This is a genomic window from Arthrobacter sp. SE2 (assembly GCF_058244265.1).
This window is the reverse complement of record NZ_JBZAYA010000003.1, coordinates 286469-344139: the sequence shown is the minus strand read 5'-3', so window position 1 is coordinate 344139 and position 57671 is coordinate 286469. Positions and strand designations below refer to the sequence as shown.

50 protein-coding genes and 3 tRNA genes (2 of these 53 running past the window's edge) are annotated in these 57671 nt (G+C 62.3%); 29 read left to right on the top strand and 24 right to left on the bottom strand.

What is annotated here, in order from left to right; translation table 11 throughout:
• The 4 genes from AC4CS3_RS06480 to AC4CS3_RS06465 form a co-directional block, all read right to left on the bottom strand.
• Positions 1–1353, bottom strand: the 5' portion of a protein-coding gene (locus AC4CS3_RS06480) for an acetyl/propionyl/methylcrotonyl-CoA carboxylase subunit alpha (protein WP_490782706.1). The gene continues 381 nt to the left of window position 1, outside the view; only the first 1353 of its 1734 coding nucleotides appear in the window; it begins with the start codon at positions 1351–1353; its stop codon lies off the left edge, out of view.
• Positions 1350–2975 (bottom strand): 5-oxoprolinase subunit B/C family protein, encoded by a 1626-nt coding sequence (locus AC4CS3_RS06475; protein WP_490782705.1) that lies wholly within the window; start codon positions 2973–2975, stop codon positions 1350–1352. Before AC4CS3_RS06475 ends, AC4CS3_RS06480 begins: the two co-directional genes overlap by 4 nt.
• On the bottom strand, positions 2972–3730 hold the full coding sequence (locus tag AC4CS3_RS06470) for a LamB/YcsF family protein (protein WP_490782704.1): 759 nt from the start codon (positions 3728–3730) through the stop codon (positions 2972–2974). The genes AC4CS3_RS06475 and AC4CS3_RS06470 overlap by 4 nt, the downstream gene beginning before the upstream one ends.
• A 164-nt stretch (positions 3731–3894) precedes the next feature.
• Complete coding sequence (locus AC4CS3_RS06465) at positions 3895–5286, bottom strand: flavin monoamine oxidase family protein (protein WP_490782703.1); 1392 nt, start codon at positions 5284–5286, stop codon at positions 3895–3897.
• Between the two features lie 139 nt (positions 5287–5425).
• On the opposite strand from AC4CS3_RS06465, the gene AC4CS3_RS06460 reads away from it, so the two are divergent.
• Positions 5426–6109, top strand: coding sequence for a TetR/AcrR family transcriptional regulator (locus AC4CS3_RS06460; protein WP_490782702.1), 684 nt, complete (start codon positions 5426–5428; stop codon positions 6107–6109).
• 42 nt (positions 6110–6151) lie between these two features.
• Here AC4CS3_RS06460 and AC4CS3_RS06455 read toward each other — a convergent pair.
• Positions 6152–6234 (bottom strand) — tRNA-Leu (locus AC4CS3_RS06455).
• A 362-nt stretch (positions 6235–6596) separates the two neighbouring features.
• Between AC4CS3_RS06455 and AC4CS3_RS06450 the strand changes: the two genes are divergently transcribed.
• The 7 genes from AC4CS3_RS06450 to pknB are packed head-to-tail and all read left to right on the top strand — an operon-like array spanning position 6597 to position 16126.
• Entirely contained in the window at positions 6597–7340 is a 744-nt protein-coding gene (locus AC4CS3_RS06450; protein WP_345448288.1) for an FHA domain-containing protein, read from the top strand.
• Between the two features lie 5 nt (positions 7341–7345).
• The gene (locus tag AC4CS3_RS06445; protein ID WP_059390255.1) at positions 7346–7828 is read left to right on the top strand and encodes an FHA domain-containing protein FhaB/FipA; all 483 of its coding nucleotides are present in this window, start codon (positions 7346–7348) and stop codon (positions 7826–7828) included.
• A 3-nt stretch (positions 7829–7831) separates the two neighbouring features.
• A complete protein-coding gene (locus AC4CS3_RS06440; protein ID WP_490782701.1) occupies positions 7832–9526 on the top strand; it encodes a PP2C family protein-serine/threonine phosphatase in 1695 nt (564 codons plus the stop codon).
• A complete protein-coding gene (locus AC4CS3_RS06435) occupies positions 9523–10890 on the top strand; it encodes an FtsW/RodA/SpoVE family cell cycle protein (RefSeq protein ID WP_441412413.1) in 1368 nt (455 codons plus the stop codon). The genes AC4CS3_RS06440 and AC4CS3_RS06435 overlap by 4 nt, the downstream gene beginning before the upstream one ends.
• Entirely contained in the window at positions 10887–12344 is a 1458-nt protein-coding gene (locus AC4CS3_RS06430) for a penicillin-binding transpeptidase domain-containing protein (protein ID WP_441412412.1), read from the top strand. The genes AC4CS3_RS06435 and AC4CS3_RS06430 overlap by 4 nt, the downstream gene beginning before the upstream one ends.
• Complete coding sequence (locus AC4CS3_RS06425; RefSeq protein ID WP_490782700.1) at positions 12341–14149, top strand: protein kinase domain-containing protein; 1809 nt, start codon at positions 12341–12343, stop codon at positions 14147–14149. Before AC4CS3_RS06430 ends, AC4CS3_RS06425 begins: the two co-directional genes overlap by 4 nt.
• Before the next feature lie 6 nt (positions 14150–14155).
• Entirely contained in the window at positions 14156–16126 is a 1971-nt protein-coding gene (pknB, locus tag AC4CS3_RS06420; protein WP_490782699.1) for a Stk1 family PASTA domain-containing Ser/Thr kinase, read from the top strand.
• Here pknB and AC4CS3_RS06415 read toward each other — a convergent pair.
• Positions 16123–16764 carry an aminodeoxychorismate/anthranilate synthase component II gene (locus tag AC4CS3_RS06415; RefSeq protein ID WP_345448282.1) on the bottom strand — a complete coding sequence of 214 codons (642 nt, stop codon included), beginning with the start codon at positions 16762–16764 and terminating at the stop codon, positions 16123–16125. The genes pknB and AC4CS3_RS06415 overlap by 4 nt on opposite strands.
• A gap of 170 nt (positions 16765–16934) precedes the next feature.
• Positions 16935–17663: a class E sortase gene (locus tag AC4CS3_RS06410; protein ID WP_490782762.1), complete on the bottom strand. Its 729-nt coding sequence runs from the start codon at positions 17661–17663 to the stop codon at positions 16935–16937.
• A 310-nt stretch (positions 17664–17973) separates the two neighbouring features.
• On the opposite strand from AC4CS3_RS06410, the gene AC4CS3_RS06405 reads away from it, so the two are divergent.
• From AC4CS3_RS06405 to AC4CS3_RS06355, 11 genes are all read left to right on the top strand, one after another.
• On the top strand, positions 17974–18225 hold the full coding sequence (locus AC4CS3_RS06405; protein ID WP_437771982.1) for a cell division protein CrgA: 252 nt from the start codon (positions 17974–17976) through the stop codon (positions 18223–18225).
• Positions 18226–18267: 42 nt separating this feature from the next.
• The gene (locus AC4CS3_RS06400; protein WP_490782698.1) at positions 18268–18777 is read left to right on the top strand and encodes a methylated-DNA--[protein]-cysteine S-methyltransferase; all 510 of its coding nucleotides are present in this window, start codon (positions 18268–18270) and stop codon (positions 18775–18777) included.
• Positions 18777–19292: an RNA polymerase sigma factor gene (locus tag AC4CS3_RS06395; RefSeq protein ID WP_490782697.1), complete on the top strand. Its 516-nt coding sequence runs from the start codon at positions 18777–18779 to the stop codon at positions 19290–19292. Before AC4CS3_RS06400 ends, AC4CS3_RS06395 begins: the two co-directional genes overlap by 1 nt.
• Positions 19289–19909 (top strand): methylated-DNA--[protein]-cysteine S-methyltransferase, encoded by a 621-nt coding sequence (locus tag AC4CS3_RS06390; RefSeq protein ID WP_490782696.1) that lies wholly within the window; start codon positions 19289–19291, stop codon positions 19907–19909. Before AC4CS3_RS06395 ends, AC4CS3_RS06390 begins: the two co-directional genes overlap by 4 nt.
• Positions 19906–20601: an alpha-ketoglutarate-dependent dioxygenase AlkB family protein gene (locus AC4CS3_RS06385; protein WP_490782695.1), complete on the top strand. Its 696-nt coding sequence runs from the start codon at positions 19906–19908 to the stop codon at positions 20599–20601. The genes AC4CS3_RS06390 and AC4CS3_RS06385 overlap by 4 nt, the downstream gene beginning before the upstream one ends.
• A 56-nt stretch (positions 20602–20657) precedes the next feature.
• Positions 20658–21260, top strand: coding sequence for a DNA-3-methyladenine glycosylase I (locus AC4CS3_RS06380; protein WP_490782694.1), 603 nt, complete (start codon positions 20658–20660; stop codon positions 21258–21260).
• A gap of 308 nt (positions 21261–21568) precedes the next feature.
• A complete protein-coding gene (locus AC4CS3_RS06375; RefSeq protein ID WP_490782693.1) occupies positions 21569–21931 on the top strand; it encodes an ArsR/SmtB family transcription factor in 363 nt (120 codons plus the stop codon).
• Positions 21928–22977: a cation diffusion facilitator family transporter gene (locus AC4CS3_RS06370; protein WP_490782692.1), complete on the top strand. Its 1050-nt coding sequence runs from the start codon at positions 21928–21930 to the stop codon at positions 22975–22977. The genes AC4CS3_RS06375 and AC4CS3_RS06370 overlap by 4 nt, the downstream gene beginning before the upstream one ends.
• Before the next feature lie 141 nt (positions 22978–23118).
• Complete coding sequence (locus tag AC4CS3_RS06365; protein ID WP_490782691.1) at positions 23119–24474, top strand: FtsW/RodA/SpoVE family cell cycle protein; 1356 nt, start codon at positions 23119–23121, stop codon at positions 24472–24474.
• An 826-nt stretch (positions 24475–25300) separates the two neighbouring features.
• Complete coding sequence (locus AC4CS3_RS06360) at positions 25301–25693, top strand: ArsR/SmtB family transcription factor (RefSeq protein ID WP_490782761.1); 393 nt, start codon at positions 25301–25303, stop codon at positions 25691–25693.
• On the top strand, positions 25668–26138 hold the full coding sequence (locus AC4CS3_RS06355) for an SRPBCC family protein (protein WP_490782690.1): 471 nt from the start codon (positions 25668–25670) through the stop codon (positions 26136–26138). The genes AC4CS3_RS06360 and AC4CS3_RS06355 overlap by 26 nt, the downstream gene beginning before the upstream one ends.
• 15 nt (positions 26139–26153) lie before the next feature.
• Here the strand turns inward: AC4CS3_RS06355 and AC4CS3_RS06350 are convergent, their stop codons facing one another.
• Both AC4CS3_RS06350 and AC4CS3_RS06345 read right to left on the bottom strand, forming a co-directional pair.
• Complete coding sequence (locus AC4CS3_RS06350) at positions 26154–27023, bottom strand: rhomboid family intramembrane serine protease (RefSeq protein WP_490782689.1); 870 nt, start codon at positions 27021–27023, stop codon at positions 26154–26156.
• 21 nt (positions 27024–27044) lie between these two features.
• A complete protein-coding gene (locus AC4CS3_RS06345) occupies positions 27045–27587 on the bottom strand; it encodes a peptidylprolyl isomerase (protein ID WP_234752982.1) in 543 nt (180 codons plus the stop codon).
• Between the two features lie 153 nt (positions 27588–27740).
• On the opposite strand from AC4CS3_RS06345, the gene AC4CS3_RS06340 reads away from it, so the two are divergent.
• The gene (locus AC4CS3_RS06340) at positions 27741–28721 is read left to right on the top strand and encodes a hypothetical protein (protein WP_490782688.1); all 981 of its coding nucleotides are present in this window, start codon (positions 27741–27743) and stop codon (positions 28719–28721) included.
• A 122-nt stretch (positions 28722–28843) separates the two neighbouring features.
• Positions 28844–29728 carry a glycosyltransferase family 2 protein gene (locus AC4CS3_RS06335; RefSeq protein WP_490782687.1) on the top strand — a complete coding sequence of 295 codons (885 nt, stop codon included), beginning with the start codon at positions 28844–28846 and terminating at the stop codon, positions 29726–29728.
• A gap of 13 nt (positions 29729–29741) precedes the next feature.
• On the opposite strand, the gene AC4CS3_RS06330 is transcribed toward AC4CS3_RS06335, so the two are convergent.
• The 12 genes from AC4CS3_RS06330 to dnaA all read right to left on the bottom strand — a co-directional run bounded on the left by AC4CS3_RS06330 (position 29742) and on the right by dnaA (position 42993).
• Complete coding sequence (locus AC4CS3_RS06330; RefSeq protein ID WP_490782686.1) at positions 29742–30650, bottom strand: DMT family transporter; 909 nt, start codon at positions 30648–30650, stop codon at positions 29742–29744.
• A gap of 67 nt (positions 30651–30717) precedes the next feature.
• Positions 30718–30793 (bottom strand) — tRNA-Ala (locus tag AC4CS3_RS06325).
• A 72-nt stretch (positions 30794–30865) separates the two neighbouring features.
• Positions 30866–30982 (bottom strand): DLW-39 family protein, encoded by a 117-nt coding sequence (locus tag AC4CS3_RS06320; RefSeq protein WP_437771966.1) that lies wholly within the window; start codon positions 30980–30982, stop codon positions 30866–30868.
• A gap of 57 nt (positions 30983–31039) precedes the next feature.
• Positions 31040–31113: transfer RNA gene (locus AC4CS3_RS06315), tRNA-Ile, on the bottom strand.
• A 113-nt stretch (positions 31114–31226) separates the two neighbouring features.
• Positions 31227–31922, bottom strand: a complete 696-nt coding sequence (locus AC4CS3_RS06310) for a DUF3566 domain-containing protein (protein ID WP_236813939.1) — start codon at positions 31920–31922, stop codon at positions 31227–31229.
• The gene (gene gyrA / locus AC4CS3_RS06305) at positions 31919–34651 is read right to left on the bottom strand and encodes a DNA gyrase subunit A (protein WP_490782685.1); all 2733 of its coding nucleotides are present in this window, start codon (positions 34649–34651) and stop codon (positions 31919–31921) included. The genes AC4CS3_RS06310 and gyrA overlap by 4 nt, the downstream gene beginning before the upstream one ends.
• Before the next feature lie 63 nt (positions 34652–34714).
• Positions 34715–36790 carry a DNA topoisomerase (ATP-hydrolyzing) subunit B gene (gyrB, locus tag AC4CS3_RS06300; protein ID WP_272909602.1) on the bottom strand — a complete coding sequence of 692 codons (2076 nt, stop codon included), beginning with the start codon at positions 36788–36790 and terminating at the stop codon, positions 34715–34717.
• 396 nt (positions 36791–37186) lie between these two features.
• Positions 37187–37741: a DciA family protein gene (locus tag AC4CS3_RS06295; protein ID WP_234752970.1), complete on the bottom strand. Its 555-nt coding sequence runs from the start codon at positions 37739–37741 to the stop codon at positions 37187–37189.
• A complete protein-coding gene (gene recF, locus AC4CS3_RS06290; protein WP_490782684.1) occupies positions 37728–38921 on the bottom strand; it encodes a DNA replication/repair protein RecF in 1194 nt (397 codons plus the stop codon). Before recF ends, AC4CS3_RS06295 begins: the two co-directional genes overlap by 14 nt.
• Positions 38922–38944: 23 nt before the next feature.
• Complete coding sequence (gene gnd / locus AC4CS3_RS06285) at positions 38945–39904, bottom strand: phosphogluconate dehydrogenase (NAD(+)-dependent, decarboxylating) (protein WP_490782683.1); 960 nt, start codon at positions 39902–39904, stop codon at positions 38945–38947.
• Positions 39905–39922: 18 nt separating this feature from the next.
• Positions 39923–41047: a DNA polymerase III subunit beta gene (gene dnaN, locus AC4CS3_RS06280; RefSeq protein WP_490782682.1), complete on the bottom strand. Its 1125-nt coding sequence runs from the start codon at positions 41045–41047 to the stop codon at positions 39923–39925.
• A 524-nt stretch (positions 41048–41571) separates the two neighbouring features.
• Positions 41572–42993: a chromosomal replication initiator protein DnaA gene (gene dnaA, locus AC4CS3_RS06275; protein WP_345448260.1), complete on the bottom strand. Its 1422-nt coding sequence runs from the start codon at positions 42991–42993 to the stop codon at positions 41572–41574.
• Positions 42994–43450: 457 nt separating this feature from the next.
• Here dnaA and rpmH point away from each other — a divergent pair, with 457 nt between their 5' ends.
• From rpmH to AC4CS3_RS06235, 8 genes are all read left to right on the top strand, one after another.
• Entirely contained in the window at positions 43451–43588 is a 138-nt protein-coding gene (rpmH, locus tag AC4CS3_RS06270) for a 50S ribosomal protein L34 (RefSeq protein WP_011776797.1), read from the top strand.
• Positions 43589–43628: 40 nt separating this feature from the next.
• Positions 43629–44036, top strand: a complete 408-nt coding sequence (rnpA, locus tag AC4CS3_RS06265) for a ribonuclease P protein component (RefSeq protein ID WP_236813924.1) — start codon at positions 43629–43631, stop codon at positions 44034–44036.
• Positions 44029–44427, top strand: a complete 399-nt coding sequence (gene yidD, locus AC4CS3_RS06260; RefSeq protein ID WP_425550475.1) for a membrane protein insertion efficiency factor YidD — start codon at positions 44029–44031, stop codon at positions 44425–44427. Before rnpA ends, yidD begins: the two co-directional genes overlap by 8 nt.
• A gap of 17 nt (positions 44428–44444) precedes the next feature.
• The gene (gene yidC / locus AC4CS3_RS06255; protein ID WP_345448258.1) at positions 44445–45422 is read left to right on the top strand and encodes a membrane protein insertase YidC; all 978 of its coding nucleotides are present in this window, start codon (positions 44445–44447) and stop codon (positions 45420–45422) included.
• Positions 45422–45997 (top strand): Jag family protein, encoded by a 576-nt coding sequence (locus AC4CS3_RS06250; RefSeq protein ID WP_490782681.1) that lies wholly within the window; start codon positions 45422–45424, stop codon positions 45995–45997. The genes yidC and AC4CS3_RS06250 overlap by 1 nt, the downstream gene beginning before the upstream one ends.
• A 6-nt stretch (positions 45998–46003) precedes the next feature.
• A complete protein-coding gene (gene rsmG / locus AC4CS3_RS06245; protein ID WP_490782680.1) occupies positions 46004–46654 on the top strand; it encodes a 16S rRNA (guanine(527)-N(7))-methyltransferase RsmG in 651 nt (216 codons plus the stop codon).
• An 86-nt stretch (positions 46655–46740) separates the two neighbouring features.
• Positions 46741–47796 carry a ParA family protein gene (locus tag AC4CS3_RS06240; protein WP_490782679.1) on the top strand — a complete coding sequence of 352 codons (1056 nt, stop codon included), beginning with the start codon at positions 46741–46743 and terminating at the stop codon, positions 47794–47796.
• A gap of 67 nt (positions 47797–47863) precedes the next feature.
• On the top strand, positions 47864–49036 hold the full coding sequence (locus tag AC4CS3_RS06235) for a ParB/RepB/Spo0J family partition protein (protein WP_490782678.1): 1173 nt from the start codon (positions 47864–47866) through the stop codon (positions 49034–49036).
• Positions 49037–54489: 5453 nt separating this feature from the next.
• On the opposite strand, the gene trxA is transcribed toward AC4CS3_RS06235, so the two are convergent.
• The 3 genes from trxA to AC4CS3_RS06220 form a co-directional block, all read right to left on the bottom strand.
• Complete coding sequence (gene trxA / locus AC4CS3_RS06230; RefSeq protein WP_078107075.1) at positions 54490–54816, bottom strand: thioredoxin; 327 nt, start codon at positions 54814–54816, stop codon at positions 54490–54492.
• Between the two features lie 36 nt (positions 54817–54852).
• Positions 54853–55809 carry a thioredoxin-disulfide reductase gene (gene trxB, locus AC4CS3_RS06225; RefSeq protein WP_490782677.1) on the bottom strand — a complete coding sequence of 319 codons (957 nt, stop codon included), beginning with the start codon at positions 55807–55809 and terminating at the stop codon, positions 54853–54855.
• Positions 55810–56014: 205 nt separating this feature from the next.
• Positions 56015–57671, bottom strand: the 3' portion of a protein-coding gene (locus tag AC4CS3_RS06220) for an ABC transporter substrate-binding protein (protein WP_490782676.1). It continues 8 nt past the right edge of the window; the window shows 1657 of its 1665 coding nt (coding positions 9–1665); its start codon lies beyond the right edge, outside the window; the stop codon is at positions 56015–56017.

Genomic DNA, 57671 nt, shown 5'->3' with positions numbered 1-57671 from the left:
GGCCAGCTCCTCGGCGAACTCGGTCTCGATCCACGTGGTGTACACGCCGAGCTTGTCCTCCGAGGTGAAGGCCTCGTGGCGGACCACCGCCCGGTGGAAGGGAAGCACGGTGGGCAAACCCTTGATCTGCATCTCGTCCAGGGCGGCCCGGGCGCGGCGCAGGGCCTGCTGCCGGTCCTCGCCCCGGACGATCAGCTTGGCCAGGAGGGAATCATATTCTCCGGGAACCACCGAGCCGGAGCGAACCCCGGAGTCCACGCGGATACCAGGACCGGTGGGTGCTTCGAAGACCTCCACCGTGCCGGGCCCCGGCAGGAAGCCGCGCGCGGGATCCTCGGCGTTGAGACGGAACTCGAAGGCGTGTCCTTTGGGCTTAGGGTCTTCCGTCAGGGAAAGCCTGCCGCCTGCGGCAATCCGGAATTGTTCGCGGACCAGGTCCACCCCGGACGTTTCTTCGGTGACGGGATGCTCTACCTGCAGGCGTGTGTTGACCTCCAGGAAGGAGATGGTGCCATCCACGGCCACGAGGTATTCCACGGTTCCGGCACCGTAGTATCCGGCCTCGCGGCAAATTGCCTTGGCCGATTCGTGGATGAGCATGCGCTGTTCAGGGGTCAGGAAGGGTGCGGGGGCCTCCTCCACAAGCTTCTGGTTGCGACGCTGCAGCGAGCAATCGCGGGTTCCCAGGACCACCACGTTGCCGTGCATATCCGCCAGGATCTGAGCCTCGACGTGCCGTGGCTGGTCCAGGAAGCGTTCCACGAAGCATTCGTCGCGTCCGAAGGCCGCTTTGGATTCACGAACGGCCGATTCGAACGCGTCCTCGATGTCCTCCAGGCGCCGCGCAATCTTGAGCCCGCGGCCTCCCCCGCCGAAAGCAGCCTTAATCGCCACCGGCATGCCGTATTCCAAGGCGAACGCAAGTACTTCAGCGGCGTTGGCCACCGGACCGTCGCTGCCGGGAACGAGCGGAGCCCCGGCGCGGACGGCAATCTCGCGGGCGACCACCTTGTTTCCCAGCTCCCGGATGGACTGCGGTGCCGGGCCGATCCAGGTGAGGCCGGCGTCGATCACGGCTTGCGCGAAATCCGCGTTCTCCGACAGGAAGCCGTATCCGGGGTGCACGGCGTCGGCACCGGAGCGGCGCGCGACGTCGATCAGCTTGGCGATCTCCAGGTATGTCTCCGCGCCGGTGGAACCGCCCAGTGCGTAGGCCTCGTCGGCAAACCGCACGTGGAGGGAATCGGCGTCGGGATCCGAATACACGGCGACAGACTTCAAGCCCTCGTCCGAGCAGGCACGGGCAATCCGCACGGCGATCTCGCCGCGGTTGACGATCAGGACCTTCTTCATGGCTGGTTTCCTTCGGTGACAGCGCCGGTAGCGGCAGATTCAAGTGGTTCAAGGGTTGCGCGGTCCACGATCGTGAACCGCACGCTGTGGCCGGGCGACAATTGCGCCGCCGTCGGCAGGTCTTCGGGTACGACGACGGCAATCACCGGATACCCGCCGGTCACCGGGTGGTCGGCCAGGAACAGGACCGGGTGTCCGCTGGGTGGCACTTGGAGTGCGCCGGCAACGGCCCCTTCGCTGGGGAGCTCGCCGGCGCCGCGGTCCGGGTTTCGTTCGAGCGCACGGTTGCTTCCCGGCCTGAGCCGGACACCGATCCTGTTCGACTGCTCGGTGGTGACCCAATCCTCCTGCGTGAGCGCCTCCAGCGCACGGGAACCAAACCAGTCGTCCCGAGGGCCTAAGGTGATGCGCAGTTCCGCGGACGACACTCCTAGCCGCAGTGTGGATTCCTCGGCAGCGCCGACCATCTGGTACAGCGGCGCCCTTCCCACGGGGAGGCGAGTCCCGTCGGACAGCGGTGCGGGACCGATTCCGGACATCGAGTCGCTCGAGCGGCTTCCGAGCACCGGATGCACATCAATCCCGCCGCGGACAGCAAGATAACTGCGGGCCCCGAGCGTCGGCTCTCCCAGGCTGAGGGTTTCGCCGTCGAGGAGAGCGAAAGGCGCGCACATCGCGGCGCGGCGGGCCGGAGTCCCCGACGCATCGCGGGTTTCCAAGGGCACCACCGCTCCGGTAACCGCGACTACCTGGTCACCGACGGCCCGGACCGAGAGTCCGCCCAGCACCGTTTCCACAACCGCCGCACCGGGTTCGTTGCCCACCAAGCGGTTGGCTTGGCGCGTCGATTGTTGATCCACGGCGCCCGCGGCTGAAACTCCCAGATCTCCCAGTCCGGGGCGGCCGAGGTCCTGGACCAGCGATTGCAGTCCGGGTGAGTCCACCACCAGCGCCGGTCCGGTCACTTCGCGGACCGCGTGCCCAGTGGGAGTCAGCGCAACGGCCTCGCGGACGGCAACATACCGGACTGTGTCTCCGGGTCGAACAAGCGCCGGTGACTCCCGTTCGAGGTCCCAGAGGACCGCCGTCGTGCGCCCAATCAGCTGCCAGCCGCCCGGGGACTGCCGGGGGTAGACGGCGGAGAACGTCCCGCCGAGCGCCACGGAACCGGCCGGGACGGCGGTGCGTGGCGAGCTGCGGCGCGGAACGTCGAGGCTGTGGTTCTCGCCGAGCAAATACGTGAAGCCCGGTGCGAAACCGCCGAAAGCCGCGGTCCAAAGCTGTCCAGTGTGCGCGGCCACGACGCCGTCCCGGCCCAGACCAGTGAGGATGCCCACCTCGGCGAGGTCCTCGCCGTCGTACACCACTTCGATGGTGACGTCGCGGGAACTGTCGCGTGGCACAGTTCCCAGGTCAACATGCCCGACGGCGGTGCGTGCCGCGAGTGCCTCGGCATGCGTGCCGAACTTGAGAAGTACGGTGGCTGCCGCGGCCACCGCATCGAGCTGGCCGGGCAGGGGCTCGGCAAACAAGCTGGAATGAAACGCCAGCACGGAAGGGAGGTCGGAAAGTTCCACCAGCAGGGCGCGCGGGCCAGCCCATCGTATTCCCGTGAGGCTCACGCGAAGCTCCGTACGGTGACGCCCGCTGCTTCGAGTCCTTCGCGGACGGCGGCTGCCATGGCCACGGCGCCGGGAGTGTCTCCGTGTACGCAGATGCTTTCGGCGTGGACGTTAAGCACAGAACCGTCGCGGGCCACGATTTTGCCCTGAGTTGCCAGGCGGACCATGTTCTCGGTGATGGCAGCTTGATCGTGGAGCACCGCGCCTTCTTCGCGGCGCGATACGAGGGTGCCGTCCGCGTTGTAGGCGCGGTCGGCGAATGCCTCGGCTACTCCGCGGAGCCCCTTCGCTTCGGCTTTGGCGAGTGCGACGGAGCCCGGCAGGAGAAGCAGCGGGAGTCCTGGACTGAAGGCATGGACGGCGTCGGCCACTGCTTGGGCATGGACTTCGTGGTGGACGATCGCGTTGTAGAGGGCGCCGTGTGGTTTGACGTACTTGATCTCGGAACCGGCCGCGTGGGCCAAAGCTTGGAGCGCGCCGAGTTGGTACAGAACGTCGTCGGCCAGTTCCGTGGCGGAGCAGTCCAGGAATCGGCGGCCGAAACCCGCGAGGTCCCGATAACCCACGTGGGCACCGATGGTCACCCCGGCAGCGACGGCCTCGCGGCAGGTGCTGGCGATGGTGCTGGGATCTCCGGCATGGAATCCGCAGGCCACATTGGCACTCGACACGTAACGGAAGACGGCAGCGTCATCGCCCATAGTCCAGTTGCCGAACGATTCTCCGACGTCGCTGTTGAGGTCAATAAAAGGCATTGTGATCCCCGTCTCAGGTTGAATACCTCACCATCATGCCTGAAACATCAAGATTGTTCAACAATCCTGCCTCGTGGAGCAGCTGCCCGGATTCCAAAAGTGAGGTCTCGTCCCTTTCGCCGAGCGAAAGAGCCGAGACCTCACGTGTGGATTGGCACTTGTTCCTAGGCCACCGGTACCGCAGCGGCGCGGTTGTTCGCGGTGACGATCCTGGCGGCAGTTGCCTGGCCCATCCGGACCGCTCCGTCCACGTGCTGATAGCCTTCCGCAGCCAGATCCGAGGAGGACCAGTAGATGGGTCCTACGTTGGCGTGCTGGTCCTTGCCGTAGCGGTGCAGACCACCCAGGTCGTAGCTGGACGCGTAGGCTCCGCGGGTCCATTCCTCGGAACCCCAGTCGGATTCGTAGTAGACCTCGGCATCCAGGGCCTTCTCGCCCAGGAAGCTCGCGATGGACTCGAGGACCTTCTTCTTGCGGTCCTCGGCGCTGAGCTCGAAGACGGCGTCGGCCTTTTCGTCCGAAATGAAGCCCACCAAGGTGCCGCGCGTGTCCCCGTGGTTGGTGTTGTCGTAGACCTCCTGGACCAGGGCGTCGGCGCCGAAGCCCGTGCCGGACAGTCCGTCTTCGCGCCAGAACGGCGTGCTATAGACAGCGTGGACCTTGATGACGAGGCCCAGGGACTGGTGCTGGTGCATCTGGTGCTGGCGGCGCGGCAGCGGCGGGTTGTAGGACACGCGGGAGTACAGGTTCGGCGGGACAGCCATGATGACGAATCGCGCGTTGACGGTTGCACGCTCGGATTCGACGGTGACGCGATGGCCTTCATCGGCCGGCTCCCAATTGATGGTGCGGACCGGGCTGTTAAGTACGACGTCGTCACCCAATTCCGCGGCGATCAACAGGGAGACCTGCTGCATGCCGCCGATAACCCTCTTGTCCAGGATGAAGTCTTCGTCCGTCAGGTTGGAGAAGGAACCTGCCGAAGCTGCCATCAGCACTGCTTGCAGCGCAGAGAAGGCATGGGCCGGCTTGGTCAGCATTCCACCGGCGATGAAGAGGCCGATGTTGTTGCAGGCTTCCTCGTCCGTGGAGTTCTGGCGCAGCCAGTGGTGGAAGGAGATGGTGTCCAGTTCGCGGGCCTTGGGGTGGGCCCAAGGCTCCTCCGGGCCGATCTCGGCAGCGAGGCCGTCCAGGATGGCAATGAGCTTGTCCATCTCGGTTGCAGTGGTTTCGCTGACCGGGAAGGAAGCCCCGGTGTAGCGGGTGCGGCTGCCGTCCGGCGCGAGGTAGACAGATTCGCCGTTGCGGTAGCGGGAGTACATCTTGAGGCCCAGTTCGTCCAGGAGCCCCATGAGGGCGGTCTGGTCCGGGGACACCCATTGTCCGCCGATTTCCAGCATGGCCCCGTCAACGGTGTCGGTCCATGTGCGCCCACCGACGCGGTCGCGTGCTTCGAGCACGGCAACGCTGAGTCCGGCCTTCTTCAATTCGCGGGCGGCCGTCAACCCCGACGGACCGGCACCGACGATTACGACGTCGCGATCAAGATTCAACATGATGTCCTTTCTGTGGCCGTCCCCGTTGGCTGACCAATAAATGAATGACGTTCATTTATCTCAACTGTAGCTGGCTTGTCCGCGGCTGTGAAGACCCAAATGGAATAATGCTTTGACACAGCCTCCAGAAAGGTCAGCGATGCCTGAACCCACCCACGCTCCCGGCGAGACCAAAGCGCGTCGCAGGGCAGGCCGGCCGATGGCGGCGGTCCTGGACCAGGACGGCATCACGGCAGCGGCGCTGGAACTGATCAGCAAGAAGGGCTACGACGGGCTCACCATGGCCGCACTCGCGCGCTCCCTGGGAGTGGCGCCGTCGGCCCTTTACAACCACGTGTCCTCCAAAGATGAAGTCCTCAAGCTCGTGGAAGAAGACCTGATGTCCAAGGTCGACTTCGGCGGTTTCAGCACGCTTCCCTGGGAGGAGGCCGTCCGGCAATGGGCATATTCCTACCGCGGCATCTTCGCAAGGCACACCCCGCTGATCTCGGTGATCGCGGTCCTTCCCGTGACGGACGCCCCGCAGACGCTCGCCATGTACGAAGCCGTCACGGAGGGATTTCTCCGTGCGGGTTTCCCGGAGAAGCAGATCATCCCGAGCATCGTGGCCCTCGAGGCTTATATTTTCGGTGCCGCTTTCGACGCGAACGCGCCGGCGGACATTTTCGATTCCGGCCGCCTGGCCGACTCCACGCCGCACTTCACTTCGGCCGTCCGCAGCCTTGGACCCGAACGGAACAACTACCCGTCCGACCTCGCGTTCAGCATGGGCTTGGATGCGCTGATCACCGGGCTCGGCGCGCTCCGGGCATTGGGGAGTTAAACAAAGGAACCCCGATCAGAGACCGGGGTTCCTTGAATTGCGTGCGCGAGGGGGGATTTGAACCCCCACACCCTTTCGGATACTGGCACCTGAAGCCAGCGCGTCTGCCGTTCCGCCACTCGCGCGCAACTTCCTTCGCCCGGGCCGTACCAGGTTTCCCCGGCCTTACCCCTGCGAAAGCAGCGAGATCAAGCATAACGGACAACCCGTTGAAAACACCAATCGACCACGGACGAGGCCGTAAAACCCCGGGACGCCACGGATTGCCGGTTGCCCACAGGATGCGGAAATCCGGCGAGGAGCGTCCCGAAATGATGCAGGCCGGCGAACTTTTCCGGCGTTCCAGCCGTTGTGGAATAAGGCCATTCACAGTCTTGCCCAGTAGTATCGGGGTTTAAGACAGGCTTCTCGCGTGCGCTCCGGCCACTGCGGGGATTCGTCTTGGCTACTGATACTGCAGCGTCAACGAAGCGGAAGGAGAAAGACCATGGGCTTGCTTGACAGGGTTGAGCGTGGCATCGAAAAGGCCGTCCGCGGCGTCTTCTCCACCGGTTCGCGGGCTCGGGTGGAGCCGGTGGAGATAGCGAGCAAACTTCGGCGCGAACTGGACAACCAGTCCATCACTATTTCGGCCGGCCGTACCTTGGCTCCCAACGTCTTCGATGTCCTCTTGAGCGATCAAGACTTCGCGCGCGCCCAGGACTGGGGAACTCCTCTGGCCGAAGAATTGTGCGACGTCGTCATCCAGCACGTGCGCAGCCAGGGTTACATCCTGCAGGGTCCGGTACGGATCTCCTTCCGTCACGACGAAGCCCAGCGCGAAGGCCATTTCGAAATCACGTCCCGCACGGAGAAATCCGACGGGGCTGCCGCACCCGCTGCTCCTCGGCCCGTTGTCCCCGCGGCGCCGAGCCGCGAGCCCACCCGGCTCCAGCCTGTCCTGGACATCGGCGGACAACGCTATTCCCTCAACGCGCCTTCCATCGTGCTGGGCAGGTCATCCGAGGCCGACATCCTGGTGGACGATACCGGCGTCTCGCGCAAGCACTTGGAAATCCAGACGGCCGACGGAGTCATCCGCGCCGTCGACCTCGGTTCCACCAACGGAAGCTACGTCAACGGCCATAAAGTGGACGGCAGTGTGGAACTTACTGACGGATCCACCATCACCATGGGACGGACCAAGATCATCTTCAGACTTCTCCCCCAGCCCTCTGGTGGGCGCCCGTGAGCGACATCAGTGAACTGACCATCACCGCCCTCCGCTTCGGCTTCCTGCTGTTGCTGTGGATTTTGATCTTCAGCATCGTCTCGACCATGCGTCGTGATCTCGTGATCGGCCGCAAAGCAGCCATGGGAACTCCGACGGCGCGCGAAGTACGCAAGCACCCGGAACTCGCCCCTGCGCCACCCCAGCCCGTGAAGCAACAGGCGCACCAGCTCGTCGTCGTCGAAGGCCCGCTCAAAGGGACCACGCTTCCTTTGGCCGCGAGTCCGATTCTGCTGGGCCGCGCACAAGAGGCCACGTTGGTCCTCGAGGATGATTATGCTTCGGGCAGGCACGCGCGCTTGTTCCCCCAGGGCAGCCGATGGTTCATCGAAGATCTTGGCTCCACCAACGGCACCTACCTCGCCGATCAGCAACTGACCCGCGCCCTGCCGGTGGAGCTTGGTGTCCCCGTGAGGATCGGCAAGACGGTCATCGAATTGAGGGCGTAGCCCATGGCTTCCCCCCAAGCTTCCGAGGGCAAGGCTCTGCCCCCGGAACTCCCCCTGATCATGCGTTACGCGGCGCGGTCCGACGTCGGGCGTGTCCGCTCTAAGAACGACGACTCTGCGTATGCCGGCCGGCATCTTGCCGTCGTCGCGGACGGAATGGGCGGGCACGCGGGCGGGGACGTCGCCTCGGCATCCACCGTGCTGGACATGATCCACCTCGATCACGATTCCTACCCGGACGGCGCGGAAACAGTCTTGGCAGACGAAATCCAGACCGCCAATTCCCTCCTCTCCGAGCTCGTCCACGTAGACCCGAAGCTCGCAGGCATGGGCACCACGGTCACCGCCCTGCTCCTCGAAGGCAGGCGGCTGCACTTCGCGCACATCGGCGATTCCCGCGCCTACCGCCTGCGCAATGGCAAATTCGAGCAAATCAGCGTGGACCACACGTTCGTCCAGAGGCTGATCGACGAAGGCCGCCTGCGCCCGGAGGAAGCCGAGACCCACCCGCACAAAAACGTCCTCATGCGCGTTCTGGGCGACGTGGACGCGAGCCCCGAGCTGGACCTGGACGAGCTCGACGTCGTACCGGGCGAACGCTGGCTCCTCTGCTCCGATGGCCTGAACTACGTCCAAGGCGCGGTCGTGGAGCAAGTCGTCCGCGAGACCAAGGACCTCGCCGAGTGCGCCGAACTCCTCGTTGAGCTCACGCTCGCCAACGGCGCTCCCGATAACGTCACCGTGGTGCTGTTGGAAATCGTGGAAGAGACCAGCGACAACCTCAGCACGGCCGCCGTCGACGTCGTCCGGGAAGCGCCAGTGCAGCCGAAAGCGGCCGATCCCGGAAAGTCCGCGCCGAGAAAGGACAGCGCGCACGGCAACGATGCGGCAGCCCAGGTCAAAGAGTCCGGAGCCAACATCCCCGCAGCCGCGGCAAATCCCACCGCAGCGGCGGCTCCCGTAGCGGGTTCGGCAAACCCCGCCGGGACCCCTGAGCCTCCGACGGCGACAGACCCGCACCTTGGCGAGCACCTGTCGGCGGAGATCCTCCGCGAAGAGCTCGCAAGCCGTCCCCACGAACTGGTCGGTGCTGCCGCGACCGCGGCCGATACGGGTTCGATCCCGACCATAGCCGGGCGCAGCGTTGCACGCCGGGCTGCCACGGTGCTGACCCACAAGGCAGAACAGGACCGCCAGGATCAGCAACCGCTTGTCGCCCGGAAACGGCGCTGGCTGACGCCGGCAATTGCCGCGGTCTTGGCCATTTTCGTGGTCGCCGGGCTGTGGCTCGGCTATGCGTGGACCCAAACACGCTACTACGTCGGTGAATTCAACCAGCACGTCGCGATTTTCAACGGCATTTCACAGAGCCTTGGCCCGTTCCAGCTCTCGAAAGTAGAGGCCACGACGAGCATCCGCATGGATTCTTTGCCTGAATTCACGCAACAAGTCGTTCGCCAGACCGTTCCGGCGCGGGATCTCGCCGATGCCCAGCAGATTGTGAAAAACCTGCAGGAAAAGGGCACCACGGGGCTGCCCGTCAATTGCCCCACGGGCACAGCCAAGCCGACGGCGAGTCCCACCCCCACGGCAAGCCCGACCACGGCAAGCCCGACGCCGGCGAGCCCGAGTCCCTCGAACCCGCCAACATCGTCACCCACGTCCACGGCTGCCCCTGCGTGCGCGGTGTCGCGATGATTCTGGCCATCACCACACCCAAGCCGCGCCGCAACGTCGAGCTCGTCCTGCTGGTCCTTGCCCTGGCTGTGGGAATCGGCGCCAGCGCCATGGTCGGGCTCAACAGTCCGGCCGCTTTCGACGGCGATTTCTGGTTCCAGTCGAGTCTCTTGATCGTGGCGGCATTCGCTTTTCACATGATCCTCAGGTTCCGCGCAAAATATGCCGATCCGATCATCCTTCCGATCGTCGTTGCCCTCAACGGCTTGGGACTGGCCCTCATTCATCGCATGGACCAGCCAGGCGAGGACACGGGTAACAACCAGTTGCGCTGGACCCTCCTGGCCATGGCAGTGTCAATCGTCGTGATTTGGTTCCTCAAGGACCACCGCCTCCTTCGCCGTTTCACATTTATTTCGCTGGCGGCCAGCGCAGTTCTCCTTGTACTGCCGCTCGTTCCCGGTATCTCCGCTGGCGAGGTGCTCGGCGCCAGCGTCTGGATCCGGATCGGTCCCATGACTTTCCAACCAGGCGAAATCGCCAAGATCACCTTGGCTATATTCTTCGCAGGTTATCTTTCCTCCAACCGGGACCTCATCCTGCTTGCCGGCCGAAAAATCGGCCCCATGCAATTGCCGCGCTTCAAGGATCTTGGACCGATGATCACGGCTTGGCTCGTGAGCATCGGCATCCTCGTGTTCCAGCGGGACCTCGGCACGTCAATCCTTTTCTTCGGCTTGTTCATCGTCATCATTTACGTGGCAACGAGCCGAATCAGCTGGGTGGTCATCGGAGTCGCCCTGATCCTTGGCGGTGGATTCCTGGCGTCCAGGTTCTTCTCGCACGTCGCGTTCCGCCTGGACAGCTGGTGGAACGCCTTCACCCCGGAAGTCTTCGACCGCTCCCCGGGCGGCAGCGGACAGATCGTCCAAGGCCTCTTCGGCATGGCCGATGGCGGCCTCGGAGGCACAGGGCTCGGACAAGGCAGGCCGGATCTGGTGCCGTTTGCCAACAGCGACATGATCGTGGCCCTCATCGGTGAGGAACTCGGACTGATCGGCCTCTTTGCCGTCGTGATGCTTTACATGCTTCTTTTCACCCGCGGGTTCCGCGCGGCTCTTGGCGCGCGGGACGCGTTCGGCAAGCTCTTGGCTTGTGGCCTGTCCTTTGCCATAGCGCTGCAGTGCTTCGTAGTGATCGGCGGCGTCACGCGGCTGATCCCCCTGACGGGGCTGACCACTCCATTCCTTGCGGCGGGCGGTTCCTCCTTGCTTGCCAACTGGATCATCGTGGGCTTGCTGCTCATGATTTCGAACACCGCGCGCGGCCCGGTGGACACTACGCCCATTACCCATGCCCCCACAGAGGCGGTGCAGACCTCATGAACCATTCCATACGCAATTCGTGGATGGCAGCAGTTGCCATGTTCGCCCTGCTCTTTGGCGCGATCAGCTATGTCCAGGTCATCGGCGCCGGCGACCTCAATGACAATCCGTGGAACCAGCGCGCCGTCCTGGCGAACTACTGCAACGACCGCGGTGCCATCATCGTGGGCGGCAAGCCGATCGCCGAATCCGTCGCCGGAGACGAAACCTGCAAGTACCAGCGCAGTTACGCCCAACCGGAGCTCTACGCCGGGATCACAGGCTACTTCTCCAGGACCTACGGGTCCACCGGGCTCGAGCAGCAGCTCCGGGATGAGTTGGCAGGCAGCTCCGACCAGCTCTTCCTTGACCGTGTGAGCCAGATTTTCCTCGGGAGCCAGCCGAAGGGCGCCTCGGTGGAACTGACCCTCGATCCCGTGATCCAGAAGCTGGCTTACGACCTCATTCCTGACGGTCAGCGCGGCTCAATTGTCGTCACCAACCCGAAGACGGGTGCCATCATCGCGATGGTTTCCAAGCCGTCCTATAACCCCAACCTGATCGCCACGCACGATCCCGCCAAGGAAAAGGCCGGTTACGATCAAATCAACCAGGTCCCCGGCATCAACCTCAACCAGTCCGTGAGCGGGCCCACCGGCGAGCTGTTGGCGCCCGGTTCCGTGTTCAAGCTCGTCGATACCGCGGCTGCATTGAGCTCCGGGAAGTACAACAAAGACAGTGTCTTGCCGAACCCGGACAGCCTGCCCTTGCCCGGTTCGAACGCCTCCCTGCCGAACTATGCCGGCGGCAACTGCTCAACCCGCAACACAGCCGATTTCCCTTTCGCCTTGGAACAGTCGTGCAACACGCCCTTCGCGAGTATCGCCCTGGACCTGGGTCAGAACGCCATCGCGGACCAGGCCAGCAAGTTCGGCTTCGGACAGGATTTCGGGGACCAGCTCAAGCTGCAGTCCGCGGTCAGTGTCTTCCCCAAGAATCTGGACCAGGCGGCGCTGGCCCAGTCCGCCGTCGGGCAGCGTGACGTCAGGGCCACTCCGCTGCAAATCGCCATGATGACCGCCGCTATTGCCAATAAGGGCGTCCAGATGAAGCCGAACCTCATCAAGACTGTGCGGGCACCTGACCTGCGTGTCATCAGCGAGCCCAAGGCCGAAGCGCTGCGTACTTCCACCACGCCCGATATCGCCAGCCAGATCACACAGTGGATGACCGACGTCGTATCCAAGGGCATTGCGAGCGGTGCCGCGGTGCCGGGAGTCCAGGTGGCCGGCAAGACCGGTACGGCGCAACTCGGCGATTCAGGCTTGAACAACTCATGGTTTACCGGGTTCGCCCCGGCCAACGACCCGCAGGTAGCCGTCACCATTGTCATGGAAGGCGTTGATGTGTCTACAGGCGCAAAGCTAACCAGTCCGAACGCGAAGAAGATTTTTGAGGCGGTGTTGAACAAGTGAGGCCTACGTCAGGAATCACCCTCGGCGGCAGGTTCCAGCTGACCAGTCGCATTGCGATTGGCGGCATGGGAGAGGTCTGGAGGGCAAAGGACCAGATCCTCGGCCGGATCGTCGCCATCAAGGTACTCAAGGAGGAATACACCGGTGACCCCGGGTTCCTCCAGCGGTTCCGCGCCGAGGCCCGCCACACTGCGTTGCTTAATCACGTGGGAATCGCCAACGTCTTCGACTACGGAGAGGAAGACGGCTCCGCGTACCTGGTCATGGAATTGGTACCAGGTCAGCCGCTGAGCAGCATGCTGGAACACGAGCAGGTCCTTTCCCCGGACCGCACCCTGTCCATCATTTCCCAGACAGCCCGGGCTCTGGCCCCCGCGCATGCCCAGGGCCTGGTGCACCGGGACATCAAGCCGGGCAACCTGCTGATCACGCCGGACTTCCGTGTCAAGATCACCGACTTCGGTATCGCCCGCCTGGCAGACCAGGTTCCGCTCACGCAGACCGGCCAAGTCATGGGTACGGCGCAGTACCTGGCTCCGGAGCAGGCCACCGGACAAACGGCCACAGGCGCCTCGGACATATATTCCCTCGGGATTATCGGCTACGAGTGCCTCACGGGGCATCGTCCGTTCTCCGGCGAATCCCAGATCGCCATTGCGCTGGCCCAGGTCAACGACGCCCCGCCGCCGCTGCCCGAAAGCCTGCCTACCCCGATACGCGCCCTGCTGATGTCCATGCTCGCCAAGGATCCGAAGAACCGTCCTGCGGATGCCATCAAGCTGGCTGAAGCCGCAGAAGCGATCCGCGCCGGCGATATTGCCAAGGCACACGCCGCCGTGCCTGGGATGTTGCTGTTCGAATCCGCTACGGGCCCCATCACCGCACCCACGGACATCGCCACCGCGCCCACCGGCATTGTCACCTCGCCGTACGGGAGGGAAGCACGGTCGACGTCGACATCGGCGCTCCCGGTGGTCGGCGCCGCCGCCGCGGGAGCCGCAGCGGTAGGGACCGCAGCCGAAGGTGGAAATCCGCTGGCCCGTGCCCACGCCTTGGCCGCCGAACGCAGTTTGGATCAGGCCGGCGAGCACAACCAGTACATCCATGAAGAAGAGGAGTACCAGGAGGAGCCGCAGCGGAAGAAACGCAGCCCGTGGACGTGGCCGCTCATTGCACTGATCGTGCTCGTGCTGCTCGCCGTGGTGGGGGCGATCCTGACCCAGTCCGGGCTGTTCCCGCCCAGCAGGCCGGCACCGGCGGGCAGCACCCCTCCGGCCCAGGTCTCCAGCGCACCGCCAACCTCGGCAACTCCGAGCCCAACGGAGACCTCGGCCAGCCCCACGCCCACCACGTCCACCCCCGATACGATCAACCTGATCCCTGAGCAGTACAAGGGACAGCCGTACGACAAGGTGCGCTCGGACCTCAATGCACTCGGCCTCGCGGTCAACGGCGTACAGGTCTTCGATCCATCCACGCCCGGCACTGTCATCGACATCAATCCTTCCGGTCCCGTGGCCAAGGGATCGACCATCACCGTCAACTACTCCAAGGGACCGCAGATGGTCACGGTGCCGACCATCGGCAAGGGAGCCACCGAATCGCAAGTACAGGCCACCATCGAAGGTGCGGGCCTGCGCTGGGTCACCGGAGCCCCCGTTGACGGAGCAACCGGCCAGGCGCCGGGAACATTCGTCAGTTCCGAGCCTGCAGCCGGGCAGAAAGTACCGGCCGGGTCCGTCGTGACCTATCACCTGTCCAAGCCGACCACGAACCCGTCTGCTTCCCCTAAGACCACCCCGTAGGACACCATGCCAACCGGACGCTCCACCCCTGCCCACAGAGAGGACAGCACTCCAATGACATCCCAGCGCGTCCTCAACGGGCGGTACGAACTCGGTGAATTGCTCGGCCGTGGTGGCATGGCCGATGTCTACAAGGGCGTCGACACGGTGCTCGGACGAACTGTCGCGGTGAAACTGCTCCGTGCCGATCTTGCCCGCGATCCGCAGTTCCATGCCCGCTTCAAGCGCGAGGCGCAGGCGGTGGCGGCCCTGAACCACTCCTCGATCGTCGCCATCTACGACACCGGCGAGTACACCGTTCCCGGTGGCCCGGGCGAGGACGTCCGGGTCCCTTACATCGTCATGGAATACGTCTCCGGCCGGACTGTCCGCGACCTGATCCGGGCCAAGGAACTGGACATCGATCAAGCCATCGAATTCATCCTTGGCGTCCTCGCCGCTCTGGAATACAGCCATAAGGCCGGAATCGTCCATCGCGATATCAAGCCGGCCAACGTCATGGTGACCGGGGAGTCAAACGATGTGAAGGTCATGGACTTCGGAATCGCCCGGGCGATGGCCGATTCCGCGGCAACCATGACCCAGACGCAGGCCGTGGTTGGTACTGCCCAATACCTGTCGCCCGAGCAGGCCCTCGGCGAGACCGTGGATGCCCGCAGCGATCTGTACTCTGCGGCGTGCCTCCTGTTTGAAATGCTGACGTCGCGTCCTCCGTTCACGGGTGACAGCCCTGTCTCGGTGGCCTACCAGCACGTCCGCGAGATCCCGGAACCCGCCAGCACCTTCAATCCGGCCGTTTCGGAGGCACTGGACAGTGTCCTGGCCAAGGGCCTGCAGAAGAATCGCGCGGATCGTTTCCAGGATGCTGCTGCCTTCCGGCGCGCCCTGCGTGCGGCCAAGAACGGCGTTTCTGTTCCGGCAGTTGCCGCCGGAACACCCACCGACGTCCAGGAGGCGGTGCCGTCGACACAGCAGATTCCGGAAGGTGGCCTGGCTCGCGGCCTGATGGGCGCAGAATTCCTGGACAGCACCCTGAGCGGAGAGCCAGGCAACGGCCAGGCCGCCGGCGACCAGGACATGCTGGCCCGGGAGGCAGCCGAATCGGAGTCTGACGCAGAGCACGACGGCGCCATGCCGCTTGGTTTCGCCCCTGAACGCGAGCGGAGCGCCAGGCAGAAGTCCCGCCGTCGTGCGTGGACCGCAGTGGTGGTTATTTTGGTGCTGCTGGTCTTGGCCGGCGGCGGATTCTGGGTGTACAGCACGGTGAACCAGAAGCCGGCCCCGCCCCCGTTGATCGCGGTACCGGCGGTCACCAATATGAGCGAGGCCACGGCATTGCAGATGCTTTACGGCGCCAATCTCAGCCCGGAGTCTCATCATGTCCCGGATGACAAGATACCCAAGGGGACAGTGATCAGCACCGACCCCGGCGCGGGGTCCCAAGTGGCGCCGAAATCACAAGTCACGCTGAACGTTTCAGACGGGCCGGTCTCGGCGACCGTCCCGGCAGGCCTGAGCGGCCTCACCGAAGCCGCTGCCCGCGACCTCCTGCGCCAGGCTGGACTCGTAGGCGGGTCAAGTACCTTGGCCAATAGTGCCACGGTCCCCGCGGGCTCCGTCATCAGCACCAAGCCGGCTTCCGGAGCCGTGGTGGGCGTGGGCAGCACCGTTGACTTGGTGGTGTCCACGGGCAAAGTAGCCGTGCCTCAACTCGTTGGATTGAGCAAGGCCGATGCCGAGGCACTGCTCAAGCAGAACGGCCTGGCCATCGCGGTCACCGAACAGGAGAATTCGCAAGTAGCCCCTGGAAAGGTGACGGGCCAGGGAGATGCCTTCAATTCCCTCGTGGAGCAGGGCAAGACCATCAGCGTGATTGTCGCGAAGGCTCCCGCCCCGCCCCCGAGTCCCACCCCGACACCCACGCCTTCTCCGAGCGACACGAAGGGCGGCGGAGGCCTGGGCGGACTAGGCGGCTAGCGCTGGATCAGGGGGCTCAGGGTGGCTGCACGGGCGGCCGCCCCGGACATCCCGAGTGATTCAAGCCAGTTGCCGAGCATGAGGTAGCCACCTTCGGTGAGCACCGATTCCGGGTGGAACTGCACACCGCACAGCGGCGCCGAACGGTGCTGCAGGCCCATGACCACCCCGCTGGCGGTTTCGGCGGTGATTTCCAGGACGTCGGGAATGCTTTCCCGGACTGCCGCCAGGGAGTGGTAGCGGGTGGCCGTTACCGGCGAAGGCAGACCGGCGAAAACGCTTTTGCCGTCATGCTGCACAGGTGATGTCTTGCCGTGCATCAGCTCTGGCGCGTGCGTGACGGTCCCGCCGTAGGCCTCGGCCAGTGCCTGGTGCCCGAGGCAGACCCCGAACATCGGTTTGTTGTTGTCTCCGCACCACCTGATCAACTCAATGCAGACTCCGGCGTCCGCCGGGGTTCCGGGGCCGGGGGAGATCAACACGCCGTCGCGCGCGTCCGCCAGCTCGATTGCTTCGGCGAGGGTGACGTCGTCGTTCCGGACCACTGTGGTTTCCGCACCGAGTTCCTGCAAGTAGCCGACCAGGGTGTAGACGAAGCTGTCGTAGTTGTCCACGACGAGGATTTTTGTTGTGCTCATGGCTGCTGTGCTGAACCAATCGTTGAGTCGGTGAAAGTAGTGAACTGTGACATCCAGGGGAACAGGAACTGAACCATCAAGACAAGCGCGCATGCCACGAGGGCCGCTGATGTCAGGATACGCACCCAGAGGGGTCCCGGAAGGTGGCGGAAGATCCATCCGTACATGGCTTAACCCTTTCCGGCCGTCTGGGCGACTTGCTTGGCGATGTCCTGTGGTGGCCCGGCGGATGCCGGCTGCCAGCTCTCCAGAACGGAGTAAGCGATGATGCGTTCTTGCGCACCGAAGCGCGGATTGCAGCTGGTCATGGTCAGGTAGCTTTCGGTGGGCGTCGCACCGGGCTGTGTGGGAACCGGAAGAAGGACGTCCGTCCGGGAAGGCAGCACGATCTGGTTGTTGCGGAAAACGTATGTGTAGTAACCGTCTTTGGTCTGCACATATATCTTGTCGCCCGGTACCAGGAGATGGATGTTGTCCAGCACTGCGCCATGGGTCTGGCGGTGCCCCGCGACGGCGAAGTTGCCCGGGGCTCCCGGCATGCTTGTGGTCCCGTAATGGCCAAGGCCCAGCGTGTCCAGAATGTCGGAACCGGTTCCCTCGATGATGGGCCGCGAATAATCCGGGCCGAATCGAGGAATGTACATGATGCCGATCATGCCGCCGTGCTCAGGAGCCTCGGCAACCACGGGCTTCCCGTAGTCCAGCGGTGCAGCAGGGTTGGCAGGGGCAACGGGCGCCACCGGTCCCGCAAAACTCTTCGCAAAACCCTGGACGGCCTGGCTTTGCTTGGCGTCGGCTTCGACGTTGGTCCACCACAGTTCCCAAGCCACAAAGAGCAGCAGGATGAGTCCCGCGGTGACGAGCAACTCGCCCACGATCTGGACGATTTTGCGCACAATGTCCCCCGTGCTTGACCGTCCCTTGCGCCTCGCCGACCGCGGCTTGTGTCCCCTGGTGCGGGGATCCTCCGCGCCGGTTCCTGTACCGTCGTCCGGCACGGCAGCGGCTTGCTGCGTCTGCTGCTGCGCCACTGGATCTCCTCTTTGCAGGCGCGGATGCCCGACGACGAGGAGCCTCCGAAATCCGGCTAGACTTGACTGCTAGAACGAACCCCGGAATTGCCGCGTGCGCGTTGACCGCTGGAATTTTCCTTCCTGCAGGATATCAAGCTGGCGCGCGGCCTTTCATTCAGCCGGCCAAGGAGGAACCGTGCCCGAGTCCAAGCCCCGCAAGAGGGCCGCCCGCCCCACCGAAGCGGCCACCGCACAGCAGTACAAGCCGAACCCCGTCTGGTACAAGCCCGTCATGTTCGGTCTCATGATCATCGGCCTGCTGTGGATCATCACCTTCTACATCACCAGCGGCCAGCTTCCCGTGGCCGCATGGGCGTCCTGGAACATCGTGGCAGGTTTCGGCATCGCAATTGTTGGCTTCCTCATGACCACGCGCTGGCGTTCCTGAGCGGCGACCTCACATTTCCGCCGCCTGCAGCGTCTACTAGACATGACCACCAGGCACACAACGATTGATTCCCCGCTGGGCCGGCTCACACTGACTGCCCGGGACGATCAGCTGACCGGCATTTTCTTCGAGGGTCATTGGCATATGCCGCCTTCGGAATTCTTCGGTGAAGCCGTCCCGGCCGAGGATCCCCTGTTCCACCAAACTGCCGTTGAACTCGGCGAATACCTGGCTGGCGAGCGGACCGTGTTCGACGTGCCGTTCAAGGCTTCAGGGAATCCGTTCCAGCAGCGGGTCTGGGCAAGGCTCGAAGAAATTCCGTACGGGGAAACCGTCAGCTACGGAGAACTGGCCACTGAACTGGGCGATCTCAACCTTTCCCAGGCCGTCGGCTCGGCAGTTGGCCGCAATCCATTGAGCATCATCGTCCCGTGCCATCGGGTGGTGGGGCGCGACGGGAAGCTCACGGGATACGCCGGCGGCCTCGACAACAAACGGTTCCTCCTGGAACTCGAAGAACCAGCTGCGGCGAAGGAAAGCAAGCTCTTCTAATGGAGCCCAAGAAGCCGTTCGAGCTGGTCGTCCGGGAGCACGGACCCACGGTCCTGCGCGTGTGCCGCGCGGTTCTCGGCGTCCACGACGCGGAAGACGGCTGGTCCGAGACTTTCCTCTCCGCGTTGAAGGCCTACCCGGAACTTCCGGCCGGTGCCAACGTCCAGGCCTGGCTCGTGACGATCGCCCACCGCAAATCCATCGACATCGTCCGATCAAGGAACCGCCAGCCGGTTCCGGTGGACGAACTGCCCGTGCGACCGTCGGGTCTCGGAATCCCCGGCGACGGCCACCGGGAGGTGCTCGACGCCGTCGGGCAGCTTCCGCCGAAGCAGCGCCGGGCGGTGGCGTACCACTACCTTGCCGGGCTCCCCTACAAGGATGTCGCCGGGCTCCTCGGCGGAACCCCCGATGCCGCGCGTCGAGCGGGAGCCGACGGCGTCAAGGCGTTGCGCGCCATTCTCTCAAACAGCTCCGACAGCTCCTTGAGCTACGTGAAAGAAGAAACGCCATGACCATCCACCACGACGAACAGGACGTCTCCGAACTCCTCGCACCCCTCGATTCCGTGGAGCCGGCTGTCATGCGGCGGCTCCACGACCGCCTCACAGCGGCTGCAGCGGAGCAGCACGCCCTCGACATTGCCTACCGCACGGTGGATTCCCCGATCGGCAAACTGCTCCTTGCGGCCACCGAGCGCGGCATGGTACGCGTGGCATTCGAAGTGGAAGACCACGACGCCGTACTGCAGCTGCTCGCGGAAAAGCTCAGTCCGCGGATCCTTTTCTCACCGAGCCGCCTGGATCCGGCTGCCCGCGAACTGGACGAATACTTCGCCGGGACCCGGCACCAGTTCGACCTCCCCCTGGATTTCAGCCTTTCGCGCGGGTTCCGGCTCAGCGTCCTGGAACATTTGCCGCAAATCGCTTACGGCCACACGGAAAGCTACGCGCAAGTGGCCTTGGCGGCCGGAAGTCCGCGAGCCGTGCGCGCCGTCGGCACTGCTTGCGCCACCAACCCGCTGCCGGTGATTGTTCCTTGCCACCGGGTGGTGAAATCCGATGGATCGTTTGGCAACTACCTCGGCGGCACGGAAGCCAAACGAGCCCTGTTGGCGCTCGAGGCAGCATGAGTTCAGGGTGGACAGAGCCGCTGTTTCCGCTTGAGTTGCCGGACCCGCCCGACGCCGGTCCCCGGGAGATCGCGCCCGGCGCGGTTCACGTTCCGGGCTGGTTGAGCCTTGAGCAGCAACAGTGGATCGCAGCCCGTTTCGAAGAGTGGACGCGGGGTCCCGTCCCCTTGCGCGCCGCCGTCCTTCCAGGCGGGCACCCGATGTCCGTCCGGACGGTCTGCCTCGGCTGGCACTGGCAGCCCTATCGGTACACACGCGAGGCCTTTGACGTCAACGGGCGGCGGGTCCTCGACTTTCCTGACTGGATGGTGCGTCTGGGCCGCAAAGCGCTCTTCGAGGCCCACGGCGACGCCGCCGAAGCCGCCGGCTACACGCCGGACACTGCGCTGGTGAATTTCTACGACGGGGCCGCCAAGATGGGGATGCACCAGGACAAGGACGAAAGGTCCCGGGCCCCTGTGGTGTCGCTCAGCATCGGAGACAGTTGCGTCTTCCGCTTCGGAAACACGGAGACGCGCACCAAGCCGTATACCGACGTCGAACTCTCCTCAGGAGACCTCTTCGTGTTCGGTGGCGAATCCCGTTTTGCGTACCACGGAGTCACCAAAGTGCTCCCCGGAACCGCTCCCGAAGGCTGCGGGCTGCCGCGGGGGCGGATCAACATCACCATGCGTGTCACGGGAATGTCGTAGGACGGAGGCACAATGTCAACAACAGCTTTTGCCCGGCTCCCTGTGGAGGAACACCTATGAACCCGCCTGAGAACGGCACCATCATTGGCGACGACGGCCTTGCGCGTCCGCCGTGGGCATCCGTTGACCCGCTCATGCGCGAGTACTACGACCACGAGTGGGGCATGCCCGTCCGGGACGAACGGGGCTTGTATGAGCGCATCAGCCTCGAGGGATTCCAAGCGGGCCTGTCCTGGGCCACCATCTTGCGCAAGCGGGAGGCATTCCGGTCCGCTTTCCTGGACTTCCACCCTGAAAGCGTCGCGGCTTTCACGGAGGCCGACGTCGAACGGCTGATGCAGGATTCGGGAATCGTGCGCAACCGCCTTAAGATCCGTGCGGCCATCGCCAACGCCAACGCCACCATCGCCTTGCGGAGCGAGGGCGGGTTGGTGGACTTCGTGTGGTCGTTCCAACCGGAGTCGACCCCGGAACCGCGTACGTTTGCCGACGTCGCCACCCAATCGCCGGAGTCAATTGCTCTGTCCAAGGCCCTGCGTAAGAAGGGCTTCGCTTTCGTTGGCCCCACCACCATGTATGCGCTGATGGAGGCGATCGGGATGATCGATACCCATCTTCTTGACAGCCACCGTCGGGGCAGCTCCGGAGTTTGGCTCTGATACCCACCCGCTTTCCACAGAAGTGCGTAACTTTATCCACAGCTGTGGACAATTCATGTGGACATCCATGTACATGAAGTCAGGATCCCCGACATTCAGGTGAAAACCGGACCCTCACGCCTTGGACCTGTCGTTTTACCCAGTGTGCACAAGGCTGTGGATAGTGTCCGCGGGTTCACTGAGAGTTCACTCCCGAGGTATTGAGAACTTCATTCTGGCCTGGCTGATCGCTGCGCCTCATCGGCCTCTGGTTCGCCATCCCGGGCCCTCGATGTGGGTTTCGTCGGGATGTGTGAAAGAATCTGCGTATGAATGCAGATAATAGTTCTTGCTCGCTGGGCGTCGACAGCCAATACGTGGAATTGGCTGTGGAAGTGTTCGCGATGCTGGCTGACGCCACGAGGGTCCGGATCGTCCTCGCGCTCCGGAACGGCGAGATGGCCGTCGGAGCGCTGGCGGACCTCGTAGGCAAGTCCCCGGCCGCAGTGTCGCAGCACCTTGCCAAAATGCGCTTGGCGAGAATGGTTTCCACGCGACAGGACGGAACCAGGGTCATGTACCGCCTCGAGAACGAGCACGCCCGCCAGTTGGTCGCGGATGCAATATTCCAAGCAGAACACGCCTTGGGCGGTACTCCTGCCCACCACCGCGCAGAACAGGAATCGGCATGAGCGGTCACCAGCAAGTTGGTCATCACGAGGACCACGTGCACGTGCACGACCACGACCACGACCACGACCATGACCATGACCATGACGGACACTCGCACGAGCACCACAAGGGGCTCAAGGGGTGGCTGTATGAGCTTTTCGTCCCGCACACCCACGATGCCGCCGATTCAATCGACGACGCGCTTGAGTCCAGTACACAGGGCGTCCGGGCACTGAAGATCAGTCTTTTCATACTCCTTGGAACCACCGTCCTGCAGTTCCTGGTGGTCCTGATCAGCGGCTCCGTCGCATTGCTGGCCGACACCATCCACAACTTCTCGGACGCACTCACCGCAGTGCCACTGTGGATTGCATTCATTCTGGGACGTCGTGCGGCAACTCGACGCTACAACTATGGATACGGGCGGGCGGAGGACCTTGCCGGACTGTTCATTGTCGGCGTGGTCGCGCTTTCGGCGGTGGTCGCCGCGTGGCAATCCATCGATCGCCTGTTCCATCCGCAATCCCTGCACAATCTGTGGTGGGTACTTGCGGCCGGACTCATTGGCTTTGCGGGCAATGAAATTGTGGCCGTTTATCGGATCAGGGTCGGCCGGCAGATCGGCTCCGCTGCATTGGTCGCCGACGGCGTGCATGCACGCATTGACGGATTCACCTCCCTCGCTGTGGTGCTTGGCGCCGGCGGCGTGATGCTCGGCTTCCCTTTGGCGGACCCGATTGTCGGCCTGATGATTTCGGCGGCCATCATCGTCCTGCTCTGGGGCACGGTACGCAGTATCGGACGACGCCTGATGGACGGTATAGAACCGGATCTGCTCGACGGCGCCCAGGCGGTGTTGGAAACGACACCGGGCGTTCTCTCCGTGCCGAAGCTGCAACTGCGTTGGGTCGGCCATCGCCTGCAGGGCGCAGCAACGATCGTCGTCGCCGACGCCGCCCTGTCAGCGGTGGAAGCAACTGTCGGCGAGACCAGGCATCGGCTTGGGCGCGCGCTGCCTAAGCTCGACGACATGGTGATACAGACCGTTACGGAAGCTGGCCGTTGATTGACCGGATCCTGTTCCCAACCGCCGCCCAGTCGCTGCGGCTATGATGGCCCACTGAACCTTATGTTGAGCCACTGACCTGACCTTGAGCCACCGAACCGGACCCGCCAGGCCGTCCGGAATCCACGAAAGAAGATGCCCATGAGCCAGCAAGCGATTCTGGCGAAGCCGCGCCGAAACGTGGAGATGGTGCTGTTGGTGCTGGCACTAGGCGTCGGCATTGGTGCCCTTGCAATGACCAGCGTGGACAAGAAAGAAGCCCTTGACGTGGGATTCTGGCTTCAGGCGGGTACCTTGACTGCGCTGGCCGGGATCTTCCACTTTGTCCTGCGGTTCAAGGCAAGGTATGCGGATCCGGTGATCCTTCCGATTGTGGTGGCTTTGAACGGCCTCGGTATCGCCATGATCAAACGCTTGGATGCCTCAAACGGTACGACTGCCGGGGCCAATCAGCTCACATGGACGATCGTCTCGGTCCTGGTCGCGGCCGCCGTTTTGTGGCTTTTGAAGGACCACCGGCTTTTGCGCCGGTACACCTTCATTGCACTTGCGGTCAGCGCCGCCCTCCTTATCCTTCCCCTCGTGCCAGGCATTTCGGCTGGCGATATCAACGGCGCGAATGTCTGGATACGCCTCGGTTCCCTGCAGTTCCAGCCCGGCGAGATCGTGAAGATTACACTCGCCGTCTTCTTCGCGGGCTACTTGTCCTCCAACCGGGACTTGATCCTGCTGGCCGGCAGGAAATTCGGACGCCTGCAGTTCCCCAGAATCAAGGACACCGGGCCGATGATCACTGCCTGGGCCGCGAGCGTTGGCGTACTGGTCTTCCAGCACGATCTCGGCATGTCCATACTGCTGTTCGGCCTTTTCATCGTGATGATCTACGTTGCCACGAGCCGGGCCAGCTGGCTCGTCCTCGGCGTCGTACTCATGCTCGTGGGCGGATATGCGGCAGCGAAGATCTTTTCCCATGTCGGCTTGCGCATTGACGCCTGGATCAATGCCTTCGACCCCCAGGTCTTCACGCGCTTCCCCGGAGGTAGCGCCCAGATTGTCCAGGGGCTCTTCGGAATGGCCGACGGCGGCCTGATCGGCAAGGGCCTCGGGCTCGGAAGCCCGGACCTGGTGCCTTTCGCGAACAGCGACATGATCATCGCTTCCCTCGGTGAAGAACTCGGCCTGATCGGGCTGTTCGCGATCGTTCTCCTTTACTTGCTGCTTTTCACGAGGGGATTCCGGGCCGCACTGGGCATTCGGGATGCCTTTGGGAAGCTCCTTGCCTGCGGGCTGGCATTCTCCATGGCCCTCCAGTGCTTCATCATTATCGGAGGCGTCACCCGCCTTATTCCCCTCACGGGGCTGACGACGCCGTTCCTCTCAGCGGGCGGGTCCTCCCTCCTGGCCAACTGGATCATCGTCGCCCTGCTGTTGCGGATCAGTGACGCAGCCCGCAGGCCCCAAACAGTTGCTTCCCAGACCGAACACGTTCCGGTCTGACGCCGGTCCGCGATTCGGGCTGCCAGGCGTGCGTGTCTCGGCGAGCGTTTCGGGATCGGCTTGAAAGCGGTGGCATGATCTGGGAATGGCATTTATAGTCGACGAGGCGCTCGGCGTCCTCGACCGTGCACACGTCGATCTCGGCCCCGGCCTCTCAGGGACCCAGCTGGCCGAAGTCGTGGGGTGAGCGACCGCCGTCGCGGACCACCGCAGTGGCGGTTGCAAAGCAGAAATTTGCAGCGATCAAAATCCGCTTCCCACAACCGCTGCCGCACGAGGCCCCGGAGTTACGCACTTAACAACAGGCAGCTACCCACAAGTTATCCACAGTTGGGGAAAAGCTGTGCCCACAGAGTGGAAAACTCCCAGAACGGCGGGCCTCAAGGTGCAGGCAAAACACAGAACTACAGTGTTGTGAGTTATTAACAATGTTGATAACTCTGTTGATACTGCGCTGTTGCAGCTCCTAATGCGGAGGTTGTCCACACGCGCCCGGAAAACGCACTCCTTATCCACATACCCACAGGCGCGTGGGCAAAAGTTATCCACAGGTGTGGATGTTAGTCCCCAGAGGAAAGTGCAGCCCCTGCCATCTCGCTCCAAAGAGTCCATTCAGCATCGAACTACACACTTGTAAGTTACGCACATTGTGGATAACCCCTGTGGAAAACCTATCCAAGGGGTCTTGACGTACTCAGTGCACAGTTTTAAGCTGGCATTATTCAATGATCTAGTTGATAAACCACTTGCTTGAGTACTGCGGAAGACTCGGATGTCCGCAATGCTTGAGCCTGGAGCCGGGCAGGGGACACGCATGCCGGACACGATGGGTACAGCGGTGCTGGATCCGGAAGACCAGCTCAACAGGGCGTTCATGGCCCTCGCCGATCCTGTCCGGCGCAAGATCCTGGCACGGTTGGCCCTGGGCGATGCCACTGTCAATGAGATCGCCCAGCCCTTCACAGTCACCCTCCAAGCCATCTCCAAGCATCTACAAGTGCTCGAGGGCGCGGGGCTCATCACGAGGAGCAGGGAAGCGCAGCGCCGTCCCTGCCACTTGAACACCGCGGCGCTGGGTCCCTTGGCCGAGTGGATCGAGAACTACCGTCTTCAGGCCGAGGAACGTTTCGCCCGACTGGACGAACTATTGGCCAGCACAACCCAAAAGGACAATCCGGAAGAGGAGAAGGACAATGAGCACCAACACAACAACCATTGATGTCGCGGCGGGCACGCCGTTCATCGACACGAGCCGCGACTTCGACGCCGCACCGGAGCGCGTGTTCCAGGCATTCACGGACCCCGAACTCGTCGTCAAATGGTTGGGTCCGCGTCGCCTGGAAATGCGCCTGGAATCCTACGACGCGCGGACGGGCGGCAGCTACCGCTATACGCATGCGGACGGCCAGGGCAACGAGTTCGGTTTCCGCGGGGTCTTCCACGAGGTCCAGGAGCCACTGCGGATCATCCAGACCTTCGAATTCGATGGCGCCCCTGGGCAAGTCACGTTGGACACCACCAGGTTTGAAGACCTCGGAGGCCGCACACGTGTGGTGCAGCGTTCCGTGTTTCCCTCCGTAGAGGCCCGGGACATGGCAGTAGCCAGCGGCATGGATGCGGGCATCAAAGAGTCGATGGACCGCTTGGAGGAGCTCCTGGGGTAAAGAGCTAAGGAGCTGTTAGCCCGCCGTGGCCCGAAGGACGGTGGCCAGGACCAGGACTCCGGCCACCAGGGCCATCCCGGCGGTCTGCAACAGCGCCTGGCGCGGTCCACGCGGAGCAAAGGCAATCACGGCGGCACACAAGCCGCCCGTAACAAGGCCGCCCAAGTGAGCCTGCCAGGCGATGCCGGGGACAACGAAGCCAATCACGCCGTTGATGGCAATAAGGATCCACAGCTGCCGGGTGTCTCCGCCGCGCCGGCTTTGAACTACCAACAGTGCGCCAAAGAGGCCGAAGATCGCGCCGGACGCACCTTCCACTCCAGTGGGAGGCAAAACAGGCGTCAGAAGCAGGAAACCGACAGAGCCGCCAATAGCGGACAACAGGTAAACGGCCAAAAAGCGGATGCGCCCCAAGACGGGCTCCAGCACCTGGCCGAAAATCCAGAGCATGTACATGTTGAGCACGATGTGCAGCACAAAGCCCTGTGAGTGGACAAAAGCGCTGGTCAGCATCCGCCAGGGTTCGAAGGCCCCGTATTGCGGAGCGGCGTAGACGGACGCGAAAGCGAGTTGATTCTCCACGACATCGCCGGGAATCAGCCATTGCAGCACGTACACCAGGGCACACAGCCCGATGAGTATGTACGTCGCCAGAGGACGTCCGGCCGCGACGGCGCCGCCATAGGCGGAACGCACCGCCGGCGTCGAACGCTTCATTTCATTAACGCAGTCAATGCATTGGAACCCGACGGCGGCCGCCCGCTGGCACTCGGGGCATGCAGGACGCCCGCAACGCTGGCACCGCACATAGGAGGGCCTGTCCGGGTGCCTGGGGCACACCGGAATGTCTGCTGACGGCTCTGCCGCCGGGATTCCGTAACTCATATGCTGTTCAGGCTCCGCGGATCAGAGCTGGACGATGTCAATGCTGTTGATGACGACGTCTTCAACAGGACGGTCGCCCATGCCGGTGCGGACAGCCTCGATGGCGTCTACAACCTTCTTGGACTCTTCGTCAGCAACCTCACCGAAGATGGAGTGCTTGCCGAAAAGCCAGTCGGTGTTGACGGTGGTGATGAAGAACTGGGAACCGTTGGTGCCCTTGCCCATCTGGACGCCGGCGTTGGCCATGGCCAGCTTGTAAGGGGCGTTGAAGTTGAGTTCCGGGTGGATCTCGTCGTCGAACTTGTAGCCCGGTCCGCCGATGCCGCGACCGAGGGGATCGCCGCCCTGGATCATGAAGTCTTTGATGATGCGGTGGAAAATGGTGCCGTCGTATAGCGGGGTACCGGTCTTGTCTTCACCGGTCTCCGGGTGCGTCCAGGACTTTTCGCCTGTGGCCAGGCCAACGAAGTTGGCGACCGTCTTGGGCGCGTGGTTGCCGAAGAGGTCAACCACGATGTCACCGAGGCTCGTGTGGAAAGTTGCTTTTGCGGTTGCGATGGTCATGTCGCCATTGTTTCACGCAGGGTCAACGCCGAGGCGGCCAGGAAGGCGGTTCCGCGCTAGGTGAAATCTTCCATGAATCCGCTGGATGAATAGCCGGTGCCGACCAAGCGACGTAGGCTAACAACAAACGAGCATGTTGATCGGGAGGTAGTTGTGAAGAAATCGGACCGGATTGCCCGCGAACTTGAACACACCGTTGCGAATGGTGTCGAAAATGCCAAGGACTGGGCGACACCGCGCGTCGAAGCAGCTGTGAACTGGGCGGTTCCCCGCATCCAGCACGGAATCGACACCGCTTCGCCGAAGCTTCAGGAAGGCCTGAAGTCAGCTGCGTACAACCTCGCCGACGGCGTTGCAACCGTCACGCCGAAGCTCCAGGAAGGCTTGGCGAACCTCGCACCGAAGATCCACGACGTCGTCGAGGACGCCTCGCCCAAGATCCAGGAAGCCCTTAACAAAGCCACCCCGGCGCTCAGCCACGCCCGGGACAAAGTTGTTGAGGAGTACCTGCCCAAGCTCTCAGAGCAGCTCGGGCAAGCCTCCGTGGTGGTCCACCAAGCCCTTGAGAATGCGCCCGCGCAGGTGGACGCCGTCGCCCAGAAGCTGGTGGACTCGGGAGTGGTTCACAATCTGCAGGAACAAGCACAAGCCACAGGGGCCCAGCTGAAAGCCGCTGCCGGGGAAGCATCAAAAACAGTCTCGAAAGAACTCGCCAGGACCCGCAAGCCCAAAAAGCGGGGTTTTCTGATCTTCACGATTGTGGCAGCAGCTGCCGCGGCCGGCGTCGCCGCGTGGAAGGCCAGCCGCCCGGTGGAGGACCCGTGGAAGACTCCGGTTCCGGTTGCGCCATCACCTGTCCCGGCCGCAGCGGCAGCCGAGAAAGTTGCCGACAAGGCCAACGAGGCCGCCACTAAGGTAGCTGACACGGTTGACGACGTGAAACTCAACGTAGCTGACAAAGCCGAAATCGTAGCCGAGAAGGCAAAGCACGTTGTCGAGGATGCTACGGACACCGCAGCCAAGGTGGCAACCGACGCCAAGACCGCGGTTAAGAACATCGCCGCCAGCCTCCACAAGGACGAAGCGGCCAAGGACCAGGCAGCAACGGACGAAGCCGGCAAGCACGAGGCCTAGGCGAAGGCCATATTCGCTCCACGTTGGAGGGATTCCGGTTCGCCGGGGTCCCTCCAATTGTTTGGCCACTTGTCACCGGAGGCTTCCTCTAGGAACACCGCCCTGATGTTAGATTTATGGAGATGCCAACCGATAGATCTTTCGTAGATGCAGCCACCAGCGCAGCCGTCGCACCCGTGAAGCCGAGCGTTTCAATCATCATCCCGGCGTACAACGAGGAAAGCGTCATACGGCAATGCCTGATCGCGGCCATTTACCAGTCGGTACCTGCGGACGAGATCATCGTGGTGGACAACAGGTCCACGGATCGCACTGCACAGATCGTCCAGCAGATGCAGCAGGAATACCCGGAGAGCCCCATCATCCTGCTGAGCCAGGACGAGGCGCAGGGACTCATCCCCACACGCAACTTTGGCCTCAATAGCGCCACCTCGGATATCCTCGGCCGGATCGATGCCGACTCCGTTGTGGAACCCGATTGGGTTGAGCAGGTGCAAAAGGCTTTCGCCGATCCCTCCGTGCAGGCGGCAACGGGTCCGGTGGTCTACTACGACATGCCCATGCGTCGATTCGGACTCAAGGCCGACGACAAAATGCGCCAGCTCATGCTTCGGCTTGCGAAGCACCAGTACCACTTCCTTTTTGGATCAAACATGGCCCTTCGCCGTTCCGCCTGGGAAACCATCCGCGGGGAAACCTGCCTGGATGAGAGGGACGAGATGCATGAGGACATCGATCTTTCCCTGCATCTTGCCGACCACGACCTGAGGGTGCAGTACTGGCCGCAGATGGTGTCGGGCATGTCTGCGCGCAGGCTCGAGGATTCACCGCGCGACTACCGCTATTACGTGACCCGCTTCGACCGCACCTACAAGGCCCACAACGTCAAGAAGATGGCCCTGAAGGCCCCCATGGTGGTGTTCTTCTCCGTCTACTTCCCGGCCAAGCTTCTCCGGGCCATCCACACGGCCAATGCGGGCCAAGGCGTCCGCCGCGGCGGCCTGTAGCCGCGAATACAGCTCAGTCAGCACCGAGCTCGGCGATCTTGCCCTCGGCGTCGCCCTTGCCCCGCCGCTGACCGGCGACGACGACGGCGAGTCCAACCAGGATTAAGGCGAGTCCCGCGTAGGTACCGGCCGGCAGGGTCTCGTGCAGGAAGACCGCAGCGAGCAGGGCTGCGCCCGGAATCTCCAGCAGGATGATCATGGACACCAGCAGCGGGCTCATGGTCGCCAGGAGATGGTTGAACGCGGTGTGGCCCACTAGTTGCGCGCACACGGTGATGGCCACGATCCCCAGCCAGCCGCCGGCGTCGAACCCTACAAGAGGCTGGCCGCCCGTGAGGGCCAGCACAGCGACGATGGCCGCGCAGAGCCCATAGCAAAGCGTCGTGTACGTTCCAATGCCCATGCTCTGGCGGGCTTTGCCTCCGGCCAAGGTATACAGGCCGGCCAGCGCGCCTCCGGCGAGGGCCAGGATGTCACCAAGGAGGGCTTTCGGGGAGGATCCCATATCGAAGCCCGTGATGGCCGCGACGCCGCCCAGCGCGATACCCAGGCCCACGAGGACCGGCCAGCGGTGCTTGGTGCCGCGGAGGAGCTGGAAAACGGCGATCCATGCTGATTGCAGGCAGACCAAGGCGGTGGCGGCAGCGACTGACGTGAGCTGGAGCGCGGTGATGAAGCAGGCGAAGTGGAAAGCCAGTGCCACTGCTGCGACAGCAGACCAGGTGAACTCCTTGCGGGTGATCTTGCGGAACTGGCGCGGTTCACGGATCAGGACCGGCGAGGCCATCACGACGGCGGCGATTGCGTTGCGCCAGAAGGCGATGGCCAGTGCGGTGACGGAAGTAGCTCCAAGCGTTCCGGCGATGAGGGGTCCGGAAGATGCGACGCCGAGCACACCCAAAGCAGCAACAATAAAGTTCACATTTCAACCTTAGTGGGGCGGCTTAAAGCAAAGAGTCCCGGTCATTTCTGACCGGGACTCTTTCTTATGGTGGAGGCACGGGGACTCGAACCCCGAACCCCCTGCTTGCAAAGCAGGTGCGCTACCAATTGCGCCATGCCCCCATAAGAAGCAACCCATCCATACTACCCTAGTTCCCTCGATGGTTTTCACCATTTCCAGACTGGGCGCCTTCGCTAGTCAACCGTGTCGGTTGCCTTGCTCCAGACCGTTTTCCGGGCTTCGGTTTCCTGCACTTTCTTGTAGAGCAGGACGCCTGCGATTGCAGCTGCGACTACGAGCAACTTCTTCACACGCACCCCGTTCCGGTTCAGTTTCCCGAACCTTTAGCAAAACCTGTGCAGGTTCCGTGGGCGTACCAGGACTTGAACCTGGGACCTCTTCGTTATCAGCGAAGCGCTCTAACCGCCTGAGCTATACGCCCCGATACCTCTTCGGGCCGAGACATGACTTTACAGCACATCCCGGCCCGATCTCAAATCGAGGTATTTTCACCACTGTTTTCCAGCAGTTTCCTTCAATTTCCGACCGTTTGGGTTAGTCGTCGGTGAGGGTCACGCCAATGCCGCCCACGAGTGTTGCGGCAATGTTATAAAGCACGGCGCTCAACATGGACAGGGCAGTCAGCAGAACAACATTCACCACGGCAATGATGGTGGCGAAGGAGGCAACCTGTCCGAGCGAGGCGACCTTCTTGAGTTCGAAGCCACCGCTTTCCGAGCCGGCCAGAGTGCCCAGAAGGCTGTCCACCTGGTTGAAAATGCCGGTGAGGTCAAGGACGGTCCAAAGCACGATTGCGGCGATCACAGTCACGATGCCCAAGGCAACGGACAACAGGAACGCCATCTTCAGGACGGACCACGGATCAACCTTGCTGACGAGCAGCCGGGCGCGGCGGACTTTCGCCTTGGGTGCCGGCTTCACAAGCCCCGGAGCCCCGGGGGCTGGCCGCTGCTGGCCCTGCACGGGCCTCTGGCCGGGCGCTGCGGGACGCTGGCCCGCCGGGCGCTGCGTCCCTGCGGGACGTTGGCCTGGGACGGCGGGGCGCTGACCGGGGACGGCCGGGCGCTGACCCGGGACCCTCTCCGCGCCAGTTCCTGCCGCACCCGAAGCGGATGCCGCAGGGCGCTGCTGGGGACGGGCCGGTGCGTCTACCCGCGGAGTAGCCGACGGTTGCCGCAATCCTCCAGGGACACCCGTACTCGGCTTGGGATATGAGTCCGAATTGCTCACTCGTTACCTCCGGTGTTGTCTTCGTTCAGCTCGACGCCGGACCCATTGCCGGATCCTGCGGCCGATCCCGATTCGGCCGTCGCGGTCGCCTGATCGGCGCCGCCGTTTGCAGCCAACGTTACGTCATCGACCGCCTCGGACGTTCCTCCGGCGGGATTTTCGACCCTATTGACGCTTGAGGCGTCGTCTGAGCCCTCGCCCTGCTCGTCGGACTCCTCGAGGCCGCGTTCGCTGTTGCGGGCCACCTCGATGATGCGGTCGTTCTTGTCAGGCTTCGCGAAAATGACGCCCATGGTGTCACGGCCCTTGGCGGGAACACCTGCCACGGCGGAGCGGACAATCTTGCCACCCTCCATGACCACGAGAACTTCGTCCTCTTCGTTGACGATCAACGCACCGACAAGGTCGCCTCGCTCTTCCTGCAGCTTGGCCACCTTGATGCCCAGGCCGCCACGGCCCTGAAGCCGGTACTCCTCGACGGCGGTGCGCTTGGCGTATCCGCCTTCGGTCACCACGAACACGAACGAGCCGTCCTGGACGACGTCGGCCGCGAGGAGTTCGTCGTCTTCGCGGAACTTCATGCCGGTCACACCCGAGGTGGCGCGCCCCATGGGACGCAGTGCCTCGTCGGTGGCCGTGAAGCGGATCGACTGGCCCTTGCGGGAAACCAGGAGGAGATCGTCCGTCTCGGACACAAGCTGCGCCGAGACAAGCTCGTCCTCATCGCGAAGGTTGATGGCGATGACGCCGGCTGTGCGGTTGGTGTCGTAGTCTTCCAGGCGCGTCTTCTTCACAAGGCCGTTCTTGGTGGCGAGCACCAAATACGGGGCCTGCTCATAGTCGCGCAAGTCCAGGACCTGCGCGATGTGCTCGTCCGGCTGGAAGGCCAACAGGTTTGCCACGTGTTGTCCCTTGGCGTCGCGGCCGGCCTCGGCAAGTTCGTACGCCTTGGCCCGGTACACGCGGCCCAAATTGGTGAAGAACAGCAACCAGTGGTGCGTTGTTGTGACGAAGAAGTGCTCCACGACGTCGTCGCCGCGAAGCTGGGCACCCTTGACACCCTTGCCGCCTCGCTGCTGCGAACGATAGTTGTCGCTGCGGGTGCGCTTGACGTATCCGCCGCGGGTGATGGTGACCACCACTTCTTCCTCGGGGATGAGGTCTTCCATGGACATGTCACCGTCGAAGCCCATAAGGATATGGGTCCGGCGGTCATCACCATGCTTGGCCACGATCTCAGCCAGTTCCTGGCTGATGATGTCGCGCTGGCGCTGCTCGGAGGCCAGGATCGAGTTGAACTCGGTGATCATGGCTTCCAGCTCGGAGTGCCTGTCCTGGATCTTCTGCCGTTCCAACGCGGCAAGGCGGCGGAGCTGCATGTCGAGGATGGCTCGGGCCTGGAGCTCGTCGATGTCCAGGAGCCCCATGAGGCCGTCGCGGGCAGCCTCGGTGGTGTTGGAGGCCCGAATGAGCGCAATAACCTCGTCCAGCATGTCCAGGGCCTTGAGAAGTGCGCGCAGGATGTGCGCCTCTTCCTCGGCCTTGCGCAGGCGGTAGCGGGTCCGCCGGACGATGACGCTCATCTGGTGGGCGACCCAGTGCCGGATGAAGGCGTCCAGGCTCAGGGTGCGGGGCACGCCGTCGACGATCGCCAGCATGTTGGCACCGAAATTGTCCTGCAGCTGGGTGTGCTTGTAGAGGTTGTTGAGCACCACCTTGGCCACAGCGTCTCGCTTGAGCACGATCACGAGGCGCTGTCCGGTACGGCCGGACGTCTCATCGCGGAGGTCAGCGATGCCCTGGATCTTGCCGTCCTTGACCAGTTCGGCGATCTTGATGGCAAGGTTGTCCGGGTTTGCCTGGTACGGAAGCTCAGTGACCACCAGGCACGTGCGGCCCTGGAGTTCCTCGACGTTCACTACGGCACGCATGGTGATGGAGCCGCGGCCCGTCCGGTACGCGTCCTCGATGCCCTTGTGGCCGAGGATGGTGGCACCGGTCGGGAAGTCCGGACCCTTGATGCGCACGAGCAACGCCTCAAGCAGCTCTTCACGGCTCGCCGTCGGGTTGGCCAGATACCACTGCACGCCATCGGCGACTTCGCGAAGGTTGTGCGGCGGGATGTTGGTGGCCATGCCGACGGCAATGCCGGAGGAACCGTTGACCAGCAGGTTGGGGAAACGCGCCGGCAGGATGGTGGGTTCCTGGTTCTTGCCGTCGTAGTTGTCCTGGAAGTCGACAGTTTCCTCGTCGATGTCGCGGACCATTTCCATGGCCAGCTGGGCCATCTTGGTTTCGGTATATCGCGGAGCCGCAGCGCCGTCGTTGCCCGGGGAACCGAAGTTACCCTGGCCCAGCGCAAGCGGATAGCGCATCGTCCAGTCCTGGATGAGGCGGACCAGGGCATCGTAGATCGCGGTGTCACCGTGCGGGTGGTACTGGCCCATGACCTCGCCCACCACGCGGGCACATTTGTTGAAGGAGCGGTCCGGTCGGTAGCCGCCGTCGAACATCGCGTAGAGCACTCGGCGGTGGACGGGCTTCAGGCCGTCACGGACGTCCGGAAGCGCACGGCCGACGATAACGGCCATGGCATAGTCCAGGTAGGAACGCTGCATTTCCGTCTGCAGGTCCACCTGGTCTACGCGGTCTGTCAGCACATCGCCCTCAAGCACGGGTTCCGGAATGCCGGCCGACTCGGCGGGAACCTCGGGTGTTTCTTCACTCATAGTTTATGATTTCCGTTTCAGGTATATGTCAGTACTGGAATATTCCTAGGGGCTTTGAAGTCTCTAGATATCCAGGAACCTGACGTCCTTGGCGTTCTGCTGAATGAAGTTCCGGCGCGATTCCACGTCCTCACCCATCAGTACGGAGAAGGTCTGGTCCGCCGCCAGGGCATCATCCATGGTGACTTGCAGCAGCGTGCGGTGGTCCGGGTCCATGGTGGTGTCCCAGAGCTCGGTGTAGTCCATTTCGCCGAGGCCCTTGTAGCGCTGGATGCCGTTGTCCTTCGGGATGCGACGGCCGGCGGCTTGGCCGGAGACCAGCTTGGCGTCACGTTCACGGTCGCTGTACACGTAGTCGTGAGGGGCGTTCGACCACTTGATGCGGTACAGCGGCGGCTGGGCCAGGTAGACAAAGCCGTTCTCGATCAGCGGACGCATGTAGCGGAACAGCAGTGTCATCAGCAGCGTGGTGATGTGCTGGCCGTCCACGTCGGCATCGGCCATGAGGACGATCTTGTGGTACCGCAGCTTGGAGATGTCGAAGTCCTCGCCGATGCCCGTGCCGAAGGCCGTGATCATGGACTGGACTTCATTGTTGCCGAGGGCCTTGTCCAGCCGTGCGCGCTCCACGTTCAGGATCTTGCCGCGCAATGGCAGGATGGCCTGGGTCTCGGGGTTACGGCCACGCTTGGCCGAACCACCGGCGGAGTCACCCTCCACGAGGTACACCTCGCAGCGCGCGGGATCCTTCGAGGAGCAGTCGGACAGCTTGCCCGGCATGCCGAAGGATTCCAGGGGGCTCTTGCGACGTGCGTTGTCACGTGCCTTTCGGGCGGCCATACGGGCTTGGGCCGCTTGGACAGCCTTGCGGATGACGTCGCGGGCCGGGCCCGGGTTTCGTTCCAACCAGTCGCCAAGCTGGTCGGTAACGACCCGTTGGACGAAGCCCTTGACCTCGGAGTTGCCCAGTTTGGTCTTGGTCTGGCCCTCGAACTGGGGTTCGGACAACTTCACGGAGATGACGGCCGTGAGGCCCTCACGGATGTCGTCACCAGTGAGATTGTCTTCCTTTTCCTTGATGATCGTCTTCTCGCGCGCGTAGCGGTTGATGAGCGACGTCATCGCGGCACGGAAACCTTCTTCGTGCGTGCCGCCCTCGTGCGTGTTGATGGTGTTGGCGTAAGTGTGCACGCTCTCGGAATAGGCCGTGGTCCACTGCATCGCGACCTCGACGGCGATGTGCCGCTCGGTGTCTTCGGTTTCGAAGGCGATGACGTCCTCGTGGACGACGTCCACCTTCTTGTTCGAGTTCAGGTGCTTCACGTAGTCGAGCAGACCGTCGTCGTACTGGTAAACCACCGTGCGGTGTTCTGCCGCCACTTCGCCGTCGGTGGCAACCGCGTCAAGATCCAAGTCATCGTCGGCTGCTCCCGCGACGGGACGCTCGTCCGTGAGGGTGATGCGCAGGCCCTTGTTGAGGAAGGCCATCTGCTGGAATCGCGCGCGGAGGGTTTCGAAATCGAAATCGGTGCTTTCGAAGATGGTGCCGTCCGGGTAGAACGTCTGGGACGTTCCGGTCTGGTCCGTTTCTTCGCCCTGGACGAGTCCGCCCTGTGGCTTGCCGCCGTCGGCGAAGGTCATCCGCCAAACGTGGCCCTGGCGACGCACCTCGGTGTCGACCCTGCGCGAAAGCGCGTTGACAACGGAAATACCCACTCCGTGAAGTCCACCGGAGACCGCATAGCCGCTGCCGCCGAACTTGCCGCCGGCGTGCAGGATGGTCATGACAACTTCGACTGTCGGCTTCTTCTCGGTGGGGTGCATGTCCACCGGGATGCCACGGCCATCGTCCACGACCTTGACGCCGCCGTCGGCCTGGAGAGTCACTTCAATGTGGCTGCAGTACCCGGCAAGGGCCTCGTCCACCGAGTTGTCCACCACTTCGTACACCAAGTGGTGGAGGCCGCGCGGCCCTGTGGATCCGATGTACATACCCGGGCGCTTGCGCACCGCTTCGAGACCTTCAAGAACGGTAATGTCACTCGCACCGTACTCCTTCGACCCCGAGGGGGTGTCAGGCTTATGGGCGTTCTCCTTCGCGGGATCTACTGCCAAGGTCTCTGCATTGTCGTTAGCCACAGGCGCTTTCGACTCCTCCGTGTTCGATGGTCGCCGGCCGTCACCGCACCAAGGAAGCACGTCCGTCAGGACACACCACAGGGATACGGCAGCCGCCAACAGGGACGTCACTGCTAACGCCGGCTACTTCGTGATTAGCGGATCCGCTTTTACATTGCTGTTCAGCGGAGCCAATCAACGTTCACCGGCGCCCAGTTGTCTATGCCGATTCTATCGTGACTGGGCGCAGTTCCTTGCAAAACCCGGCCCTTATGATCAGGAAAGTAGCTCTGGGAGGCCGCTGGCCCCATCTGCAAGCTGCCAAAACGGCACCCTCTAGGGAGCTGTACGGTCCGGGGAGGTTTCTCGCCCCTGTGCGCCGTTCAAGCAAATGCGCAGACACGGGCGCCCGGGAAGTTACCCGTAGGTATCCCGGGGGCCCCGCCCGTTGACGCTTCGGCCGCCCTTGCGCCAGCTCGGTGCGGTGGGCGCGAGCACTTGAATCGACGTCACTACGCCGTCTCCGAGTTCCCTTCGGAACATGTCCAGGAGGCTGGTGCTCAGGAGCCTGAGCTGTGTTGCCCAGGCGGTGGAATCGCAACGGACATGAAGCGTGGTGTCGGTAAAGCTCTCCGGGGTGCAGTGCGCGGAAATCTCCGGTCCTACCAGGGCATCCCACTCGGCCATCACGGAGCCGACGGCCACTGGTGACGTCCAGCCGCGTTCGGCCACGAGCCTCCCGACGACCTTCCCCAGGCCGAGCGGATCCCGGCCCGTGCCGTGGAATTGGCTGAATCCTCGGGTGTCGCGGACGCCCTTGCGTTTAGGCGCGGCTCCTGTCCGCGGGGCAGCGCGGCGGATTTCGCCGCGCGCGGCGGCGGCTTCGCGCATCCGGTTCAAAGCTGATTGGGCAGCGTCAATCTCGTCAGGGTCCCTGCCCGGCTGGCGTCCGCCGGGGCTATCCTTCTCCATCAATGCCTCCGGGCACAACCTTCACGCGTCGTCCCGCCAGTTCTTCGGGAATGTCGGCGTCGACGGCGGCCGTCACCAAAACCTGCTCGGCGCCGGCCACTATTGCAGCCAGTTTACGCCTGCGCTGCACGTCCAGTTCGGCGAACACATCGTCGAGGATGAGGATGGGGGCGGAACCGCCGGTACGGGTGTCATCGAGCATGACATAGTACGAGGCCAGTCGCAGGGAGAGGCACATGGACCATGTTTCGCCATGGGAGGCATAGCCTTTGGCCGGAGCCTGGCCGAGAACCAGTTCGAGTTCGTCGCGGTGGGGTCCGACCAAGGAAATCCCGCGTTCCAACTCCTTGCGGCGCGAGGCTGCGAATGCCTGGACGTAGCGCTCGGTGAGTTGCTCCACGGACAGCAAGCGGAGGTCCTCAACCCCCTCTGAACCTTCAGTCAGACCCTCGGCGGGCCCGCCGTCGTCATCCAACACGCCCTGGATGGTGGAGCGGTAGACCGCTCCCGCTTCCTTGGATCCATCCGTTAGTTGCGCGTAGGCGCTCTTGAGGTGGGGACGGAGCCGTTCCACGAGTTCCAGCCGTGCATGCAGGAGTTCCGCGCCGGCCCGAGCCATATGCTGGTCCCAGACATCGAGCGTTGCCTCATGGCCCGAGGTGAATTTCCCGGTGCGGGCCGATTTCAACAAGGCGTTGCGCTGTTTGAGCACGCGGTCGTAGTCGCTGCGCGTGGCCGCGTGCACCGGCATGAGGCTGACCAGCAGTTCGTCGAGGAACCGCCGGCGGTTGGACGGATCACCTTTGACCAAGGCAAGGTCCTCAGGGGCGAAAAGCACCGTCTGGCAAATGCCCAGGATGTCGCGGGCGCGCACAGGATTTCCGCGGTTGATCCGGCCACGGTTGGCACGGCCGGCATTGATTTCGAGCTCGACCACCGTCGATTGTTCCCCGCGGAGAAGCTTGGCCCGGATCAAAGCGCGGTCCGTACCGAAGCGCAGGAGGGGCGCATCCGTACTGACGCGGTGCGAACTCAAGGTAGCCAGGTATCCGATGGCTTCCATGAGGTTCGTCTTGCCGATGCCGTTGGATCCCACCAAGACCGTGACACCGGGGCCGAGCTTGAGGTCAACCTGCGCGTAGCTGCGGAAATCGGTCAGCGAAAGATGTTCGAGGTACACGCGTACTGCTGGTCGGCCGGGGCCTAGTTGGCCGGACGGGTGGCGTGTCCGCCGAACTGGTTGCGCAGCGCTGACACCATCTTCATGGCTGGCGAGTTGTCCTCGCGGGAGGAGAAACGGGCGAAGAGCGCAGCGGTGATTGCCGGCGCCGGGATCGCATTGGCAATGGCTTCTTCAACGGTCCAGCGGCCTTCGCCGGAGTCCTCGACGTAGTCCCCGATGGAGGCCAGGCCCGGGTCCTCGTCCAAGGCTTTGACCATGAGGTCCAACAGCCAGGAGCGAACAACCGTGCCCTTTTGCCAAGCACGGAAGGTGCCGGGAAGGTCCTTGATGATGTCCTTTGCCGCGAGCAGTTCGTAGCCTTCGGCGTAGGCCTGCATGAGACCGTATTCGATGCCGTTGTGGACCATCTTCGCGTAGTGGCCCGCTCCGACGCCGCCCACGTGGACGAAGCTGTCGGCACGATCGCCTTCAGGGCGGAGGGCGTCGAATACCGGCATGGCGAGTTCGATGTCCTCGTCCGCGCCGCCTGCCATGAGCCCGTAGCCGTTCTGCAGGCCCCAGACACCTCCCGAAACACCGCAATCAGCGAAGCGGATGTCCTTGGAGTCCAGGAAAGCAGCGTGCTTCTGGTCCTCGGTGAAGCGTGAGTTGCCGCCGTCGATCACCATGTCACCCGCAGAAAGCTTCTCGCCGAGTTCACTGATCACCGCATTGGTGATGTCGCCGGAGGGAACCATGACCCAGACAAGGCGTGGCGTCGGAAGGGCAGCAATCAGTTCATCAACGGACGCGACGTCGGCGATGTCCTGATTGCGGTCGAAGCCAGTGACCTCGATTCCGCCGTTGCGCATGCGTTCGCGCATGTTGAAACCCATTTTTCCAAGGCCGATCAGTCCGATGTGCACGGTGTGAACTCTTTTCTGCGTTGGTTGTTGTGTTGTCCCAACTGACTCGCACTTGTTGTCGTTCTGGGCCCCCAAAACGACATCAACTGCTAGCTAGTTGGGGAGGCGGACAGGCATCACGAGGTAGCGGTAGTCGCCCTTGTCATCGCCGTCGGCGTCGACCTGCGCGGTGATCATGGCCGGCTTCGGTGCCGTGGTGAACGAGAAACGCACGAACTTGGTCTCGATCACGCTCAGGCCTTCCACCAGGTAGTGAGGGTTGAACGCTACCGTGATGTCTTCGCCGCTGAGCTGGGCTTCCAGTTCCTCGGATGCTTGCGCGTCTTCGCCGGTACCGGCGTCGAGACTCAGTTGGCCCTGCGTGAACGCCAGGCGAACCGGGGTGTTTCGTTCGGCGACCAGGGACACACGGCGAACGGCCTCAACAAGTTCCTGGGTTTGGACCGTTGCGTGGATCGGGGTGGAGTCCGGGAACAACGACCGGATCTTGGGGTAGTCGCCGTCGACGAGCAAGGAAGTGGTGGTGCGTCCGCCGCTTTCGAAGCCAATCAGGCGGCTGTCGTCGTCGGCCAGGGCGAGATGGATGTCGCCGCTGCCACCGAGGGTCTTTGCCACCTCGTTGAGGGTCTTGGATTTCACCAAAGCACTTGTGGAAATTCCCGGAGTGACGGGCTTCCAGGGCACTTCGCGCATGGCGAGGCGGTACCGGTCCGTGGCGAGGAGGGTGATCAGGTCATCCTCGATCTCCATCCGGACACCTGTGAGGATCGGCAGGGTGTCATCCCTGCTTGCGGCGATGATGACCTGGGAAACAGCCTGGGCGAAGGCGTCGCCGGGCAAGGTTCCGCTGATGGCGGGAAGGGCCGGCAGCGGCGGGTATTCGGATTCCGGCATCGTGGCGAGATGGAAGCTGCTTCGACGGCACGTGAGAGTGACCTTGCTGCCATCGGTTTCGATGTCGACCGGAGCCGAGGGCAGGCTGCGGCAGATATCTGCCAAAAGGCGCCCGGAAACCAGGATGGTTCCCTCGGTGGTGATGTCCGCTGGAATTTCAAGACGGGCGGAGGTCTCGTAGTCGAAGCTCGAGAGACTCACTGTTCCGGCTTCTGCCTTGAGCAGGAGCCCTGAGAGTACCGGGACGGGCGGCCGCGGAGACAAGGACCGGGCTGTCCATGTGACGGCTTCTGCCAGGACATCCCGCTCGACTCTGAACTTCACGGAAGGGTGCCGCCTTTCATTGCTGCTGCCAGTGTTCCACCGGAAACTCCCCCAGGAGTCCCGAAAACCAGCGCCCGGAACCCAAAGCTGCATGGTCCGCAGCGAGCGAACTACAAAGCAGCGCCGAGGATGGACGCGATGCAGACAGCTTAGCCGGAACTTCGGGCATTAACCCATCCCCGGCTTGCTGGCTTGTGGTTCGAAGCAGCCACGGGCTGCGTCGTTGGGTGGGCGGAAGGAGATTGTTATTTGAGGGAATTCATTTTTTTGGGATTAGTAGTGTTAATAACCCCTGTGGAAACTGTGGATAACCGCCTCTGGACCCGCAGTTCCGCGGTTAAGCCCTGTTCACCATATGTGGGTGACAGGGGTTTTAAACAGGGTGTGGACGTGGATAACCCCCAGGTCCGTTTTTAACGATCCACAGACGGCTTAAGGGTTTTAAGCCCATTAACCGTGTTTGTCCCCTTAAGTATCCACAGGCTTATCCACATGTGCCTGTTAATAAGGTATGTAGTGGCCGCTTAGGAATCGCGTTGCTGCTGCTTGATGCGGTTGGTCAGCTCAGTCACCTGGTTGTAGATCACACGGCGCTCGGCCATCAGTTCGCGAATCTTGCGGTCCGCGTGGATCACTGTGGTGTGGTCGCGGCCGCCAAGCTCCTGGCCGATCTTCGGCAGGGACATGTCCGTGAGCTCGCGGCACAAGTACATAGCGATCTGCCGCGCGGTCACCAAAGTGCGCGTACGGGACTTGCTGCAAAGCTCTTCCATGCTGAGCTTGAAGTACTCGGCCGTCTGCTTCAGGATCTGGTCGGCCGTGATCTCCTGGGCACCGTCGTCGGTGATCAGATCCTTCAGCACCATCTCGGCGAGGGCCACATCCACGGGCTGGCGGTTGAGGCTGGCGAACGCAGTGACGCGGATCAGCGCGCCTTCGAGTTCCCGGATGTTGCTGGAGATCTTGGAAGCGATGTATTCCAAGGCGTCGTCGGGGGCGGACAATCCTTCGCTCTGGGCCTTCTTGCGGAGGATCGCAATACGGGTTTCGAGTTCGGGCGGCTGGATATCGGTCAGTAGGCCCCATTCGAAGCGGGACTTCATGCGGTCCTCGAAGCCGGCGAGCTGCTTGGGCGGGAGGTCCGAGGTGATGACCACCTGCTTGTTGTTGTTGTGCAGGGCGTTGAATGTGTGGAAGAACTCCTCGAGCGTGCGGTCCTTGCCTGCCAGGAACTGAATGTCGTCGATCAGGAGCACGTCGACGTTGCGGTACGTGGTCTTGAAGCTGGCGCCCTCGTCGTCGCGGATGGAGTTGATGAAGTCGTTGGTGAACTCTTCGGAATTCACGTAGCGCACCCGGATGCCGCTGTAGAGCCGGCGGGCGTAGTGGCCGATCGCGTGCAGCAAGTGCGTCTTGCCGAGCCCGGAGTCTCCGTAGATGAACAGAGGGTTGTAGGCCTTGGCCGGTGCTTCCGCGACCGCGACGGCGGCAGCATGGGCGAACCGGTTGGAAGAACCGATCACGAAGGTGTCAAAGACGTATTTCGGGTTGAGCCGGCCGAATTCGTGCGAAGTACTCGGCGGGGTGGGCTGTGGCTTAGATTCCACGGCAAGGTCGTTCGCGGAAGAGAGTTCGACGGCGGGGGCCGGTTCTTCGTGGATGGGCACCAGATCCGTGTCGACGTCGATCGCGCACCGGATGTCGTCGGAAAAGACGCTGCGGAGGGCATCATCGAGGGCGTCCTTGACTTGCGTCTGGAGGACCTCGCGGGTGAGTTCGTTGGGTACGGCCACCAGGAGGGTGGAGCCGATCAGGCCCTGCGCCTGCGCAAGGATGACGAAACCACGCTGCCGGGGTGTGACGCGATCGTCTTGTTCCAGCAGGCTCAGCACCCGCCGCCAGGAACTTCCGACCGTGTTGGCGTGGTTGGCTTCGTCTACCGTCATCAATTGGTTCCCTCGAGTGCTTGCTTGCCTGGATTGCGGCAGCCGAAGGTCCAAACCATGAGTGGATTCCGAACCGAATCCACAGGGTTATGCACAGTCCGTGGATAATCGGCTACTGAGACACTCTAGGGGATGAAAACTCCAGAAGATAGCTGGGAAGAAGCTTGTGGATAATTACACCGTTGTGGTTCTAAAACAGGGCCTGTGAGCCACTTCATCCACAGGCTGGTGGGTGTACTTAGCCACAGCTGGGGATAACGGGCGCGGCGGCTCCCGGTTTGACCTCGGGGGTCTTTCTGCCCTAACGTTGTGAAGTCCTATGTGTACGCTTTTTGACCACCCGCACCTCCGGTAAATCCGGCGTTGGGCGGCGGCGGATACACAATAAACTTAGCGTCGGCCAGTTCTTCCCCTTTTGATCGGGTGGGCGCACCTTTGATCCACTGGAGTAACTAACGTGAGCAAGCGGACTTTTCAGCCGAATAACCGCCGTCGGGCCAAGAAGCATGGCTTCCGCCTTCGTATGCGCACCCGTGCCGGCCGTGCCATCCTGGCCGCCCGTCGTGGCAAGGGCCGCGTCGAACTGTCGGCCTAAATAACTGACTCGTCGGTCAGCCTTCCAAGCGAGTCAATAGGTGCTAGCCACCCGTAATCGTCTGCGGACTTCTACCGACTTTTCAACAACTGTACGTTCCGGCGTCCGCAATGGACGCCGGAACTTAGTGTTATATACGGCACCTATCGGTGCCGGAGAACCGAGCCGCATCGGCTTCATCGTTTCCAAAGCTGTCGGGAACGCTGTGACCAGGAACCTCGTTAAGAGGAGACTGAGAGAAGCAGGTGCTTTGTCTTTGAAAGGACATGGCACGGGTCTTGCTGTTGTGGTCCGGGCGCTGCCCGCGGCCGCAACAGCGAGCTGGGACCAGCTGCTGACGGATTACAACGCCGCCTTGGCGGCAACCACGAAACGGCTCGGCGGATCCTCTCCGCGAGTTGTTTCGCCCACCCAGGGCACCACAACGGAAGGGACACCGCGTGCATGAGCTGAGCTCCGCCGTCGTCCGCTTCTTTAGAGTCGCTCCGAGGATCCTCGGAACATTTCTGTGGGAGCTGCCGCGCAACGTCCTCATTATCTTGCTGAAGACGTATCGTAGGATCATCTCTCCCTTGTACGGCCAGGTGTGCCGGTTCTTCCCATCCTGCTCGGCGTATGCCCTCGAAGCGGTGACGGTGCATGGTGCCGTCAAGGGAAGTTGGCTCGCAGTGCGGCGCCTTGCGCGTTGCCACCCCTGGAACGCCGGCGGCGTGGACCACGTCCCCGCCGGACATCGTCACTGGCCCGAAGGCCAGACGCCCACAATTGTTGTACTGAACAACCCGGACCAGTTCCTGGCTGTGTGGTCTGATGAAGACGGTCGCCGCACAGCGGCCTGAGGAAATAGGGAAAACGTATGGACATCTTTGGAACAATTCTGGCCCCGTTCAAGTGGCTAGTGTCCGCGATCATGCTGGGGTTCCACGACGGGCTGAGTTTCATCGGCCTGCCGCCGGAGAACGGCTGGACCTGGACGCTGTCCATCATTGGCTTGGTGCTGGTGATCCGTGCCGCCCTGATCCCTGTCTTCGTCAAGCAAATCAAGGCCCAGCGGGGCATGCAGCTGCTGCAGCCTGATCTGAAGAAGATGCAGGCGAAGTACAAGGGCAAGACGGACCAGCTCTCCCGCCAGGCGATGGCGCAGGAACAGATGGCGCTGTACAAGAAGCACGGCACCAACCCGTTCTCGGCGTGTTTGCCCATGCTGATCCAGATGCCGTTCTTCTTCGCGCTGTTCCAGGTGCTTTCCGGTATCACCCAGGCCCGCCAGAGCGGTATCGGCATCGGCGCCCTGAGCCACGACCAGGTGGTGCAGTTCGACGAATCCAGCATCTTCGGCGCACCGCTCTCGGCTTCCTTGCTCCACGGCGGTGGTCTCCCCGGATCCGATCAGACGATCGTGTGGGTCCTGTCGATCGTGATGATCCTGGCCATGACGGCGTCGCAGTTCATCACGCAGAAGCAGATCATGGCCAAGAACATGTCCGAAGAGGCGATGGCCAGCCCGTTCATGCGCCAGCAGAAGATGATGCTCTACATCCTGCCGCTCGTCTTCGGTGTGGGTGGCATCAACTTCCCCATTGGTGTGCTCATCTACTGGACCACCACCAACTTGTGGACCATGGGCCAGCAGTTCTTTGTCATCCGCCGCATGCCGACGCCGGGATCCCCCGCAGCGAAGGCGCTTGCCGAGCGTCGTGCCGCCAAGGGCTTGCCGTCCCACCCCCTTCTGGGCGGTAAGAAGGACGCAGACGTCGCTGCCGAAGTGGCCGCCGTCGAGGTCAAGGCCCAGCAGCGCATCCAGCCACAACGTAAGAACAGGAAGAAGAAGTAATGTCTGTTGAAAGCACCGAAGAGGCAACGGCCGCTGCCGCCGAGGAACTGGTAGAAGCCGCAGAAGAAACTTCCGAAGAAGGCGCTGCTGACGGTAAGGGCACTTCCGTGAGCCGCCTCGAGGAAGAGGGCGACGTCGCCGCAGACTACCTTGAGGAACTCCTCGACATTGCCGACATCGACGGCGACATCGACATCGAGATCCGCAATGGCCGCACCTACATCTCCATCGCGGCTGAAGACGACTCTGAGGGGCTTGAGAGCCTGGTAGGCCGCGACGGTGAAGTGCTCGAAGCCCTTCAGGAACTCGCTCGCCTGTCCGTGCTTTCGGCGACCGAGAACCGCTCGCGCCTGGTGCTCGACATCAATGGTTACCGCAAGGAACGTGCCGGCGATCTGCAGCAGATTGCGGAAGACGCCGTCGCAAAGGTCAAGGAGACCGGTGCCTCCGTTGCACTTGCACCTATGAGCGCCTACGAACGCAAGATTGTGCACGACGCTGTCGCGGACCTCGGCTTTGTATCCGAGTCTGAGGGCGAAGGCGCCGGCCGCCACATTGTGGTTTCGGCCGACTAACGGATCATGGTTGAAATCACGGCAGCCGAACTGCAGGCGGCAGAAAAGATTTTCGGTGACCGGCTTGGTCTCGCCCAGCGGTATGTAGAGCATTTGGCGACGTCAGGAACCGAGCGCGGGTTGATTGGCCCGCGCGAGGTTCCCCGCCTGTGGAGCCGGCACGTTCTCAACTGCGCGGTCATCGAGTCGGTGATTGCCCACGGAAGCCACGTTGCAGACGTTGGTTCCGGCGCGGGGCTTCCCGGCTTGTGCTTGGCTATTGCACGTCCCGACCTTGAACTTACACTGATCGAACCCCTGGAGCGACGCGTCATTTGGCTTCAGGAAGTCGTGGACGACCTCGGGCTGGGCAATGTCACGGTCATGCGCACCCGGGCAGAGCTCGCGGTGGGGATGGTCGACGCGGACGTTGTCACAGCCAGGGCTGTCTCCGCCCTCACCAAGCTGGCTGGCTTGACCATTCCCTTGCTCAGCGGCAAGGGTGAAGTGGTTGCGATCAAGGGCCGCAGTGCTGCCGAAGAGATTGAGCAAGCAGCAAAAATGATCCGCAGGCTCGGCGGCGTGGAAACGTCCGTCGTGGTTTGCGGGCAGGAGCTCCTGGAAGAACCCACCACAGTGGTGAGGATCGTCGTTAACAAACAGCGGAAGATCGCTTAGCTTCGGCGCTGTGTCCCGCGTGTCCGCAACTGAGCGGTTAAGCTAGAGAACGGCAGCTAGAGCCGAATGAGAGTGAGAGTGTGACAGTGGGCAGTAGCGAAACCTCCACCCAGCGGATCCCGCCATTTATTTCCTTGGGGTCGGCTCGGGCCATGGCTGCACCCTCGGCGTCCTTTGAGTCTGCGCTGATGCGTACCAATTCGGTTGCGAACGCCGCTGTTTCACGTGAAACCTTGATCGTCGGACACGACAACGTCATGGACTCCATCGACGACTCCAGCCCCATTGCGCGCCAGCTCGCCAACGAGACCCGACGCCGCGAGCGGTTGGTGGGACGCGAGCTTCCCAAGCCGGAAAAGACCCGTATTTTTACCGTGTCCAATCAAAAAGGCGGCGTCGGAAAGACCACCACGACTGTCAATATTGCGGCCGCCTTGGCTTCCGCGGGACTCAATGTCCTGGTGATCGACATCGATCCCCAAGGAAACGCGTCCACCGCTCTTGGTATTGAACACCACGCCGACGTCGACAGTATCTACGATGTGCTGATCAACGACCTTCCACTGCGTGAGGTTGTGGCACCTTGCCCTGATATTCCCAATCTCATCTGCGCGCCGGCCACCATTCACCTCGCGGGCGCTGAGATTGAACTGGTCTCCCTCGTGGCACGCGAGCAGCGCCTGCGCCGCGCAATCGATGTGTATTCGAAGGAACGCGCGAAGAACGGTGAAGGTCGCCTGGACTTCATCTTCATCGACTGCCCGCCCAGCCTGGGTCTGCTGACCGTCAACGCATTCTGCGCGGCAAGCGAGGTACTCATCCCGATCCAATGTGAGTACTACGCATTGGAGGGCCTGAGCCAGCTCCTCAAGAACATCGAAATGATCCAGAAGCATCTCAATGCTGATCTGGTCGTTTCCACCATTCTCCTCACCATGTACGACGGCCGCACGAATCTGGCTGCACAGGTGGCTTCCGAGGTCCGTCAACATTTCCCGGACCAGGTCCTCGGCGCCGTGGTTCCCCGCTCCGTGCGCATCTCGGAAGCTCCGAGCTACCAACAGACGGTAATGACCTACGATCCCTCATCCAGCGGCGCGTTGTCCTACATGGAAGCCGCCGCGGAAATCGCCGAGCGCTAGACTTCCTTAATCACTGCAATATCCTTGGCGGGCTCTATTCTTGCCATTCCACCGGAGGGACATACTAATGAGCGAAAAGCGACGAGGCCTGGGTAGGGGTCTTGGGGCTCTCATTCCCAGCTCCGCTTCGGCCGGTGCATCGGGCAATGGCGTTCCGACTTCCCGCCCTGTGGACCTTTTCTTCCCTGAGGCGCGCAAAGCCCTGGAGACGGTGGACACGCCTGAGGTTCCTGAAACCGAAGTAGCGAAGAGCTCCCCCTCGCGGGGATCTTCGTCCAAGAGCACGACGGCGGCAAAGACTCCCGCGGCGAAGTCGCCCGCCGCGAAGGTCAGCTCTCGTGAAGAACCGACCGCGTCTGAGCCCGCCGACGTTGTTTCTGAGTCGCTTCCCGCGGAAGTGCCCGAGGTTCAGCTAGTCGAAGTTCCCGGGGCGCGTTTTGCCGAAATCCCTGTCGGGGACATTCATCCCAACCGCAAGCAACCGCGTAGCGTCTTCGATGAGGACGACATGGCGGAGCTGGTTCATTCCGTCAAGGAAATAGGCGTCCTCCAGCCAATTGTTGTACGTACTTCAACCGAAAAGGGTGGAGAACCGTATGAACTGGTGATGGGTGAACGGCGCTGGAGGGCTGTACAGGCCGCCGGACTCGAAACCATCCCGGCGATTGTTCGCGATACCAATGATGACGACCTCCTGCGCGATGCTTTGCTGGAGAACCTCCACCGCAGCCAACTGAACCCCTTGGAAGAAGCAGCTGCCTACCAGCAGCTCCTGGAGGACTTCGGTACCACCCACGAGCAACTGGCCGATCGGATCGGACGTTCGCGGCCGCAGGTGTCCAACACTCTTCGTCTCCTGAAACTTCCTCCGCTGGTGCAGCGACGCGTTGCGGCCAGCGTGCTCTCGGCCGGCCATGCTCGCGCCTTGCTCGCTCTTCCGGACGCGGCCGCGATGGAGCGTCTCGCGCAGAAGATTGTTTCCGAAGGAATGTCCGTACGGGCCACTGAGGAAGCGGTGGCGTTGTACCAGGATCCTACGGTGCCGCCGAAGAACAGCATCCCGCGCCCCAATGCGCGTCATGAACGCCTCGACTACCTTGCGTCTTCTCTTTCCGATCGGTTGGACACCAACGTGAAGATCACCTTGGGTGCCCGAAAGGGTCGAGTCAGCATTGAGTTTGCCAGTGTTGAAGATCTGAACCGCATCATGGATGTTTTGTCGCCCGGGGATGAAGGCTAGTCGCACGATTTGTACGGAATTGGGGTTTGCTTCTAAGGAGGCAGGCCTCATTTTCATTTAATGGTTGCTCGAGGCTGGTGCGGAATCCAGTCGGCCCTGTGGTTCACCTTCATCGCTCAGGGAGAGTGCGGGTGGGATTCCCGGGTTTTGCATGGGTTGTGAGTAGCTATCTGAGATCGCTTGCTTGTACTGCTCGTGTGGCCGGCTTGAGGCCCTTCTCCTGCGGCTGGAGCGGGTCGGCAGGCTTAGCCTTGAAGACCCTGTCGTGGTGAGCCCTCACATTTGGTGGTTCCCCTTTCTCCTTTAGGAGAGCTCAGCGCCGGGTGTCGCGTCCGTTGATTTTCGTGCTTGGCGCGAGCAGAGCATCGCGGAGCCACTGGTGTGTTTCACGTGAAACAACAGGACTCGCTCCCTTCAATTGACGTTCGCAGGGATCTCCTACGTACTCCGGGTTCTCGCTCGACTCTTTGTGGTCGACGCTTGCATCTTGCATCCTTGGTCGATCTGGTCCTGGACATCCGGATTAGTTCCACTCCCCTCTTCTGTGTCGTGTCGGCGAAGGCGGGGATTGAGGGCAACATCTGAAGAAAGTCCAACTCGCATTTCTCACCCGCACAGCTCCCGACCTTGCTCATCAACTTCAGCCAGTGACGGCGCAGCGGTCTGAGCATGGTGGACATAGGCAGTCAGTGCCTCCTGCGCCGGCAATGAGGCGCGGGATGTTTCACGTGAAACAGTTGGCCCGGCTCACCAGGCCCCTACGACCCTGAGCTCGGCTAACGCTTGAATACCTGAGTCAGGTTGTCAGTCAGCCTTGGCCGGAGGGTCGACTCGGCCTGTTTCACGTGAAACGAATCCCTGCAGGCTGGGCCGTGACTGTCTCACCGGCACGTCCTTCAATAATTGATAGTTGACTCGCAGTACGAAGTTGATCATCAGTGACGTGGCCCTTCGAGAGGGCTCGGAAGCTGAACATTTCTCGGCTTCCTCTTGTCCACTCACCGTCTAGAGGGGGACCTCGGGGTTTCGGCCACAACCATCAGGCCTCCCAAAGGAACGCGGCACTTACGATCGGAGACGATGGAGGAAGGTTCCCGATAGTAGCGGTGGGCTTGGCGGGGCTTGCCACTGAGAACCGACTTTCAGTCGAGCATTCATTTCGACGAATTGACTCCACGTAAGGAGGGGTCCAACCACTGTCTGCTCGCGTCGGACGTTAGCCGGGCTCGGAATCGGTGGTGTGGCGAACGCGCACGACTGGGCGCAACGGTAGACGGCGTTCTGGCCGTCTGGAACTGGGGATAGCCACGAGCCGGCGCCTACCGGTGGGAGCAGGCAGGGGATGGCCCGAACTCGGGTCCCGCTCCCCAGTTGGCTTGACCATGAAGTCGGCACAAACCATAGCGTCCCCTGATCATCTTGCACGTCCGTCGGGACTGATGAGCCTGGGTCAGGTCCGATCCGACCGTCAGCGTTGTTTCATCCTCGATGCGGGGACGGGCCCGAAATCGTTCATGAATATTCCGACCCGTAGGGAGATTCGTCGACCAGATTCCGCCAGCTGGGCCACGGGAATCAATGGTCAGTATTGTGAGCGGCTCAAGACACAAAGTGATCGCAGTCCCCCTGTAGTCGCAAGCGGCTCTCGGTCTGTTTGTGGCGGTTGTCCGTGCTAGAGCCGAGACCGGCGCCCACACCAGTGGTCGGACAGCTCAGTTGCTCCATGGTCGTGCCGCTTGCAAATGATCGTCCGGGATGAAGCTGTTAGCAGCGTGGTCTCCCCCAAGGTGTGTTTGTGTCAGGATCCTCCTTCGAGCTCTGAGCGGTAAGCCTTCTCCCGTGTGGCCGCGTTTCCCCTGCGAGTGCACTTTGGCTCGCACGTGGGTTCGTGCGATGTGATGGATCCGAGGCAAGCTGAATGGCGACCCAGTCAAAAGGAGTGCGATATCAACACCGCTGTGCGTGGCGTTTGTGGATTCTGCCTCGACCTGCGACCGTCGTGCCCAGGCAAATCTGGGGGCGGATCTACGGCATGCTTAGCGCAAACGCGCCGTGCGAACCTCTGCTTGGCCACATCGGTATCCTAGTCCTGGAGCCATGGAAGCGGCTGGACGAGGCTCTAGCTTGGTCATCGTCGGAGCATTGAGACTGCGCGAGCCGCTACCTCCCGGCAGGCCGGTTGGAACTATCGACGGTCCTCGACGCCGACGGTCGCCCAAAATCGAGGCGCGGTTTGAGAGCTTTCTCCGCATGCAAAGCACAAATTTCCTCCGCTCGCGTGATGCCCACCCATCCTTCACAGGGACAACCCTCTGTTGAAAAGTCTGAGAGCAGCGGTGGATATCGCTGTGGATAACTTTGTTGATAAGTTGGCCGGGTGGAGGGGCCGACGGTTTTCACTCAGCGAGTCTCTATCCGGCCGGCGGTGGTGTTCGCGTGCTACTCGCGCCCTTCGATGGTTCTGTTTCACGTGAAACAGCGCCATTGTCTTCGAGACGGCCATTTTCGCCCAAAATAGATCTATTTTTGGCCGATTCATGAGCTTCTACGGGCATTCCCGGCCCAAGCCAAGACTGCTTCCAGGTGACAGGCGGAGGCTCGCTCTGGTTCGCACTGTTCGCGCTCCCGACCACGCTAGGAGAGCTGCTTGACCTGGCTCTTTCCTGCAGTGGATATCGTTGTGGATAACTATGTGAATAACTCTGGGCCCGTCGGTGGATATCTTTCGCGGCCCCGATGCAGCTTCCCTGGAAGTTCGAACCTTTGATGTGCACTAGTGCCCCTATCTTGGTCAGAAGTCTCCGGATTATCCGTAAGCTATCGACCTCGGCGTGTACGAGTTTGGGCACCATGATCTCGTCGAGTTTCACGTGAAACGGTGGCCGACGATGACGGGACACGCTCCAGCTTGCAGGGCAACGACTCTTCTCAGCTGCCCGTGGGCGGAGGCGCCAATACGCGCCTGAGGCGGAAGCAGCCGTTGAGATGACGTGGCTCCAATGCTCACATCCGGAGGCCCACACGCCCGCCTACTCTGTGCATGGTTCATTCATCACGGGGGTATGCCGCCGACGGGGGCGCCCGGTCCGCAGAACCGGTGCAGAATCGCTTTCGCGCTTCAAGCGATTCTGAAGCTGCGGACGTCTGTGTAGAGCCGAACTTGAGGCAGGACATCGAGCGGCGGAGACCTGTGAGTGAGCCGCGGGCCCACAGGCCGGGCGAACCCTCGGCAATGGGAATCGCCGTCCGATGTTCAGCCGTTCGAATCCTCAGGCCCCACGCTCCGGGGACACGAACTAGACTTTCCTAGTGCGGGTAAGCTTGCCCTGGACCAAGCCGGGAAGCCCATTCACCGTGCCAAGCGCCACGCCTTCCCGCGTTCGAATCATCTCGCTTCAACTCTTGTCAGCGCCGGAGAGTGCAGGCTCGCGAAGGCTGTCGGAGGCTGCATGTCCAAGGCTGATTCGGCGGCCGTGTTTCTTTCGCGTTCGGATGAACGTCCTGCCGAGACCACCGTTGCTTCGTGATTGGATCCATGACGCCAGATCACTTGTTGAGAGGCAGGAGCGGGGTCGGTTGAAGTCCTGGGTAGTAATTTGATGGGAGGACGCTGGGTGTCGACGCCGTTCTGAATTGCGAACTACGGCTAAAGGCTGCGTCGATGGGTTCAAGGCGGAGCGGCCTGAACCAGACCAGACCAGACCAGATCGCTTGTCGGTTCGCGAAGACGACCTGGCAAGCGGGTACGGCTTAGAAACGTTGATCGCCACGATCGGCCATCATTCGCTCCCTCAATCGCGATCCAATCGCCAGATGGCCCGCCTTAAGCGAATTGGAGGGTGATGAAAGCCGGGACTTCTCATGGCAACTGTCGCGCAGAGAATGAACGAAGCCGGGTGCGCTTGCGCAATGCGACCGCGCTGGTTGTTGTCTCCAACTCCTGCGACCTGCCTGAGGGCGTCTGCTTCAGCCCCTTCAATGGTGCTCTTGCGGACCCAACAATCCGAGGCGCCCAGCAGGCGTGAGTGCGGCTGTCGATTTGACCATGCGGCAACCTAGTTCCGTGTGGCCGCCGGGTAGGCTTATCGTGACCCTCGGGGGCTGGTGAGACGAATGTGCCTACGTAGCGCTGGCCCGTAAGTCTCACGGTGCGAGGGGGCGAATCCTGCCGCTACCATCGAGCCGTAGAGCTGCGGGTGGCTCATCCCCTCTCATTCCCAGCCAGCGGGTTTACGCATTCTGTCTGTATCAGAAGCGCCGGGCTGCATCCGAAAGCTACCTCTGTCCCCGCATAGCTGACGGATTGGAGTCCAGGGTCCATAAGACGACCCATTTGCGCTGAAACAACTTAAATTGATTGCGGAAGTATGCCATCTCGTTCGATGGCTCCGAAGTTGAGCACGGCTAAGCAAGCTGCGCGTCACCGTGGTCGCCGTCTGGATACGCTTTGAAGTCGATTCTCGGTAGCGGGCCTCTAGGCGAATAGCCCTTGTATCCGTGAGATATGGCGAATTCTTCTGCCGGACTCGAATCGTGCGCGTGATGATTCTCTGCCTCCAAGCTGAGTGCGAGCCACCGCGCGTGGGCCTGCCGGTGTTGGTCCCTCGCGAAAGACGTGCGCGAGGTCGTACCGAGTCCTGGCTGATGAGGATGTGACAAGAAGTTCGGGCCGCCACTGTGTTTCACGTGAAACATGGAGCTCGGAAGGGTTTCCGCAAGACTCCCCAACTATCAGTGAAGGATGACCCGGGATCAGTCTCTTGGTTAGGGGTGCCCCGGAGCTTGCAAGAAGGTGCGATCGCAGGGTTCGAGGGGTCGGGAATTCAGGGTAAGTTGGACACGCCACCACCGTCAACAGGCATGTCGGCCAGTGCCTGTAGCCCCTTACAACGAGCAGTGATTTTACGTTCCACGTGAAACCTTACGAATGCCAACTCTCGCGTTCTTTGCCCGTACCGAATTCGAACACTAAAGTGCATGTCGATGACTCTCGAACGGTTAGCCATGTTTCACGTGAAACAGCCCACTCGAATACCTCGTCGTCGGCACTAAACCATAAACGCTGCAACAGCGCGGATACCCCGACATCAGCGGACGACTCAGAAGAAGCGACAGCGCACTTGTCGTTTAGTCTTTGATCCATGCCAGTCCTGCCGGCATTTGCCCTTATCCGATCCCGACTCCAGTCGCGCAATAGATTTCACGCCAGTCCTGGCCGTTCCCCGGAAAAATTATCTATCTTGAAATTGAAAATGGTTCACTTGAGACATCGTCAGTCCACGAGCAGCAAAAGCGCTTGCATCGGCCTACCAACATTCACACCAGCACCGCCAGTCGCGAGACCACGAACCCCGAGGCCGCATACCGAAGGCACGAAAAAGCCGGTGGCCCTAGCTCAAGAGCGAGGGCCACCGGCCGAATCAGAAGCGACCGCTAAAGGGGCGCCCGACGTCCTAGGACAGTACGGATTCAAATTCCTTTTCGAAGAACTGCTTCGGCTTGGCGCCGATAACTGTGCTCTTCACTTCTCCCCCACTGAAGAGGTAAACCGCCGGAATAGACGTGATGCCGTATTCAGCGGCGATCGCTGGGTTGTCGTCGACATTCAGCTTGACTACGTCAACCTTGTCTCCGTACTCAACCGAGATTTCATCGAGGATGGGACCCAACTTGCGGCACGGGCCGCACCACTCCGCCCAGAAGTCCACAATGACCGGCTTTTCAGCGGCCAGGACGTCGGTGCTGAAACTGGCGTCGGTAACGTTTTTAGCGTTGCTCATAATTCTTTCCCTTCGAATGGATGGCTGCCGTGCCGATTAGGCGTGCAGGTCTGCAAGATAGTGCTCGACGTCCAAAGCCGCGACGCAACCCGAACCAGCTGCCGTGATGGCCTGGCGGTAGGTGGGGTCCACGACGTCGCCGGCGGCGAAGACGCCCTTGATGCTGGTCTTGGAGCTGCGGCCGTCGACGGCGATGGTGCCTTCAGGGGCGAGCTCCAGCTTTCCCTTTACGAGTTCCGTGCGGGGATCGTTGCCAATGGCCACGAAAACGCCGGTGACGGCGAGTTCGGACTCGGTACCGTCGACGAGGTTCTTCAGCTTCAAGCCGGTAACCTTGTCCCCACCGATGACGTCCTCGACGGCGGTGTTCCACACGAAATTGATCTTCTCGTGGGCCTCCGCACGGTCACCCATGATTTTGGAAGCCTTGAGGGCGTCGCGGCGGTGTACCACAGTGACGGACTTGGCGAACTTGGTGAGGAAAAGTGCTTCCTCCATTGCAGAGTCCCCGCCGCCGATCACTGCGATGTCCTGGTCCTTGAAGAAGAAACCGTCACAGGTTGCACACCAGCTCACGCCGTGTCCGGAAAGACGCTTTTCATTCGCCAGGCCGAGCTCGCGGTATGCGGAACCCGTGGAAAGAATGATGGCGCGTGCCTTGAAGGTCTCTCCCGTGCCGATCGTCACGGACTTAATGTCGCCGTCGAGGTCCAGTTCAGTGACGTCCTCGAACTGAATCTCAGTCCCAAAGCGTGCCGCCTGCTTTTCGAAGTTCTCCATGAGATCAGGTCCCATGACGCCTTCGGGGAAACCGGGGTAGTTCTCGACGTCCGTTGTGTTCATCAGTTCGCCACCGGCAGTCACGGAACCGGCGATGAGCAGCGGTTTCATGTTGGCGCGGGCAGTGTAGACGGCCGCTGTGTAACCGGCAGGCCCTGAGCCTACGATGATGACATCACGTACGCTGGACGCGGTGTTTTCTGCGTTGCTCACTGGTGGGTGAACCTCTTCCTTAGTCGATGCACCGGATCCTTGCGGCCGGCCACATGGCACAACCCTCTGTCGGCGCGGAATATTCCGATGTTCCCGGGGACCCTAATATCCGCCACCATTCAGGGTACCTTCCGGCAGCGCAGGGCATGGAAGGACGAAGGCTCCGTTACCGGAGTTGACGCCCGAAGGGGCCTTCCGCCGTCGACTACTGGACCTTGATCTCCGCAAGGCGGAGGCCGAACCCGTAGCGTGTCTTGGGCGCGGTCAGCTTGGGCAGGGATTTGATGGAGATGATTACGTACTGCGCCGTTACAGGGGAACTGAGCGGCATGGTGAGCTCCGGTGACGTGAAGCTGTTGGTGCCCACCAATTTGGCCCCATCCATAGCAGGACGATCGTTGGTGTAAACGTTGATGTTTCCACCGGATGCGCCTAATTGACTCAAGGTGACGGACGTTACTTGTGAGGGCGCCTTGAGCTTGACGAGCAGCGAAACCCCATCAGGTGCCAGGCCGCCCCAGTCCGCGGTGGCGAACTCCATGTCCGACCAGTAACTCGCGGCGTTGCCGTCGTAAGCCTTGACCAGGTCTTTGTCGTAGCTCGCGGCGAATTCGAAATCGCCCATGCGGGTGACTCCATCAATGACCGGCGGCGCTGCGACCGGCGCTGCTGCTGATGAACTGCTACTCGGCTGTCCGGTTACCGTTTGAGAAGCTGTGGAGGTCTGCTTGGCTGCCGGAGTCCCGCCGGGGATGAGGTTGCCGAGATTGGTTACAGCCAGAACCAAACCCACGATCAAGACGGCGGCAAGGACCCCACCCACGAGCCAACGGAAGGAACGGGGCTCGCGGACTGGCTCTTCGTCGTAGTATTCGTCCTCGTCGAGGGGCTCTGCCTGCTCGCGCGCCGTCGAGGGGAAGCTCGATGCTCCTCGGCTGTATCCCCCGGTAGCTGCGGCCGCATCGCGAGAAGCGCCCGCATCTCGGGAGCCGGCGTCGTCGTTAACAAAGCCGTAGTCGTCTTCGGACCAGAGAGAGACCTTGGATTCCTGGGCGGGGTTCGCGGAGGTAGGCGCCGGAGGGGTGGACGCCGGAGGGGTGGACGCCGGAACAGCCTGCGTGGCGGGTGCCTCTTGGATTTGCTGGGGAGCGGTCCGGCTCGACTCGGCGGCTGAAGCGGATCCGGCCCTCCCGGAAGGTGCGGCTTCGCCGTGGTCGCTGGTTGATCTTCCGTTACCCTTTACGGCGGCTGCGGCCGCAGCGGCAGCCGCCCCTGCTCCCGCTGCCGCAGCAGCGATGCGGGAACCGATGCCCCCAGGGGCCGACGTCGGCCGGGCAGCAGGCATGGGAGGAACCACCGGGCGGCGCGGGTCCGCAGGTGCCGGGGCACCCTGCAACGAATCGCCGGGGGGATTGGGCTCGACCTCGTCGTAACTGATGTACTCGGCGTCGTGCTCTTCTTCGTCGTACAGTCCGTCGTAGGTCTCGGGTTCGTGGGACCTTGCCTGGCCGAAGATCTCGCTGCCAAGAGTGTCCGTGAAGAACGGTTCGACGTAGGGCGGGTTGGTGGCCACTACGAGATCCAGTAGGTCAGGAGCGCTGCTGTGGTTGGTGATGAGGTACGTGGTGCTGTCGCTCACGCCGAGATCGAGGATCTGGACATGGCCGGGCCGTTCCCCAGTGGCTACCTCGCGGGCGCTTTTGGCGACCTGCTCAGCGTTTCCGGGGCCGGCCACGAGGATGCTGACAGGTCTGTTGAGGACCTGGTCCACGCCGTCGAGCACCAGATCTTGGTCGTGCGAAGTCAACACGGTGGCTGTGACTTTGTAGCGGCCGCCAAGCACTGATCCGACATCGATCGGG

Excerpts from the sequence above, each read along its gene's own strand:
- AC4CS3_RS06250 (WP_490782681.1), top strand. The coding sequence starts at position 45,422 with ATGTCTGTTGAAAGCACCGAAGAGGCAACGGCCGCTGCCGCCGAGGAA.
- AC4CS3_RS06385 (WP_490782695.1), top strand. The coding sequence starts at position 19,906 with ATGAGTTCAGGGTGGACAGAGCCGCTGTTTCCGCTTGAGTTGCCGGAC.
- AC4CS3_RS06460 (WP_490782702.1), top strand. The coding sequence starts at position 5,426 with ATGCCTGAACCCACCCACGCTCCCGGCGAGACCAAAGCGCGTCGCAGG.
- AC4CS3_RS06400 (WP_490782698.1), top strand. The coding sequence starts at position 18,268 with ATGACCACCAGGCACACAACGATTGATTCCCCGCTGGGCCGGCTCACA.
- AC4CS3_RS06450 (WP_345448288.1), top strand. The coding sequence starts at position 6,597 with ATGGGCTTGCTTGACAGGGTTGAGCGTGGCATCGAAAAGGCCGTCCGC.
- yidC (WP_345448258.1), top strand. The coding sequence starts at position 44,445 with ATGGACATCTTTGGAACAATTCTGGCCCCGTTCAAGTGGCTAGTGTCC.
- AC4CS3_RS06375 (WP_490782693.1), top strand. The coding sequence starts at position 21,569 with ATGAATGCAGATAATAGTTCTTGCTCGCTGGGCGTCGACAGCCAATAC.
- AC4CS3_RS06390 (WP_490782696.1), top strand. The coding sequence starts at position 19,289 with ATGACCATCCACCACGACGAACAGGACGTCTCCGAACTCCTCGCACCC.
- trxA (WP_078107075.1), bottom strand. The coding sequence starts at position 54,816 with ATGAGCAACGCTAAAAACGTTACCGACGCCAGTTTCAGCACCGACGTC.
- pknB (WP_490782699.1), top strand. The coding sequence starts at position 14,156 with ATGCCAACCGGACGCTCCACCCCTGCCCACAGAGAGGACAGCACTCCA.
- AC4CS3_RS06355 (WP_490782690.1), top strand. The coding sequence starts at position 25,668 with ATGAGCACCAACACAACAACCATTGATGTCGCGGCGGGCACGCCGTTC.
- AC4CS3_RS06370 (WP_490782692.1), top strand. The coding sequence starts at position 21,928 with ATGAGCGGTCACCAGCAAGTTGGTCATCACGAGGACCACGTGCACGTG.
- AC4CS3_RS06470 (WP_490782704.1), bottom strand. The coding sequence starts at position 3,730 with ATGCCTTTTATTGACCTCAACAGCGACGTCGGAGAATCGTTCGGCAAC.
- AC4CS3_RS06430 (WP_441412412.1), top strand. The coding sequence starts at position 10,887 with ATGAACCATTCCATACGCAATTCGTGGATGGCAGCAGTTGCCATGTTC.
- rsmG (WP_490782680.1), top strand. The coding sequence starts at position 46,004 with ATGGTTGAAATCACGGCAGCCGAACTGCAGGCGGCAGAAAAGATTTTC.
- AC4CS3_RS06345 (WP_234752982.1), bottom strand. The coding sequence starts at position 27,587 with ATGACCATCGCAACCGCAAAAGCAACTTTCCACACGAGCCTCGGTGAC.
- AC4CS3_RS06235 (WP_490782678.1), top strand. The coding sequence starts at position 47,864 with ATGAGCGAAAAGCGACGAGGCCTGGGTAGGGGTCTTGGGGCTCTCATT.
- AC4CS3_RS06435 (WP_441412413.1), top strand. The coding sequence starts at position 9,523 with ATGATTCTGGCCATCACCACACCCAAGCCGCGCCGCAACGTCGAGCTC.
- AC4CS3_RS06360 (WP_490782761.1), top strand. The coding sequence starts at position 25,301 with ATGGGTACAGCGGTGCTGGATCCGGAAGACCAGCTCAACAGGGCGTTC.
- AC4CS3_RS06365 (WP_490782691.1), top strand. The coding sequence starts at position 23,119 with ATGAGCCAGCAAGCGATTCTGGCGAAGCCGCGCCGAAACGTGGAGATG.
- AC4CS3_RS06295 (WP_234752970.1), bottom strand. The coding sequence starts at position 37,741 with ATGGAGAAGGATAGCCCCGGCGGACGCCAGCCGGGCAGGGACCCTGAC.
- AC4CS3_RS06395 (WP_490782697.1), top strand. The coding sequence starts at position 18,777 with ATGGAGCCCAAGAAGCCGTTCGAGCTGGTCGTCCGGGAGCACGGACCC.
- AC4CS3_RS06380 (WP_490782694.1), top strand. The coding sequence starts at position 20,658 with ATGAACCCGCCTGAGAACGGCACCATCATTGGCGACGACGGCCTTGCG.
- dnaA (WP_345448260.1), bottom strand. The coding sequence starts at position 42,993 with ATGACGGTAGACGAAGCCAACCACGCCAACACGGTCGGAAGTTCCTGG.
- AC4CS3_RS06350 (WP_490782689.1), bottom strand. The coding sequence starts at position 27,023 with ATGAGTTACGGAATCCCGGCGGCAGAGCCGTCAGCAGACATTCCGGTG.
- gyrA (WP_490782685.1), bottom strand. The coding sequence starts at position 34,651 with ATGAGTGAAGAAACACCCGAGGTTCCCGCCGAGTCGGCCGGCATTCCG.
- AC4CS3_RS06335 (WP_490782687.1), top strand. The coding sequence starts at position 28,844 with ATGCCAACCGATAGATCTTTCGTAGATGCAGCCACCAGCGCAGCCGTC.
- AC4CS3_RS06465 (WP_490782703.1), bottom strand. The coding sequence starts at position 5,286 with ATGTTGAATCTTGATCGCGACGTCGTAATCGTCGGTGCCGGTCCGTCG.
- AC4CS3_RS06440 (WP_490782701.1), top strand. The coding sequence starts at position 7,832 with ATGGCTTCCCCCCAAGCTTCCGAGGGCAAGGCTCTGCCCCCGGAACTC.
- AC4CS3_RS06415 (WP_345448282.1), bottom strand. The coding sequence starts at position 16,764 with ATGAGCACAACAAAAATCCTCGTCGTGGACAACTACGACAGCTTCGTC.